The following is a 56422-nucleotide window of genomic DNA, read 5'->3' as shown; positions in this document are numbered from 1 at the left end:
GGCGGCCCGAGCTCCAGATACTTGATGAAGACGTCCGTGCCGACGAGGTTCTTGCGGGCGAAGGCCTTGGCCTTCGCCTTGACGCGCTCGCGCGCCTCGATGTCCTTCGGGACGATGACCACCTGGCCGAAGAACGGGTTCTGCGGCTGGACGTCGTAGGCGAGGATGAAGCGCTCCGCCGACCGCCCGACATAGGAGCTCCAGTGGTCGATGTCGGGATTGCCCGCAAGGCTCGCCTCGAATTCGTCCATCGCCGCCTTGGTGTCGTACATCGACGCGTCGTGGCGCAGCGTGAAGTCGACGATCAGTTCCGGCCGGTCGGAAGTCGGGAAGAACTGCTGCTGGACGAACTGCATGCCGTAGATCGACCCGGCGAACAGCGCGACGGTGACGAGGATGGTGAGCCAGCGGAACCGCATCGCACCGCGCAGCATGGCCGAAAAGCCCCGGCGCACGAGGCCCGGCCGCTCGTCGTGCCGCTTCATCGTCTTCGGCAGGATCAGGACGCCGATCAGCGGCGTGAACAGCACCGCGACGATCCACGACAGGAGCAGCGACGTCGCGATCACGATGAACAGCGAGAAGGTGTATTCGCCGGCGTTGGAATTGTTGAAGCCGATCGGAAGAAAGCCGGCGACGGTGACGAGCGTGCCGGACAGCATCGGAAAGGCGATCGACGTCCAGGCGAAGCTCGCCGCCCTTTCGCGGGTCTCGCCCATCTCCAGCCGCGAGACCATCGTCTCGATGGCGATCATCGCGTCGTCGACCAAAAGGCCGAGGGCGATGATCAGCGCGCCCAGCGAGATGCGCTGCAGTTCGACGCCGGTGATCTCCATGCCGATGAAGGTCAGCGCGAGCACCAGCGGGATCGACAGGGTGACGACGAATCCCGCGCGAAAGCCCAGGCTGACGAAGCTGACGACGAGCACGATGACCACGGCCTCGAACAACGCCTGGGTGAAGCCGCCGACCGACTCCTCGACGACCGCGGACTGGTCCGCGACGCGGTGGACGCCGACGCCGACCGGCAGCTCGCCGACGATGGTGGCCATCTTCCGCTTCACCGCCTCGCCGAAGTCGAGGATGTTGCCGCCCGTGCGCATGCCGATGGCAAGGCCGATCGCCGGCTCGCCGTCGAAGCGGAACAGCGTGTCGGGCGGGTCGGTGTAGCCGCGCGAGATGGTGGCGACGTCGGAGAGGCGGAAGAAGCGGTCGTTGACCCTCAGATTGACCTGTCTGAGGCTGTCCTCGGAGGTGAAGCGGCCGGACACCCGCACGAAGATCCGCTCCGGCCCCGATTCGATGACGCCGGACGGGGCGATGGCGTTCTGCGCCTCCAGCGTGCTGATGACGGCGTTCTGGTCGAGGCCGAGGGCGGCGATCCGGCGCAGCGAGAATTCCAGATAGATCGCCTCGTCCTGCTCGCCGACGAGTTCGACCTTGCCGGCGTCCGGAATCTGCAGGACCTGGGTGCGGACCGCCTCGACATAGTCGCGCAACTGCCGCCGGCTGATGCCGTCCGCGGTGAAGGCGTAGATGTTGCCGTAGACGTCGCCGAATTCGTCGTTGAAGGAAAAGCCCTGGAAGGCCGAGGGCATGTCGCCCCGGATGTCGGACATCTTGTCCCGGACCTTGGTCCAGACGGTCGGGACGGAGGGCGCCGGCGTCGTCGGAAGCAGATTGACGTAGACGACGGTGTTGCCGGGCGTGGTGATCGAGCGCGTGTAGTCGAGGCTGTCGAGTTCCTGGAGCTTCTTCTCGATCCGGTCGGTGACCTGCCGGGTCATCTCCTGGACGGTCGCCCCCGGCATCGAGGCGGCGACGACCATCGTCTTGATGGTGAAGTTCGGATCCTCCTCGCGCCCCAGATTGACATAGGAGAACAGCCCGGCGACGCAGGCCATCAGCATGAAGAACCAGATCATCGAGCGGTGGTGCAGCGCCCAGTCCGAGAGGTTGAACGACGTCACAGCGAGAGCCCTTCGGACAGCGACACCTTCTGTCCCTCCTTCAGACTGTGGACACCGGCGGTCACGATCACCTCGCCGGGCTCGGCGCCGGAGACGAGGATCGTCCGGCTGCCGTCCTTCTCGACCGCGACCTCCCGCTTGTGGACGGTCCCGGCCTTGCGGTCGACGACCCAGACCCTGGTCTTGCCGTCCTCGTCGAGGATGGCGGTCTGCGGCAGCAGGATGGTCGGCCTGCCCATCCTGCCGGCGGGAATGGCGGTGATCAGCGAGCCGAGGCGGAAGGCCGCCGGCGGATCCTCAAGGGTGATGCGGATGCGGATGGTGCGGGTCACGGTGTCGGCGCGCGGGGCGATCTCGCGCACCTTGCCGTCGGTCCCCGTCGCGGGGGCCACCTGCAGCACCACCTTGAACGGCGTACCGACGGAGACGTCGCGGCTTTCCTCCAGCGGCACGTCGATCACCGCCTCCCGCTGGTCGGTGCGCGCCAGCGTCATGACCGCCGTGCCGGCCGCCACCACCTGGCCGACATCGGCCTGGCGCTGGGTGATCACCCCGTCGAAGGGCGCCTTCAGCACCGCATAGGAGAGCGCGTCCTCGGCCTTCGCCAGCTGGGCCTTGGCGCTGACCAGATCCGCCTCGGCCGAACTTTGCGTCTGCCGCGCCGTGTCGACGGCGGACTGCGCCACCGTCTTTTCGGAAAACAGCCGCTCGGTCCGGGCAAAGGCGGCGCGGGCGTTGCGGGCCTGGACCTCGGCGCTGTCGACCGCCGCCTCGGCCGATCTCAGATCGGCATTCAGCGTCTCGGCGTCGATTTCCGCGACGGGCTCGCCGGCCTTGACGATGTCGCCGACGTCGGCAGACCGCGAGACGATCCGGCCGAGCACGCGGAAGGCGAGCTGGGTCTCGAAGCGCGGCTCGACCGTGCCCGAATAGCCGAGGACCTGCGGATCGGTCTCCGCCAGCGTCGTCGTCAGCACCGGGCGCGGCGGCGGCGCCCCCTCGTCTTCCTCGGACTGGCTGCAGCCCGAGAGAAACAACGCCGCCGCGACGAGGGCGACAAGCCGTCCGGCGATCATCGTGCGGTATCCTTCGCGGGCGCGCCTTCGGAGGCCCCGGCCGCGGGCGCCTCGTCCCCGGCGCCGGTCGCCCCGGCCGCCGCATCCTTCGCGCCTGCGGCGACGATTTCGAGCTTCTGGTTCGGCAGCACCAGCTGCGCGCCGGCCGAGACGACGCGCTGGCCCGCCTCGACGCCCTTCGCCACCAGGATGTCGTCGGTGCGATAGGCGGCGATGGCGATCTCCGTCAGCCGTGCCGTGCCGTCTTCGGCGACCACCCAGACCGCGGGCTTGCCGCCGCTGACGACCAGCGACGTCCAGGGCAGGCCGATGGCCTTCTCGACGCTTTCGTTGTCGTTGTAGCCGACGACCGCCGCGCCGAGATTCATCGCCTCCGGCGGATCGTCGAGGCCGACCTTGACGAGGACCGTGCCGGTGCTGCTGTCGATCAGCGGGGAGATCTCGCGGATATGGCCGATCGCGACGACCGACGGGTCCTCGACCAGCGCGACGCGGATCTGGCCGGGCCGCTTGCCGGAGATCAGCAGCTGCTCCTGAATGCGGAACTCGGCGTCCAGCGCACCGGCCCGGGCAAAGCCGAAGGCCGCCGAGGCGGCGCTGACGACCTGGCCGGGATCGACGCTGCGCGAGGTGATGACGCCGTTCGCATCGGCCTTCAGGACGGTGTCGTCGAGATCGTTGTTCGCCGTCACGAGATCGGACTTCGCCGCGTCGCGCTTGCTGCGGGCGCTGGCGAGGGTCTGTTCGGCGCTGTCGTAGTCCGAGCGGGTCGTGAAACCCTGGGCGAGCAGCTTGCTCTGCCGGTCGAAGGCGGACGTCGCCTCGGTCAGCGACGCTTCGGCCGACGCGACCGCCGCCTTGGCCGCGGCGACGCTGGCCTGCTGCTGGGTCGGATCGAGCTTGGCGAGCACCTCCCCCGCCGAGACGCGGTCGCCGACGTCGACGAAGACGTCCGTCACCCGGCCGCCGGTCTCGAAGGCATAGGTCGCGGTGTTGCGCGCGACGATCGTCCCGGTCAGCGAGACCATCTGGTTGACGACCTTCGGCTCGGCCGTGACGAAGGCGACGATCTGCGGCGGCGCCGCGGGCGCCGCCTCGTCGCTGCAGCTGGCGAGAATGAGACACAGCGGCAGCGCGCTCGCCGTCGCGAGGCGTGACGCGCGGCTCGGCCGGTTTTCGCCTGACATCGAACGGTGTTCCGGTTGCTTCTTGACCAAGTTACTTTATCATCGAGATATACCAGCAGACCATGGAGGGTCAATGGTCACTGCAGCGACACCCGGCCGGCAGGACCCGGCGACTGCGGAAGAGCGCTACCGATCGTTCGCGCGGCTCTTCAAGAACGTCGTGCGCGAGGCCGTCCAGTTCGACCGCGAACTGGCGGCGCGCCATGGGCTGGCGCTCACCGACCTGATGTGCCTCGGCCTGCTCGACGAGAGCACGGCGCCGGTGAGCCCGAAGACCATCGCGGAGCATGTCGACCTGTCGACCGGGGCGACGACGGCGCTGATCGACCGGCTGGAACGCGAGGGCTTCATCGAGCGGCAGCCGAATCCGGCGGACCGGCGGGGGGTGATCGTCGTCCTGGTGGCGGCGAAGGCCGGCGCCGTGCTCGACGAGCACAAGGCGGTGCGCGAGCGTCTGCGCCGCGCCTTCGACGGCCTCTCGCCGCAGGAGGCGGACGGTGCGACGCGCTTCCTGCGCGCGCTTTCGGAGGGCGGACCGCCCTGCCCGGCGCGGGCGCCGCGGGACGGCGCCTGACGCGCGCGGCGCGGGTGGGAGCACCGGCGGGCGCCCTGCCCGCCCTTTTGGTCAGATCGAGCCGGCCTCGACCATGTAGTTGTTGGCGGTGCACATCGCCGCGTCGTCGGAGGCGAGGAACAGCACCATCCGCGCGACGTAGACCGGCTCGATCAGCTGCTTCAGGCACTGGCGGTCGCGATGCTTCTCGATCGCCGCCTCGGTGACCCAGAGCTCCTTCTGGCGCTCGGTCATGATCCAGCCGGGAACCACCGTGTTGACCCTGATGCCGTGCGGGCCGAGGTCGCGGGCGAAGGAACGCGTCATGCCGTGCACCGCGGCCTTGGCGGTGGTGTAGGCGGGCATGCCGCCGCCCGCCTCCCACCAGGAGTTCGAGCCCATGTTGACGATCGAGCCGCCGCCGGCGGCGATCATGCCCGGGGCGACGGCCTGGATGGCGAAGAACATGTGCCGCAGGTTGGTGGCGATCCGCTCGTCGAAATAGTCGGGCGTGACTCCCTCCCAGCCGTGCCGGTCGTCGCGGGCGGCGTTGTTGACGAGGACGGCCGGCGCGCCGTTCCTGGCTCCGAGCGCCCCGAGCGCCACCCGCGTCGCATCGACGTCGCGAAGGTCGCAGGCTTCGAAGGCGACGCTCGCCCCAGCGGCCGTCAGTTCGGCGGCGAGCGCCGCCGCGCGGTCCGCGTCGAGATCGACGAAACCGACCCTCGATCCCTGCGCCGCGAAGGCCCGCACGATCTCGGCGCCGATGCCCGAGGCGCCGCCGGTGACGACGACGCTCTTGCCGGCAAGGCTCGGATAGGTCGCGAAATCGGGCATCGATCGAACTCCGTGGCGTCGGGTGGCGGGGCTGTCGCGCCTCCCTGCGCCGGGAGGGCGGCGCCGGTCAACCGCTCGCGGCGGCCGCGCTGAAGGCGCCGGGATTGCGCCGCCAGACCGAGAAGTTGAGGCAGGCTGCAGCCGTCACCCACATCAGATAGGGTATCAGGAGGAGCCCCGCGACGGCGTCGATCGGGTAGAACAGGAGAATGGTCGCCGCGACCGCCACCCAGAGCGCCAGGACGTCGGCGAAGGCAAGGCCCGGCCGCCTGAGGCCGAAGAACACCGCCGACCAGGCCGCATTGAGGACCAGCTGGACGGCGTAGGCGAGAAACGGGACGGCGACGAGCCCCGCCGCCTCGTAGACCCGCCAGCCGGAAACCGCGATCATCACGTAGAGCGCCGACCAGACGACCGGAAACGCCCAGTTCGGGGGCGTCCAGTCCGGCTTGTCGAGGCTCCGGTACCAGTCGCCGGGCTTGAACACCGCGCCGCTCGACGCGACCAGAAGGACGACGCCGACGAAGGCGGCGAGGCTGAGGATCGAGGACATCGCGCTTGCGCTTCCGAATTTCGGTTGCCGTTGGGTAAAAACTGTTGGAGATCAACGCCGTCGATCGCCCAACAGGTCAGGAACCGATGCGCCGTTTCACGATCATCCTAGTGCCCATCCTGCTCTTTGCCCATCCCGCCGTCGCGGCCGGACCGACCGTCGCGGCGGACGCCGCCCAGCTGAAGGGCTGCGTCGAGGAGGCGAGCGAGGGTCCGGCGAGCTGCATCGAGGCGGTCGTCACACCCTGCGTCGACGGGCTGTCCTCGCCGACCGACCAGGACGTCGTCGCCTGCTACGAACGCGAGACCAAGGCCTGGGACGCCCTTCTCAACGCCAACTACCAGGCCTCGCTCGACGACGCCAAATCCTACGACGCGGACGTCAAGGCGAATGGCGGCGACGCCGGCGCCGCCGACAGCCTGAAGACGGCGCAGCGCGCCTGGATCGCCTTTCGCGACGCCGAATGCGACCGGCTCTACAACCGCAACATCGACGGCACCATCCGTTTTTCCGTGTTCGCCGTCTGCCAGAACCGGCTGACCGCCGAGCGGGCGATCGCGCTGCGGGACGAGGCCGGGGGCGAGGGCGAGGGCGGAGGCAACTAGACGAGAGCGCCCGCAGCTGATGGATCGACATCGACACGCGGGTCCGCGGCCGAAGCACGCGTCGCGTCACATGTTCGGGAAATCCGCGAGGATCGCGGACTTCGCGAGCGGTCCTTCGATTTCGACATTTGCCGCGCGGATTCCGCCAGATGGAAGCAAAATTCGGCCTGCGGCGCCGGGCCGGCTTTTCCTTGCGCTGATGCGCCCGACGATTTATATCGTCCCCGAATTCCCGGACATCCTGCGATGATCCACGGCCCACCCCCGACCGGGCGGGCGAACAGGAGGATTTTATCCATGGCCCAGCAATTGTTGATGCCGAAGGCGACCGCCGTCTGGCTGGTCGACAACACATCGCTCTCCTTCGAGCAGATCGCCGACTTCTGCACGATGCATCCGCTCGAGGTGAAGGCGATCGCCGACGGCGAGTCGGCGCAGGGCATCAAGGGGCTCGATCCTGTGATCACCGGCCAGCTGACCCGCGAGGAGATCGCCAAGGCCGAGAAGGACGGCAATCACAAGCTGAAGATCGCGCCGCCGAAGGTCCGCGTGCCGGAATCGAAGCGCAAGGGCCCGCGCTACACCCCGGTGTCCAAGCGTCAGGACCGTCCGAACGCCATCCTCTGGCTGGTGCGCAACCATCCCGAGCTGAAGGACGCGCAGATCTCCCGTCTGGTCGGCACGACCAAGAACACCATCGAGCAGATCCGCGAGCGCACCCACTGGAACTCCGCCAATCTGACGCCGATGGATCCGGTCACCCTCGGCCTCTGCTCGCAGATCGATCTCGACCTCGAAGTGGAGAAGGCGACGCGCGACCTGCCGCCGCGGGCCGAGGACCTCGCCGAGGAGGAGCGCCTGCTCTCGGCTGCCCAGACCCAGAACTGGTCTCCGGCCGAGCGCTCGGCCGCGGGCGACGAGGACGAGATCGACGAGGCGGCGGTGTTCGCCAAGCTCTCCTCGATGCGCCGCGAGACCACCGACGACGAGGACGAGCAGGGCTGAGCCGGTCCGGCCGGCGGGCCGTTTTCGCCACAAGGGTGCCGGCCTGATCGAGCCGCGCGTCGAATGCCGCATCCGGCGCATCGGCTATGATCCCAAACACCCGGGCAGCGGCTCTTCGATCGTGCCGATTGCCGGGCGGTCTCCCCGAACCGGAACGCTTTATGTCGGTTCCGGTCCGCCGGGCCCCTCCCCCGCCTGCCTCGCCGGTTCGGCGGTCAGAAGAACCGCCGCGGCATCCGCCAGGGCAGCATCATCTGCACCACCGGCCGTGCGAAACGGTCGAGGTCGAGGCTCTCGTGGATCGCCGTGACGTCGCGGCCGAGCAGCCGCGAGGCGACGGTCGAACGCGTGTAGAAGGGCGAATCCTCCAAAGTCTCGATCACCCGCGCCGACGCCCCGCGCTCGCAGCGGGTGGAACGGCGCATGCCCCAGAAGCTCTTCCTCAGCCGTGCCGGCGGCGGCGGCTCGAAGTCGGCGACGCCGCTGCGCGGGTCGAAGCGGATCGCCAGCGAGCACGACTGGTCGTCGCGGTCGAGGAGATCGTAGAGGACGACGGTCCCCTCCGGCACGCTGGCGCGGCACCAGTTCCAGCGATGGAAGCTCTCCTCGAGCGGCACCTCGCCGGTGTTGAAGTCGAAATAGCCGCTGCCCGACCAGGACAGCGACGGCCGCTCCAGTTCCACCTCGACCCGCGCGCAGGGCGCGATCGGCCACCAGCAGTGCCGCGCCTCCGCGTCGAGCGCCACCGGATGGTTCACCACCGCCTCGGGATAGAGCCGCACGGTGCCCTTGACCCGCTGCGGGACCAGCGGCGAGACCTCGTCGATCTCGACGGTCAGCCCGCTGCCGTCCCAGCGCATGGCGCTGGGTCCGATCGCAAGGGTTCCGGCGTCGCGGTGCAGCGCGCCGCGGCGGCGCTCGGTCATCGTCCAGCGCCGCCCCCCGGTGCCGGTCAGCGCGACGTTGAGCGCCACGTGGTCTTCCGGCCGGCGGCGGCCGGCCAGGCGGTAATAGGGCGAGAAGACGCTGCCGACGAAGCCGATCAGCGTCAGGGCGTGCTGCCCGTCGGCAGAAAGCGCGTCCACATACCACCAGGCATAGCCGCCCGGCGGGACCTGCTGGTCGAAGCGCGGTCCGCCAGAATGGCCTGTGCCGCGATCTTGCCGGAGAGCGCCGCCATCGGCAGCCCGGCCCCGGGATGGACGCTGCCGCCGCAGAGATAGAGGCCGGGCAGCCTCGTTCGTGCGCCGGGCCTGCGGAACGAAGCCGTCGACCCATGCGAGGCCCGCCCGTAGAGCGCTCCGCCCGTCGCCGGAAAACGCCTCGCGAAATCTGAGGGCGTCGAAACACTGATCCGGCGCAAGTTTGGCGGATCCACCCGCAATCCCGACGCCCGCAGCCTCGAAAACGCCGCCGTCACGCATCGTTCGACCTCCTCTTCGCCGAAGTCCCTGTCGTCGCCGTCGGCCGGCGCATTGATGATCAGGAAGAGCCGCTCGCGGCCCCGCTCGCCCGCCGCCGCGCCGAGCCGGCCGCAATCGTCGCGGTCGCTGGCGCAGACGTAGACGGTCGGGTCCCCGGGAAGCTGCCGCCGGTTCCAGATCGCGTCGAACTCGCCCGCATAGTCGGCGGAAAAGAACACGTTGTGCCGCAGGAGCGCGTTTCCGCCGGTCGCCGCCTCCAGCGCCACCGTGACGGCCGACAGCGAGCGCTCGTCGGGCCGCAGCGGCGCGTCGACGGCGGCTCTCGCCGCGGGGCCGAGCCTTCCGGCGGAAAGCGCCGCAACGTCGCAATTGGCGAGGACGGCGTCCGCCGCGATCGTCTCGCCGCTCGCCAGCCGGACGCCGCAGGCCCGGCCGTCCCGCGTCTCGACCGCGGCGACCGGCGCGCCGAAGCGCAGCGTCGCGCCGCACCGGCCGGCGAGCGAAGCGAGCTCCTCGGCAAGCCGGACCATGCCGCCCTCGACCAGCCAGACGCCGCATTTCTCGACATGGGCGATCAGCATCAGCGTTGCCGGCGCCAGAAACGGCGAGGAGCCGTTATAGGTCGCATAGCGGGCGAAGAGCTGGGCGAGCCGCTGGTCCGAGAACTGCGCGGAGAGAGATTTCCAGAGCGTCGTCTCGGCGCCGATGCGCATGATCGCCGGCAGCCCGGACGGGCCCGCCCGGGCGACGAGGCCGAGCGGGCCGGCGGGCCGCTCGGCCCGCATGAAGATCGGCGAGAGGGTGTCGCAGACGTCCCGGGCCCGATCCGAAAAGGCGCGGTATTCGGCGGCCGAGCGGGGGCCGGAAAACGCCGCGATCGCCTCTTGCGAGCGCGCCGCGTCGGCAAAGAGGTCGAGCGTCGCGCCGTCCGCGAAGACGTGCCGGGCGATGGTCTCGGACGGCGTCAGCCCGAGGTGGTCGTCGAGCCGCTCGCCGGCGCTTTCGTAGATCTCGTCGAAGACGTCGCGCAGCGTGAAGACGGTCGGCCCGACGTCGATGCCGCGGCCGCCGACCTCGATCTCGCGCAGCTTGCCGCCCGGCCGGTCGGCGGCTTCCGCCAGCGTCACCCGGAAGCCCGCGGCGGCGAGCCGGACGGCGGCCGCAAGCCCGCCGACGCCGGCGCCGATGATGGCAACGTGCATCCTGTCTTCCTCGGAACCTTGGAAAGGGAGATTGACACGAGGGCCGTCCGGTTGTCCAATAAAATTGACAGCCGTCTCTGTCTACAAGGATTGACGCCCATGCCGGCCGCCGAAGCAGAGCCCACGCCCCGTCTGTCCGATCGGCCTTCCGGCTGGGCGGACCCCATCCGCGAGATCAGGCGCTATTTCCGGCCGAGCCGCGAGCGCTGGCAGAGTTTCCGGAACCAAAAGCTCGGCGACCGCGCCTTCCAGCGCTGGGCCGCCTCGTTCCGGCTGACCCGGCCCTTCGCCAGGCGCAGCTCGCGCCGGCTGTTCGATCTCCTCGCCGGATTCGTCTATTCGCAGGCGCTGGCGGCGGGCGTCGAACTGCGGCTCTTCGAGCACCTGTCGCGGGGACCGCGCACCCTTGCCGAGATCGCCGCCGCGACGGATCTCGAGCCGGCGGCGGCCGAGCGGCTGCTGCGGGCGCTCGACGCCATCGATCTCGTCGAGATGGACGACAGCGACGACGAGACGGTCTACGCGCTCGGACCGCTCGGTGCCGCGCTCGTCGCCAATCCCGGCGCCGAGGCGATGATCCGCCATCACAGGGACTTCTACGCCGATCTCGGCGATCCGGTGGCGCTGTTGAAGGGCGAGCATTCCGGCACGCGGCTGTCGAAGCTCTGGCCCTATGCCGCCAATCCCGGCGGCACGCCGCCCGAGGGGGCCGACGTCGCGGCCTATACCGACCTCATGGCGTCGAGCCAGGATCTCGTCGCCGACGAGGTCCTCGCCTCCTACGACATCTCCTGGGCGAAGAAGATCCTCGATCTCGGCGGCGGCGACGGCCGCTTCCTGCGCAAGGTCGCCGAACGCCATCCGACCGCCGAGCTGCATCTTCTGGAGGTCCCGGCCGTGGCGGAGATCGCCAGGAAACGCATCGGCGACACCCGCTTCGGGCGGCGCATCACCGTCCATTCCGGGGATTTCTTCAACGAGCCCTTTCCCGACGGGCCGTTCGATCTCGTCACCCTCGTGCGGATCATCCACGATCACGACGACGAGGAGGCGATCCGGCTTCTCACCCTCGCACGCGAGAGCCTCGAGCCCGGCGGCGTCGTCCTGGTGGCCGAGCCGATGGCCGGCAACCGCGACTCGGCGCCGGTCGCGGACGTCTATTTCGCCTTCTACCTCCTGGCGATGGGGCGCGGCAAACCGCGCACGCCGGAGGAGATCTGCCGGCTGATGGCCGCCGCCGGCCTCACCCGGCCGCGGGAAATCTCCACCGCCCTGCCGGTTGCGGCCAACATCGTCGTCGGCGAGATTCCGCGCCGCAATGTCAGATTAACTTGACATCCAACAGTGTCAATTTAGACTGACACCAAGCCAGGAGTCATTCACCGTGGTCAGCCACTCCGACGCCATCGTCTTCGACCAGCCCCGCCGGCTCGGCATGCGGCGGCTTGACCTTTCGGCCCGCCGGCCGGGCGACGTCGTCGTCGCGATCGAGGCTTCCGGAATCTCGACGGGCACCGAGCGGCTGCTGTGGTCCGGCGAGATGCCCGCCTTTCCCGGCATGGGCTATCCGCTGGTGCCGGGCTACGAGGCGGTGGGCCGCGTCGTCGAGGCGCCGGACGCGCGGCGTCTTAAGCCGGGCGACACCGTCTTCGTGCCGGGGTCCAACGGCTTTGCCGGCGCCCGCGGCCTGTTCGGCGCCTCGGCCTCCACCGTCCAATTGCCCGAGGGGCGGCTGGTGCCGATTTCCGCGGCGCTCGGAAGCGACGCCGTGCTGCTCGCCCTTGCGGCGACGGCCCATCACGCCGTCCGGGCCTCCGGCCGCGACCTGCCGGAGCTGATCGTCGGCCACGGCGCGCTCGGCCGGCTCGCGGCGCGGATCGTCGTCGCCCTCGGCGGCCGGGCTCTCGTCTGGGAGACCGCCGCGGCGCGGCGACGCGGCGCCGAAGGCTACGCGGTCATCGACCCGGCCGACGAGGAACGCACGGACTACCGCCAGATCCTCGACGTCTCCGGTGATTCGACGATCCTCGACCGGCTGGTGCCGCGGCTCGCCCGCGGCGGTGAGATCGTGCTCGCCGGCTTCTACAAGCAGCCCGTCGCCTTCGCCTTCCCGCCCGCCTTCATGCGCGAGGCGCGGATGAAGGTCGCCGCCGAATGGCGCCCGGAGGACATGGAGGCGGTGCTGGCGCTGCTCGGCGCCGGCCGCCTGTCGCTCGCCGGCCTCGTCACCCACTGCGGCAGCCCGGCAGATGCCGAGGCCGCCTATCGCACGGCGTTCGAGGACGCCGACTGCCTGAAGATGATTCTGGATTGGAGAGCGACGTGACCAACGCTCTGAGGTTGGAAAGTGCCAGCGGCCCCGCGGGCGCCATGGCGGAACGGCTGCGCGAGGAGGCGTCGCGCGATCCTGATCCCGTCGCCACCGGCCCGGCGACGAAAGAGACGCAGATCATCGCGATCTACGGCAAGGGCGGCATCGGCAAGTCGTTCACCCTCGCCAACCTCTCCTACATGATGGCGAGCCAGGGCAAGCGCGTCCTGCTCATCGGCTGCGATCCGAAGTCCGACACCACCTCGCTGCTGTTCGGCGGCAAGGCCTGCCCGACGATCATCCAGACCTCTTCGGCCAAGAAGGCCGCCGGCGAGGAGGTCGACATCTCCGACGTCTGCTTCAAGCGCGACGGCGTCTTCGCCATGGAGCTCGGCGGCCCGGAGGTCGGGCGCGGCTGCGGCGGCCGCGGCATCATCCACGGCTTCGAGCTTCTGGAAAAGCTCGGCTTCCACGACTGGGGCTTCGACTACGTCCTGCTCGACTTCCTCGGCGACGTCGTCTGCGGCGGCTTCGGCCTGCCGATCGCCCGCGACATGTGCCAGAAGGTCATCGTCGTCGGCGCCAACGACCTGCAGTCGCTCTACGTCGCCAACAACGTCTGTTCGGCGGTCGAATATTTCCGCAAGCTCGGCGGCAATGTCGGCGTCGCCGGCATGGTGGTCAACAAGGACGACGGCACCGGCGAGGCGGCGGCCTTCGCACGATCCGTCGGCATCCCGGTCCTCGCCGCGATCCCCGCCGACGAGGACATCCGGCGAAAGAGCGCGAACTACCAGATCGTCGGCATGCCGGGCGGGCGCTGGGCGCCGCTGTTCGAAGAGCTCGCGGTGAACGTCGCCGAAGCGCCGCCGCTGCATCCGACGCCGCTCGACCAGGACGGGCTGCTCGGCCTCTTCGACGATGCCGACACAGGACGCGGCGTGACGCTGCAGCCGGCGAGCGCCGCCGACATGCTCGGCCGGCCGGTGGTCGCCCGCCCGTCGCTCGAAGTCGTCTACGACGACGCCTGAGGCCCGGTCATGGATTTTTCCGACACCCAACTAAGGCACGAGGACGCCGCCGCCGCCGAGACGCCGGCAGCCCCGCTGCCGCGCGAAGGCGACGCCTCCTGCCACGCCGGCAAGGCCGAGATGCGCGCGGCGGCCGAAAAGGCCGGGCAGAGCGAGATCCTCGCGCGCTACGCCAAGGACTATCCGTCCGGGCCGCACGACCAGCCGCAATCCATGTGCCCGGCCTTCGGCTCGCTGCGCGTCGGCCTCAGGATGCGCCGCACGGCGACGGTTCTCTCCGGCTCGGCCTGCTGCGTCTACGGCCTGACCTTCACGTCGCATTTCTACGGCGCCCGCCGCACCGTCGGCTACGTCCCGTTCAATTCCGAGACGCTGGTCACCGGCAAGCTGTTCGAGGACATCCGCGAGGCGGTGCATCAGCTCGCCGACCCGGAGAAATACGACGCCATCGTCGTCACCAATCTCTGCGTTCCGACCGCCTCCGGCGTGCCGCTCCGGCTCCTGCCGAAGGTGATCGACGGCGTCCGCGTCATCGGCATCGACGTGCCGGGCTTCGGCGTGCCGACCCATGCCGAGGCGAAGGACATCCTCGCCGGCGCGATGCTGGCCTATGCCCGCGGCGAGGCCGAACAGGGGCCGGTGGCGGCGCCGGCGGGCGCCCGGGACGACCGGCCGTCGGTCGCGCTGCTCGGCGAGATGTTCCCCGCCGATCCGATGGTGATCGGCCGCCTGCTCGAGCCGCTGGGCCTCGCGGCAGGTCCCGTCGTGCCGACCCGCGAGTGGCGCGAGCTCTATGCCGCGCTCGACTGCACCGTCGCGGCGGCGATCCACCCCTTCTACACCGCCTCCATTCGCGAATTCGAGACGGCCGGCCGGCCGGTGGTGGGCTCCGCCCCTGTCGGGGTGGAAGGAACCGCCGACTGGCTGTCTCGGATCGGCGAGGCCGCCGCCGTGCCGGCGAGCCGCGTGGCCAGCGCCCAGAACGCCATCCTTCCGGCGATCCGCGGCGCGCTCGCCGGCTCGCCCGTCACCGGGCGGATCACCCTCTCCGGCTACGAGGGATCCGAGCTCATCGTCGCCCGGCTCCTCGTCGAGAGCGGCGCCGACCTTCGCTATGTCGGCACCGCCTGCCCGAAGACGCCGTGGTCGGCCGCCGACCGCGAGTGGCTGGAGGCGCGCGGCGTCGCGGTGAAGTTCCGCGCCTCGCTCGAGGACGATCTCGCCGCCTTCGAGGCCTTCGAGCCGGATCTCGCCATCGGCACGACGCCGGTCGTCCAGAAGGCCAAGCAGTCCGGCACGCCGGCGCTCTACTTCACCAATCTCATCTCGTCGCGGCCTTTGATGGGCCCTGCCGGCGCGGGATCGCTGGCCGAGGTGATCAACGGCGCGATCGCGTCGAAGCCGCGCTTCGACGCGATGAAGGCGTTCTTTGCGGGGGTCGGGGAGGACTACGCCGCCGGCATCTGGGAGGACGTTCCGCAAAAGCCCGTCGCCCCGAAGCGCCGCGCCGACGTCGCGATCAACGGCAGGAAGGCATCAACCTACGATGCCGGGATGGGGGACGTCTGATGCTCGTCCTCGATCACGACCGTGCTGGCGGATACTGGGGCGCCGTCTACGTCTTTTCGGCGGTGAAGGGGCTGCAGGTCGTCGTCGACGGCCCGGTCGGCTGCGAGAACCTGCCGGTCACCTCGGTGCTGCACTACACCGACGCGCTGCCGCCGCACGAGCTGCCGATCGTCGTCACCGGGCTTTCGGAGGAAAATCTCGGCCAGACCGGCACCGAAGGGGCGATGAAGCGCGCGCACGCGACGCTCGACCCGGCCCAGCCCTCGGTGGTCGTCACCGGATCCATCGCCGAGATGATCGGCGGCGGGGTGACGCCGGAAGGCACCAATCTCAAGCGCTTCCTGCCGCGCACCATCGACGAGGATCAGTGGCAGTGTGCCGATCGGGCGCTGAAGTGGCTCCTCACCGAATACGGGCCGAAGAAGGGGAAGATCCCGGCGCCGCGGGAGCGAAAGCCCGGCGAGAAGCCGAAGGTCAACATCGTCGGCCCGGCCTACGGCATGTTCAACATGCCGTCCGACCTTCACGAGATCCGCCGGCTGATCGAGGGCATCGGCGCCGAGGTCAATCTCGTCTTCCCGCTCGGCGCGCATCTGAAGGACGTGCCGAAGCTCGTCCTCGCCGACGCCAATGTCTGCCTCTATCGCGAATACGGACGCCAACTCTGCGAGGCGCTGGAACGGCCCTATCTGCAGGCGCCGATCGGCCTGCATTCGACCACCGCCTTCCTGCGCCGGCTCGGCGACATGCTCGGGCTCGATCCCGAGCCCTTCATCGAGCGGGAAAAGCACACGACGATCAAGCCGCTGTGGGACCTGTGGCGCTCGGTGACCCAGGATTTCTTCGGCACGGCGAGCTTCGCGATCGTCGCCAACGAGACCTATGCGCGCGGCGTCCGGCATTTCCTTCAGGACGAGATGGGCCTGCCCTGCCGCTTCGCGGTCTCCCGCCTCGCCGGCAGGAAGACCCTGAACGACGAGGTCCGGCAGAAGGTGCGGGACACCCCGCCCCTCGTCCTCTTCGGCAGCTACAACGAGCGCATGTATCTGGCGGAGGCGGGCGGTCGCGGCGTCTTCGTTCCGGCGTCCTTCCCGGGCGCGGCGATCCGGCGGCACACCGGCACGCCCTTCATGGGCTATTCCGGCGCCACCTGGCTCGTCCAGGAAGTCTGCAACGCGCTGTTCGACGCGCTCTTCAACATCCTGCCGCTCGGCACCGAGATGGACCGCGTCGCCCCGACGCCGGTGCGCCCGGCGGGGGAGAGGCCGGCACGGGCCGCGGAACTTTTCTGGTCGCCCGCCGCCGGCGAGATGCTGCAGGCCGCCCTCGAGCGCCAGCCGGTGCTGGTGCGGATCTCGGCCGCCCGGCGCCTGCGCGACGCGGCGGAGACGGAAGCAAGGCGCGACGGCTCGGCGAGCGTCGAGACCCGTCACATGGCGGCGGCGGTGCCCGGACCATACGCGGAGGCAGCGACGTGAGATCCGCCCTCCGCCCCGCAGAGACGAACGCAGGAACAGCCAGGGAGACCCCGCAATGAGCCTCGTCGAACGCCACGGCCTGTCGAACTTCCGGGCCGAGCAGCAGGAATACCGCCTCGTCTACGCGGTGACCTTCCCGATCTTTCTCGCCGTCGCGCTCGTCTCGCGGCTCGTGCCTGCAAGGCTCCGGCCCACCCAGTTCGGACATGGCGGCCTGTTCGCCGTCTTCCGCGACGCCAAGGCCGCGGCCAACGCCGTCCTCCCCTTCGCCTTCATGCGATAGCGGCAGCGGGGACCAGAAGCTTCGGCGGCGTCCGCGCACCACGCGCGGCCGGCCCGGAGACCGCAGTAACAAGGAGAAAGGAACATGGCAGACCCCATCACGGGCCGGGAGGCGGGCACGCTTTCCGGCATGACCGAGAGGGAGGCGCAGGAGTTCAACGGACTCTTCATGACCTCCTTCTGGGTCTTCTTGGCCGTCGCGGTCGTCGCGCACATTCTCGTCTGGATCTGGCGGCCCTGGCTGCAGACCCCCGAGGTGAGCCAGGCGAGCCTCGACACGGCGAAGACCTTCCTGACGATGCTGAGCTGAGGAGACGATTCCATGTGGAGAATGTGGCTTCTCTTCGATCCGCGCAGGGCGCTCATCGGGCTCTTCACCTTCCTGTTGGTGCTGGCCCTCCTGATCCACTTCATCCTGCTCTCGACAGCACGCTTCAACTGGCTGGCCAATCCCAACGCCCCCGGCGGCGGGCAGCAGTCCAGCCAGATCGAGCAGCCGCTGACGAAGCTCGGCTGAGACGGATCTGCGACGCTCCGGGACGGCGCCCGCCGCCGTCCCGAATCCGAAAATTCGGCCGGACCGGGATGGGACAAGCGCCATGGCGATGCTGTCGTTCGAACGCAAATATCGTGTCAGGGGAGGCACGCTCGTCGGCGGCGACCTCTTCGACTTCTGGGTCGGTCCCTTCTATGTCGGCTTCTTCGGCGTCACGGCGGTGTTCTTCGCGCTGCTCGGCACGCTGCTGATCTTCTACGACATCAGCCAGGGCGACGCGACCAACCCCTTCGCCTTCTCGGTGAACCCGCCGTCGATCAAATACGGCCTCGGCCTCGCGCCGCTCGCCGAGGGCGGCACCTGGCAGCTCGTCACCATGTGCGCCTGCGGCGCCTTCTTCTCCTGGGCGCTGCGCGAGATAGAGATCTGCCGCAAGCTCGGCATTGGCTGGCACGTGCCGATCGCCTATTCCTTCGCGGTCTTCGCCTATGTCTCGCTCGTCGTCATCCGGCCGCTGCTGCTCGGCGCATGGGGCCACGGCTTTCCCTACGGGATCATGTCGCATCTCGACTGGGTGTCGAACGTCGGCTACCAGTTCCTGCACTTCCACTACAATCCGGCGCACATGCTGGCGGTGACGTTCTTCTTCACCACCACGATGTTCCTCGGCCTGCATGCCGGCGTCATCCTCGCCGCGGTCAATCCCGGCGACGGCGAGCCGGTGAAATACGGCGAGCACGAGAACGCCTATTTCCGCGACTACATCTGCTACTCGGTCGGCCCCTACGGCATCCACCGGCTCGGCCTGTTCTTCGCGCTGAACGCCGGCTTCTGGAGCGCGGTCTGCATCATCATTTCCGGTCCCTTCTGGGACAAGGGCTGGCCGTATTTCTTCGACTTCTTCCTGAAGACCCCTGCCGCCATCGGCAACATCGCTTACTGAGGGAGGCGGCACGATGGGCTCCTATTCCAGCATCTACAATCGCATCCAGGTCCGCGGACCGTTCGATCCCGGCGTGCCGCTGAAACACTCCTCGGACACGCGCATCCAGTCGAAGGCCTTCTCCTACTGGCTCGGCAAGATCGGCGATCCGCAGCTCGGCCCGCTCTATCTCGGCTGGTCGGGGGCGGCCTCGCTCGCCTTCGGCTTCATCGCCATCGAGATCATCGGCCTCAACATGTGGGCATCGGTCGACTGGGACCCTTATGCCTTCGTGCGCAACATCGCCTTCCTGTCGCTCGATCCGCCGCCGGCGAAATACGGTCTCAACCCGCTGGTGCCGCTCGGCGACGGCGGCTGGTGGATCCTCGCCGGCTTCTTCCTCACCTCGTCGATCCTCCTGTGGTGGGTCAGGAGCTACACCCGGGCGAGAGCGCTCGGCATGGGCACCCATACGAGCTGGGCCTTCGCCTCGGCGATCTTCCTCTACCTGTCGCTCGGCCTGTTCCGGCCGATCCTGATGGGGTCGTGGTCGGAGGCGGTGCCCTTCGGCATCATCACCCATCTCAACTGGACGGCGTCGGTCTCGGTGCTCTACGGCAACTGGTACTACAACCCGTTCCACATGCTCTCGATCGTCTTCCTCTACGGCTCGACGATGCTGTTCGCCATGCACGGCGCGACGATCCTCGCCGTCTCGCGCTTCGGCGGCGAGCGGGAGGCCGAGGAGATCGTCGACCGCGGCACGGCGGCCGAGCGCGGCGCGCTGTTCTGGCGCTGGACGATGGGCTTCAACGCCACCTTCGAGTCGATCCACCGCTGGGCCTGGTGGTTCGCCGTGCTCACCACCTTCACCGGGGCGATCGGCGTCCTCCTCACCGGCACGGTCGTCGACAACTGGTATCTGTGGGGCGTCAAGCACGGCATCGCGCCCAGCTACCCATCCGTCTATCCGTCCTTCCCGATTCCCGACGAAGCGGCCCGGAGTGTGATGCAATGAGCACGAAGCACGTCCGCTACAGCCCGGTCATCGTCGGGATCCTCGCCGGCTTCCTGGTGCTCGTCGGGCTCATCGCCCCGCCCTGGGTGCTGCCGCCGATCGAGGCGGTCGAGACCGGCCCCGCCGCGATCGAGATGGTGCAGTACAAGGCGGCGAGCCGCCAGCTGCCCTACGACGTCAGGCCCGCGGCGCTCGAACCTGCCGACAACGAGGGCAGCCCGAAGGCCAGCGAGGTCTACCAGAACGTCCAGGTTCTGGGGAATCTGACCGACGCCGAATTCACCCGGCTGATGCTGGCGATCACCGAGTGGGTGGCCCCGAAGCAGGGCTGCGAATACTGCCACAACCTCGCCTCGGACCAGGGCTTTGCCGACGACGGCCTCTACACCAAGAAGGTCGCCCGCAAGATGCTGGAGATGGTGCGGCACATCAATTCGAAGTGGCCGGAGCACGTCGCGCCCTCGGGCGTCACCTGCTACACCTGCCATCGCGGCCAGAACGTGCCGCCCTGGACCTGGTACGAGCAGAACAAGCCCGCCGGCGACACCTTCATGGGCAAGCCGCGGCCGTGGCATCTCGAGGCCAAGACCATCCGGCAGTTCTTCCCGGACGTTCCCTACGACAAATATCTGATGGACGAGCACGCCAGCGCCCAGATCCAGTCGAGCGATCCCTTGGTCTCGCGCAGCGGCAAGGCCGAGGTCGCCAAGGAGCAGGACGCCGAGGACCTCTACCTCTTCATGATGCAGATGGCGAACTCGATGGGCGTCAACTGCACCTACTGCCACAACTCGCGCGCCTTCCGCGACTGGTCGCAGTCGACGCCCTACCGCTGGATCGCCTATTGGGGCATCCGCATGGCGCGGGACGTCAACACCAACTACATCGAGCCGCTGAAGACCGTCTTCCCGGACAATCGCAAGGGCCCGCTCGGCGACCCGGCCAAGGCGCATTGCGGCACCTGCCACCTCGGCAACAACAAGCCGCTCGGAGGCTACAAGCTGCTCGACCACTATCTCGTCGGGCTGACCGAGGACGGCAAGGCGCCCGATCCCGGCCCGAAGCAGGCGATCCTGCTCGGCGAGGCCAAGCCGGTCGCCGTCACCGGTCCGGACCAGGACGCGGCCCAGCCCAAGCCCTCCGCCGCGCCCGTGTCGAAGGAGGCGATCGGCCAGTCCGTCGCGCCCGGAAACGGCAGTGGCGGCGGCAACGGCGCCGAATACAAGTCCCAGGAAAAGCCCGCCGAGGGCGCCGGCGGCGCCGATCTCGGCGGCACCGTCCAGCCGGTGCAGCAGGCGCCGAACGCCAATGCGCCGTCGCCGGCGCCCACCGGCGAGAACGCACCGCAGGGCGCGGCCCCCTCGCAGATGGATCCCGGCACGACGATGGAGCAGAGCGGGGGCAAGAACGGCACCGAAGGGACGGCCGACGCGCCCTCCGCCGGCCAGCCGCCGAGCAACCCGCTCCCTGCCGAGAACACCCCGGGCAAGGCCGAGGAGAAGGATGTCGGCACGCCCGAGCCGGCCGGCGGTGCCGCGCCCAAGAAAACCACCGGCGGCGGCACCTCGACGCCCGCCGGCAACGGACCCGCCCAGGGCACGACGACGCGCTTCGACTGAGCGCGCCGCCCGCCCGCTCCCCGGCGGGCGGCCGGCCTTCCTCCGGCGTCGGATCGGCTCTGCCGGCTCCGGCGCGGGCTTTTTTGCCGCACCGCGCGCCGGCGCGGATGGCCGGAGCCCGTCTCCCGCCTATGATTCGTGGCTGCGTCCGGGCCGGGTCGGAACCGGCGCGTCGCCTGCCTTGCCTGCGCCCCGCCTTCGGCGGCGGGCCGGGACCGGGCTCCCGACGTTCCGACCGTTGCCGGAAAAGCCCGTTCCATGAACCTCCAGAGATCGCTGCAGTCGCTGAAGACGGCCATCGGTGTCGAACCCTCGCCGGCAGAGGTCTCGCGCGAACGGGCCGGGCCGGCGAAGCTCCTCCTCCTCGGCTATCTCTCCTATGTCGTCGCCGGCTGGATCGCGCTTTCGCTCGGCGTCTCGCAGGCCAAGCCGCTGTCGGCGCTCGACACGCTGTTCACCGCCGTCTCGGCCGTCTCGACCACCGGCCTGACGACCATCGACACCGGTTCGAGCTACACCTTCACCGGCCAGGTCTTCGTCTGCCTCCTGATCCAGCTCGGCGGCATCGGCTACATGACCTGCTCGTCCTTCCTGTTCCTGTCGTTCCGCGATCGGCTCAACGCGACCCAGGAAAAGACCGCCAGGACCGCCTATTCGCTGCCGGATTCGATCACGCCGGCGCTGTTCATCCGCTCCGTCGTGCTCTTCACCCTCGGCTGCGAGATCCTCGGCGCCCTCGCCCTCTATCCGATCCTCAAGGCGGGCGGCGAGGCCCAGCCGGTCTGGAGCGCGGTGTTCCACTCGGTCTCGGCCTTCTGCACGGCGGGCTTCAGCCTGCGCTCCGACAGCTTCGCGCCCTATGTCGCCGACGTTCCGCTCAACCTGACGCTCGCCGCGCTGTCGATCCTCGGGGCGATGGGCTTCATCGTCGTCACCGACATCGTCCGCCGGTTCATCGGCAAGACCCGGCATTTCGGCTTCACCACCAAGGTCATCGCCCAGATGACCGCGACGCTGCTCGTCGCCGGGACGCTGCTGATCTTCCTCGGCGAAGGCTCGATCGCCGGCATGCCCGCCTGGGAGCGGCTGCTCGCCGCCTTCTTCCAGGCGATGAGCGCCTCGACCACCGTCGGCTTCAACACCATTAACGTCGGCGGCGTCTCCAATGCGACGCTCGTCGTCCTCCTGCTCCTGATGTTCGTCGGCGCCTCGCCGGCCGGCACCGGCGGCGGCCTGAAGACCACCTCCTTCGCAGCGCTGATCGGTCTCGTCCGCTCGACGCTAAAGGGGCGCAGTTCGGTGCGCTTCGCCAAGCGCGAGGTGCCGCCGGCCCAGCTCCAGGCCGCGACGACGTCGCTCGCCTGCTATTGCGGGGCGCTGACGATCGCGGTGTTCCTGCTCGGCCTGTCGGAACCGGCGGCACGATTCGACGCCATCGTCTTCGAGGCGGTCTCGGCGATCGGCACCGTCGGCCTCTCCATGGGCCTGACCACCGGGCTCAGCGCCATCGGCAAGCTGATCCTCGTCGCGCTGATGATCGTCGGCCGTCTCGGCGTCCTCACCTTCGGCCTCGCGACCGCCGTCCCGGACGAGACCGAGGAGGAGGAGGCCGACAACGAGCTCGCCGTGTAGGATTGCGAAAAGGCCTCCGCTCCTCCGGCCGGATAAGGAAAACGGGTCTTTCCTGCGCGCCGGCTGCTGCCCGATAGGCAAGGCACGAGTGCCCGGCGACGGCTCACTCGATCGGCACCACGACGAAGCGCACGTCGCCGTTCGTCGCGGTGAGAAGCAGCAGCGCGTTGCGCCGGCCCTCCTCCTTCAGCTTGCCGATCTTCTCCTTCACCTCGTCGGCGCTCGCCACCTGTTCCTGCGCCACCTCGGTGATCAGCATGCCGGCCTCGACGCCCTTTTCCGCCGCCGCCGAGTTCGGCTTCACCGCGGTGACGACGGCGCCCGAGGCGTCGTCGGCGAGGCCGAACTTCTGGCGCGCTGCGTCGTCGACGTCGCCGAGCGTCATGCCGAGCGCCTCGACCGCCGCCGCGTCCGGCGCCGGCTTGGCGCCCTCCGGCGGCTTCTGGGTCTCGTCCTCGGCCATCATCTTCTCGCCGTCCTCGAGCCGGCCGAGGGTGATCTCGACGGTCTCGGGCTTGGCGGGTTCTGAGACGGAACCCTTGCGCAGGATGCCGATCCTGACGGACTTGCCGACCTTGGTCTCGGCGACCATGCGCGGCAGGTCGTTCGATCCCTCGACCTTGCGGCCGTCGAAGGAGACGATCACGTCGCCAACCTTCAGGCTGCCGTTGTCGGACGGCCCGCCCGGCACGATGCCCATGACCACGGCGCCCTGGTGCTGGTCGACGCCGAGCCCCTTGGCGATGTCCTCGTTGAGCGCCTGCAGGCGGATGCCGAGCCAGCCGCGGCGCGTCTCGCCATATTCGCGCAGCTGGTCGATGACGTTGACCGCGAGGTTCGAGGGGATCGAGAAGCCGATGCCGATCGAGCCGCCGGTCGGCGAGATGATCGCGGTGTTGATGCCGACGACGTTGCCGAACATGTCGAACAGCGGGCCGCCGGAATTGCCGCGGTTGATCGCCGCGTCGGTCTGGATGAAGTTGTCGTAGGGGCCGGCATTGATGTTGCGGCCGCGGGCCGAGACGATGCCGATCGACACCGAGCCGCCGAGGCCGAAGGGATTGCCGATCGCCATCACCCAGTCGCCGATGCGCAGATCCTCCGAATCGCCGAAATTGACGAAGGGCAGCGGCTTGCCGGCGTCGACCTTGAGGACGGCGATGTCGGTCTTGGCGTCCTTGCCGAGGAGCTCGGCGTCGAACTGGTCGCCGTTCGGGAAGTTGACGGTGATCGTGTCGGCGTCGCCGATGACGTGGTTGTTGGTGATGATGATGCCCGAGGGATCGATGACGAAGCCCGAGCCGAGGGACTGGACGCTGCGCTCGCCGGGGCCGGTCTTGTCGCGCAGGAGGTCGTCGAAGAAGTCCTGAAGCGGTGAGCCCTCCGGCGCCTGCAGCGGCGGAATGCCGCGGCCGGGCTGGTCGACGCCCTGCGACGTAGAGACGTTGACGACGGCGTCGAGAAGCTTGTCGGCGAGGTCGGCGACCGAGACCGGGCCGTAGCGCGTCGGCCGCGAGGCCGCCGCCGAATCGCCGCCCTCGCCCGCCGTCGTCCCCACCCCGGTGGTGGGCTCGGCCTTCCGGGTCGCCCCGCCCTCGGTCGGCGGCACCGGCAGCGCCGGCACCTTGCGCTCGGGCGACGTCTGCGTCTCCGGCGTCGGCGGCGTCGGAAGAACCTGCGCTCCCTGCGGCTCCTGGGCTTTCTGGGTGGTCCCGGCCTCCTGCGCCGAGGCGGCTCCGAACGGCAGGGCGCCCGCGATGATCGCGGCCAGCACGACGGTGAGCGGTGTCTGAACGCGCTTCGAGGTCATTGCGGGTCCTTCGGTCTGGCGCCGACCAGCAATTTGGCCGAGTCGGGCGCAATTTGCCCAAGCGGAGCGGAGAATTCCGACTTAATCAAGAGGATCGGGCGGATCTGGAGGAAAGGTGATCGCCCGGACGAGCGCCGACGGCGGCGCATCGTCCGGCCGCCGGTGAGGGCCGGCGCGGCCCGCCCCGCGGGGACGGTGCCGCCGCGTGGCTCAGCGCCGCGCGATCCAGACGATGCCGAGGCCGAGGCAGGCGGCGACGAGGCCGCCATAGCGCAGCCGCTCGGCCGAGGTCTCGAAGGCGGCGCGCGCCAGGCGCTTGGCAAGTCCGGGAAACAGGCAATAGACGACGCCCTCGATCACCAGGACGAGACCGAGCGCGTCGAAGAAGTCGGTCATCGCGAGCGCCGCCTGCTATCGCACGGTGGTGGCGTCGGCGCCCGGCAGGCGCTCGGCCTCGTCGGTGCCCGCCGCGGCCGTCCCCGCAGCATCGCCGGAAGCCGACGGCTGCGCGGCGTCAGGCGCTTCGGCGCGGGTCGCCGCGGCGGCAGACGGGCCGTCCGCAGGAGCCGCCGAACCGTTGCCGGCCGTACCGCCCGTCGTGTTGCCCGTCGCCGTCCCGGCCTCGCCGCCGGTCGACGATGCGGCCGGCGCCGGGCCGGAGCCCGACCCCTGCGACGCGGTGCCGGCGCTGCCCAAGGTGGAAGGCTCGGCGGCGCTCGAGCGGTCGGCGGGCGGCGGCGCGCCCTCCGGGGCCGCCCGGTTGCCGGTCGCGGGAGCGGAACGGCCGGAGCCGCCGCTGCCGCCTTCCTGCTTGAAGTAGCGGAAGAACTCCGAATCCGGCGCCAGCACCATGGTGGTGCCGGACTGTTCCAGCGCGGTGCGATAGGCCTGCATCGAGCGGTAGAAGTCGAAGAATTCCGGGTCCTTCTGATAGGCTCCGGCATAGATGCCGCTGCGCTCGGCGTCGCCCTGGCCCTTGAGGATCTCGGCGTCCTTGCGGGCCGAGGCGACGGTCTCGACCACCTCGCGGTCGGCCGCCGCCCGGATCTCGCGCGCCGCGACCTGGCCGCGTGCCCGCAGCCGCTCAGCCTCGGCGAGGCGCTCGGCCTTCATCCGGTCGTAGGTCTGCTGCGAGACCTCCTGGGTGAGGTCGGTGCGCCGGATCCTGACGTCGTCGATGTCGATGCCGAGGCTCGCCGCGTCCGGCCGGATCTCGTCGCGCACCTGGCGCATCATCTCGCCGCGTTCGTTGGAGAGCGCCGCCTCGAAACCGCGCAGGCCGTAGACGCGGCGCAGCGCCGCGTCGAGGCGGGTGCGCAGCCGCTGTTCGGCCAGCGGAACCGAGCCGGAGACGGTCTGCCGGAATTTCGCGGCGTCGGCGATGTTGTAGACGAGGAAGGCGTCGACCTCGTAGAACTTGCCGCCGGAGACCTGGACGCGGATGTCGTCGAGGTCGAAGCGCAGCAGCCGGTCGGGCAGCATCTGGACGTTGTCGGCGCCGAGGAAGGACAGCGGCAGCTTGAAATACAGCCCAGGCTCGTCGACGACGCGGCGGATCTCGCCGAACCGCAGGACGATCGCCTGTTCCTTCTCGTTGACCACGAAGATCGAGTTCCACAGAAGCAGGGCGCCGACGGCGAGGACGATCAGGACTCCATAGAAGCGGTTGGCCATCAGTTGTTCGTGCCCTTGTTGCCTGCCGTGCCGCCCTGGCGGGTCGGCGCGTTGCGGTCGAGGTCGCCGAGCGGCAGATAGGGAACGACCCCCTGTCCGCCGGCCGCGTCGCGGTCGAGGATCACCTTGGAGGAATCCTTCAGGACCTCCTCCATCGTCTCCAGGAACAGCCGCTTGCGGGTGACGTCCGGCGCCTTCTGGTATTCCGCGAGCACCGAGGAGAAGCGCTGCGCCTCGCCGGTCGCCTCCTGGGTGACCCGGCTCTTGTAGGCGGCGGCGTCCTCGCGGACCTGCGCCGCCTCGCCGCGGGCCTGGCCGATCTGCTGGTTGCGGTAGAGATTGGCCTCCTCGACGAAGCGGTCCTCGTCCTGCTCGGCGCGCTGCACCTCGTCGAAGGCGTCCGCCACCTGCGAAGGCGGCGCGGCGTCCTCGATGGAGATGGCGTTGATGCGGATGCCCGCCTGATAGCTGTTGAGCGTGTCCTGGGTGATCTTGCGGACCTCCTCGGCGATGCCGGCGCGGTCGTCGCGGAAAACGTCCTGAACCGGCCGGCGGCCGACGACCTCGCGCATCGCGCTTTCCGAGACCTGCTGCAGCATCGACACCGGGTCCTCGACGTCGAAGAGGAAGTTCTTGGGATCGTCGACCTGGTAGAGCACCGCGAACTGGACGTCGACGATGTTCTGGTCGCCCGAGAGCATCAGGCCGGAGCTGTCGCCGCGCTGGTTCGAGCCGAGGGTGATCTGGCTCTCGACGACCGGAACGGTGTCCACCGTCTCGAAGGGCCACATCAGGAAATGCAGGCCCGGCTCGGAAAGCTCGGCCTTCGGCTTGCCGAACAGCATTTCGACCCCGACCTCGTCCGGCTGCACGGTATAGACGCTCTTGAACAGCCACAGGACGACCGCGACCGCGAGCACCAGCAGCACCCAGCCGGCGGCCGAGCTGCCGCCACCGCCGCCGCCCGGCATCGCCCGGCGCAGCCGGTCCTGGCCGCGCCGCAGGATGTCTTCCAGATCCGGCGAATTGCCCCCGCCGCCGGAAGGCCGAGGTCCCTGCGGGCGCTGGCCCCAGGGCCCGCCGCTTCCGCTGCCTTTCCAGCCGCCGTTGCCGGTCTGATTGCTCCAGGGCATCGATGTCCTTTCAGTCGTCCGGAAAGTCGAAAGCTCCGGAAAGTCAAGGCGACGGAAGATTGGCTCCGATCCGACGGAGACACGCATCCGACATGCGCTCCGCCCTTAATAAGAACTGGAAAATTGGCTTTCAACGCGTCTGCGGCGATTTCGGAGCGCCCGGCGCCGGCAGCGTTACGATTCGGTTTGCCCGCCCTCGCCGGCAGGCCATCTGCGCGCCCGGTCGGCGCCGGCCCGCTGGTAGATCACGAAGCGCGTCGCGGCGCTGTCGCGCTCGCCACGCTGCGGCTCCTCGCGCAGCACCGGCTCGAAGACCGCGGGATCGATTTCCGGAAAGCGCGCATCGCCGCCCGGCATCGCCATCACCTCGGTGACGTAGAGGCGGTCGAGGTCCTCGAAGAACAGGCGGTAGATCTCCTCGCCGCCGGCAATCACGATTTCGTCCGAGCCGCGTGATCGGGCGCAGGCTTCGGCGAGCGCCAGCGCCTCCTCCTTGGATGCCGCCGCAAGCGCCCCCTCGAAGGGAAGCCCCGCGCCGCGGGTCAGGACGATGCTGTCGCGTCCGTCGAGCACGCGGCCGATCGAAACGAGGGTCTTGCGGCCCATGATCATCGGCTTGCCCATGGTGAGCCGGCGATAGCGCTTCAGGTCGCTCGGCACCTGCCAGGGCATCGCCCCTTCCCTGCCGATCACCCGGTTCTGCCCCATGGCGACCACCGCGACGAGCGGCAGCGCAGCGACGCGGCCCGTCATGCCGAGACCTTCGCGGCGATGTGCGGATGCGCCTCGTAGCCCTCGACGGCGATGTCCTCGAAGCGGAAGGCGAAGAGGTCGTCGATCGCCGGGTTCAGCCGCAGCCGCGGCAGGGGCAGCGCCTCGCGCGTCAGCTGCAGCCGGGCCTGGTCGAGATGGTCGTTGTAGAGATGCGCGTCGCCGAGGGTGTGGACGAAGTCGCCGGGCCGAAGCCCCGTCACCTGCGCCACCATCGCGGTCAGCAGCGCGTAGGAGGCGATGTTGAACGGCACGCCGAGGAAGACGTCGGCCGAGCGCTGGTAGAGCTGGCAGGACAGCCGGCCCTCCGCGACGTAGAACTGGAACAGGCAGTGGCAGGGCGGCAGCGCCATCTCGTCGACCAGCGCCGGATTCCAGGCCGAGACGATCAGCCGGCGCGAATCGGGGTTGCGGCGAATCGCCGAGACGACACCGGCGATCTGGTCGATGTGGCCGCCGTGATAGTCCGGCCAGGAGCGCCACTGCGCGCCGTAGACCGGACCGAGATCGCCCTTCTCGTCGGCCCACTCGTCCCAGATCCTGACGCCGTTCTCTTTCAGATAGGCGATGTTGGTGTCGCCCTTCAGGAACCACAGCAGCTCGTGGACAATCGAGCGGATATGCAGCTTCTTGGTGGTGACGAGCGGAAAGCCGGCGCTGAGATCGAAGCGCATCTGGTGGCCGAAGACCGAGCGGGTGCCGGTGCCGGTGCGGTCGCTCTTGTCGACGCCCTCGCTGAGGACGCGGTCGAGGAGATCGAGATACTGCCGCATGGCGTCGCTTCCGCGGGTGCTCGCAAGCCGGCGGGCAAGCCTCGCCGACGATGCGATCAGGGACTGTCGATCCGGCAAGAGATCGCCGGTGCTCCTCCAAACGAGATGGCGAAGTGCCTCGCGGGAGTCGAGAAGCGAGACCGGCGATCCACGATTTTTTCCGATTCACCATCGCAGCCGACGGTCGAGAGTCCCTGCGGCGCCCGGCTACGCGGCAGGTCACGCGGCGGGTCAGGCGGCGGATCCGGCGCGATCGCGGGCGGCGGATCGGCGCTTCGCGTCAACCCTGATGCGAGATCGGACCGCGACGATCGCCCGCTCCTCTTTTCACCGGGCGGCAACACCCTTATATTCCGCGTGCCGGGCATTCGTCCGGCTATGGCGATAAACGTTCGATGGAATAAGCCTTTCGGACCCGGGGGCGGTACCCGGCGCCTCCACCCGATGCCACGGCACGCGCCCTGGCATCCGGCGGGGGCGAAATAGGATCGACGAGGGTGTAAAGATCGAATTTTCGCTCGGAATGGTTCCGCCGTTATCGGGCCGTACAAATAGTTGCCAACGACAACTATGCGGAAGCTCGTCTCGCTGCGTAAGCAGCGCGAACGCTTCAATTCAAGTCCTGGGGGTTCGCACTTCTAGGCGGGGCTCGGAGGCGCCTGGCAACAGAAGCCTCCACTTTCGTGTTCCGGCTTCGCTCCGGCGCACGGCGCTCGTTTGAGGGCTTGCAAGGGGACTGAGGGGTCGGAACGCCGGAATGGGCCAGGATCTGATACGATACGACGTTCTCGCGCAGGAGGCGCTGAGGGGCGTCATCCGCAAGGTGCTCGGCGAGGTCGCCAAGACCGGCCTGCCGGGCGAGCATCACTTCTTCATCACCTTCCTCACCTCGGCCCCGGGCGTCAGGATCTCCTCGCGGCTGCGCGAGAAGTATCCCGAGCTGATGACGATCGTCATCCAGCACCAGTTCTGGGATCTGCAGGTGACCGAGACCTCCTTTGAGGTCGGGCTTTCCTTCTCCGACATTCCCGAGCGGCTGCTCGTGCCGTACAGCGCCATCCGCGGCTTCTACGACCCGGCGGTGAACTTCGAGCTCGAATTCGACGTCCAGAGCGCCGCCGGCACCGCCCGCCCGGACAGCGAGGAGCCTGCCCCCGCGCCGGTGCCGCTCGCCAAGCCGGGAACGCCCGCACCCGCCGCCCGCAAGGGCAAGGACGCGCAGAAGCCGGAGAAGACCAAGGCCGACAAGGCCGAGAGCGGCGCCGAGGCCAGCGAGGGCGAGCGCAAGGACGCCGAGGTCGTCTCCCTCGACGCGTTCCGCAAGAAGACCTGAGGCAGATCCCCGATGGGCGACCTCGTCAATCTCCGCCGCGTCCGCAAGGAACGCGCACGCCGCGAGAAGGCCGGGATCGCCGCCGAAAACCGCGAGCGGCACGGCCGCAGCAAGGCGGACCGCACCCGCACCGATACCGAACGGGCGCGCGAAGACGCCGTCCTCGACGGCGCACGCATCGACCGGTCCCGCCCCGACGGGGCTTGAGCCCTTCGGCATGGCGGTCGTCAAGCGCTCGGTCTCGATCAGCGGCCATCAGACGTCGATTAGCGTCGAGGAACGCTTCTGGCAGTGCCTGCGCCGGATCGCGGCGCGCGAGCGCCTTCCCCTCGCCCGGCTGATCGCCCGCATCGACGCCGCCCGCGACCCGGCGGACAATCTCTCCTCCGCCGTCCGGCTGCACGTCCTCGAAGACGCGCTGGCGCGCGCCGGCGACGATCCCGCTTCTTCGCCGGATCCGGATGAGCCGCCGTCAGGCCCCGCCGGCCCCCTCGCCTGAGCCGAACTCCCGGATCGCGGGCCGATCGCCTTGCCCGGCCCCGCATGCAGGCGACCGGACGATCGTGGAGCAACGCCTTCGGCTCAAAAGTCCAGCGGATTGGTGACGCCCGGCAGGGATTCGAAGGTCGACTTCTTGTTGCTGGTCTCGGGCAGAGGCCGGTCGAAGATCAGCGCCGGCGGCACGTTGCGGCTGCTTCTGTCGGCGCCGGCGGCCTGGTCCGGCTTTGCCGGCGCCTCGCGCCGCGGCGACGCGTCCGCCGCATTGGCCGCGGGCTTGGCGGCCGCGTCGCGGGCCGCCTGTTCCTCCGCCGCCTTGCGCCGCGCCGCCTCCTCCTCGCGGGCCCGCGCCTCTTCCTCGGCGGCCTTGCGGCGCGCCTCCTCCTCCTTGACGGCATTCTCGGCCACCGTCTGGCGCCAGCGGTAGAAGCGCCCCTCGCGGCGCAGCCGCAGCTTCTCCTCGAGGCTTTCCTGCATCGCTTCGACGCGTGCCTGCTCGCGCTCCAGCGCCCTGACGGAGAGGTAGTTGGCGAGCGGCGCCGCATCGAGGGCGAGTTTCGGATCGGCGAGCGAGCCGGAGAGCGCGTAGCCGACGGTCGGCTCGGCGCCCTCGACCCGGTCGATCCCCGGCGCGATCGCCAGCGTCAGGCCGCCCTCGAGGGCGAGATCCGCAAGATCGAGGCTGGCGTCGAGAGTGAGCCGGCTGCCGTCGCCGGGGATCTCGAGCGGCGCGAAACGCAGCGTCCCGCCGGTGACGGAAAATTCTGCCGACGCCTTGGGGACGGCGAAGGCCTGGCCCTCGCTCAGCCTGCGGAACGCCTGGGCGGTCTCGGCCTGCGGCTTGAAGTCCTGCGCGTCGGCGGCCGCGAGCAGCGGCTTCAGGACCGTCTCCGGAATGCCCGGAAGCTTCGCCCCCACAACCGTCACGTCGCCGGCGCCCGACAGGGCCGAGATGAGCGCCTGATAGGACTGGCCGCTCGAATCGAGCCGGATCGCGCCGTCGAGACGGGCCGGCCCGTCGCCGCCGGCAAGGGCCGGAAAGAAGCGCGTGAGGTCGACGGCATCGGCCTCGGCCGCCAGCGAGAAGCCGGCGAGGCCGCCGGCATTGCGCAGGACGAGGCTGCCGGTCGCATCGGCATCGCCGAGCTTCGCCGTGATGGTCTTCAGCGCGGCCGAGGTCGGCGACAGTTCGAGGTCGCCGGCCGCCTTGGAGAGCGCCAGGCCGCCGCCGAGGTCGAGGCGATCGGCCGAAATCGCCACCGCAGCGTCGAGCGGCGGCAGCAGGCTCGCGCCGAAGGCCTGCGACGACCACGCGACGCCTCCGGCCGGCGCGATCGGGGACCGGCCGTAGACGAGATTGGCGAGCCAGGGCAGCGACAGCTCCGAGAAAGCGAGCTTGCCGGCGACCGGCTTGTCCTGCGGGCGATCGAGATCGCCGGAGACGGTGACGCCCACGATCTGCCCGTTGAGCTTGGCGATGCGCAGGGCGCCCTCGTCGTAGACGATGCCGGCATTCGCCTCGACGGGCACGTCGTCGAAGGACTGGCCGAGATCGACGGCGAAGGTGCGCAGCCAGGGCGAAAGATCTTCGCTGTTGAGATAGAAGGAGAGGTCGGCGCCGTCGATCCCGCCGGGGGTGACGTCGAGATTGCCGTCGAGGCTGACCTCCGTGCCCGGCGCGCGCAGCGTCGCGCTGGTGACGGCGGGCCCCGTCTCGCCGGCCGAGACCGACAGCTCCAGTTCCAGCGGCGCGGGCGGCGCCGCGTCGACCGCGGCGACGCCGAGCTGGCCGAGGAGGATCGTCGGCCTGTCGTTCTCGAGCCTGAGGTCGAGGCCGAAGCGGCCGCTGTCGACAGCGGCGTAGATGCCGTTCTCGACCGCCGATTCGAGGTCGATGCGGGTGCCGTCGGCGGTGCCGTCGAGCCGCAGCAGCAGCGTCGGCTTCTTGCCGGGGGCGCCCTCGATCGCCTCGACCTCGCCGGAGAGCTTCAGCGGCGCCAGCGTCGCGGCGCGGCGCGCCAGCACCTCGATCAGCGGAATGCCGGGCTTGACGCGTTCGAGGAAGCCGAAGAAGCGCTGCGGTTCGGAAGATTCGAGCGCGACGTCGAGCTTGCCCTTGGCGTCGCCGCCGGCAAGGTCGGTGAGGCTGCCGGACGAGGTGAGCTTCGCCCCGGCGAGCCCGTCGACGACGAGATGGTCCACCTTGAGCGAATCGCCGTCGAGGCTGAGATCGGCGTCGACGCTATCGGCCTTCGCGTCGGCGAAGGTAACCGGCCCGGCCTTCAGCGAAAGATCGAATCGGTCGGCATCGGCGAGCGAGCGGTCGCGGCCGGTGAACAGCCGCGACAGCGACAGGACCGCGTCGAGATCGACGTTGCCGCCGGAAAGCCGCGCGGTCAGCCTGGTCTTGCCGTCGTCTTCCTGCCGGGCGACGCGGCCGGTGATCGTGTCGCCGCCGACGTCGATTTCGAGCCCTTCGAACACCTGGCGCGTCGGCGTCAGGGTGGCGCGGGCCGCGAAGCCGGCGCGCGACAGGCTCCGCACCGCCGGATCGACGTTGCCGGTGAGCCAGTCGGAAAAGCCGGAGGGCTGCTTCGAGGCGACGAGAAGGTCGCCGACGAAGCTGAAGCCCTCGTCGACGCCGACGTCGCCGGTCGCCTCGATGCGCGTGCGCCCCGGCACTTCGGCGGCGAAACTGTCGAGCTTCCAGCCTTCCGCACGCGGTTCGGCGACGAAGGCGACGTCGCGGATCGTCGTGTCGCCCGCAGTCACCACCGGCAGCGACACCTCGACCGAGCCGTCGATGGCCGGCCGCGGCACCTTGGCGAGGACGGCCCGCATCGCCTCGACGCGGCGGGAAAGGCTCTGCGACGGCGCCTCACCCTGCTGCGTGCCGGGTCCCGCCGTCGTCTCGGCAGCCCCCTGCCCGGCCTCTCCGGCGGAAGTGCCGCCTGCCTCGGGCGCCGGCACGCCGATCGCGTCGACATTCACCTGTTCGCCCTCGAGCTTCAGGGAAAAGCGCGGGGCGTCGCCATAGTCGAGCGTGCCGGTGCCGGTCAGGATGTAGGGCTGCGGGCCGCCGCCGGCCGCGACCCGCAGGTCGCTGACTTTCGCCTCGTCGGCCGAGAGCGTGATCGCGCCGGTGGCGCGGATCGGCGGCACCGCGGGCTCCTCCGCATCCGGGCCGCCGCCCCCGGCCGCCGGGGGCGCTTCGAACGGCGCGGGAAGCGCGCCCGAGGCGTCCGCCTGCCGCGGCATCGGCCGCACCAGGCTGAGGCTGCCGGTGAACCCCGGCACCGCGCCGGTCGCCGTCGCCTTGCCGTCGAGCACGATCTCGCCGTCGATGTCGGCATTGCTGGCGGTGACCCGGAGCGGCATCGCGCCGTCGTCGAGGGGGATGCCGGTCGACAGGTTGAAATTCACCGCCTTGCCGTCGACGACGAAGGAGCCGGAGCCGTCGACCGGCCCGGCCAGCGAACCGGCGGAGAGGCTGGCATTCAGGCTTTTCAGCGTCTCGGTGCGGCCGTGCCCCTCGTCCTCGACGATCACCGTGCCGTCGTTGACGGCGACGTTCTGCAGGACGACCCTGGCGCCGGAGGGAATCTTCGGATCGCCCGCCACCCATTGCACGGTGCCGTTGCTGCGCAGCGGCAGCCGGATCGTCGGCTGGTCGAGGGTCATCGAGTAGATCAGGATCTCGCCGGAGAGATAGGGGGCGAGCTCGGCGTCCATGCGGAACCGGCCGATCTTCATCAGCGACGAGCCGTCGTCGTCCTCGACCTCGACGTCATCGAAGGTGACCGAGGGAAACGGCAGCAGGCGGGCGGACGCCGCGCCCTTGACGCTCACCTTTCGGCCGAGGATGTTCGAGGCCTCGCGCTCGAAATCCGCCCGGTAGGCCGTCCAGTCGATGAAATAGGGCGCGACCAGCGCCGCCAGGAGCACCAGCACGAGCAGTCCACCGAGGACGACGAATGCTCTGACCAGCTTCGTTTCTCCCTATCGACCTACGCCTCGCCGCCCGCGCGGCCGGATCCGCGGCGGAAACGCCCCGCTCGCGCGCCGGCGGCCCCGCCTACCGCCCGTCCGGCTTCGCGACGGCCCGCAGAGCCGGCCCCGCGCCCACTTCCCGGCCGAGGGCTCCGCAACGACCCCGGGCAGGATAGGCCAGAACAGACCCGGAATGTCGATAGGCAAATGTTGCGTTACAACATGAAGATTTTGCCAGGGTTCATGATTCCCTTGGGGTCGAGGGCGCGCTTGATCATCCGCATGAAGTCGACGGTGTCGCCGAGCTCGGCTTCGAGATAGCCGCGCTTGCCCTGGCCGACTCCGTGTTCGCCGGTGCAGGTGCCGTCCATCGCCACGGCTCTGGCCGCGAGCCGCGCCATGAACGCCTCGGCGGCGTCGATCTCGCGGCTGTCCTCCATGTCGAGCAGCAGCGTGACGTGGAAGTTGCCGTCGCCGACATGGCCGATGATCGGGCCGACGAGGCGGTTGTCGCGAAGGTCGGCCTGGGTCTCGTCGATGCAGTCGGCGAGCCGCGACACCGGCACGCAGACGTCGGTGGCGATCCCCCGGCAGCCGGGCCTGAGAGCGATCGAGGCCCAGTACATGTCGTGGCGCGCCTTCCACAGGCGCGAGCGCTCCTCGGGCCGGCTGGAGGCCTCGAGGGCGCCGCCGCCGTGCTCGGCGGCGATCATGCCGAAGGTCTCGGCCTGCTCGGCGACGGAGGCGGGCGAGCCGTGGAACTCGACGAACAGCGAGGGCTGCGGCTTCAGGTCGAGCTTCGCATAGGCGTTCGCCGCCTGCATGGACTGCGCGTCGAGAAGCTCGATCCGCGCCACGGGAATGCCGGTCTGCACGGTCTGGATGACCGTGTCGACCGCATCGCGCACGCTCGGGAACGGACAGACGCCGGAAAGAATGCGTTCGGGAATGCCGTAGAGCCTGAGGTCGAGGCGGGTGATGATGCCGAGCGTGCCTTCCGAGCCGACGAGAAGCCGCGTCAGGTCGTAGCCGGCGGAGGTCTTCTTGGCGCGGCGCGCCGTGCGGATGATCCGCCCGTCGGCCATCACCGCGGTGAGCGCGATGACGTTGTCGCGCATCGTGCCGTAGCGCACGGCGTTGGTGCCCGAGGCCCTGGTCGCGGCCATGCCGCCGAGGCTGGCATTGGCGCCGGGATCGATCGGAAAGAACAGGCCGGTGTCGCGCAGATGCGCGTTGAGCGACTCGCGCGTCACCCCGGCTTCGACGGTGCAGTCGAGATCCTCCGGATGCACGGCGAGCACCTTGTCCATCCGCGACAGGTCGAGCGAGATGCCGCCCTGCGGGGCGTTGAGATGGCCTTCGAGCGAGGAGCCGGTTCCGAAGGCGACGATCGGCGTCTCGGTCTCGGCGCAGATCCGCACGGTCTTCTGCACCTCCGCCTCGCTCTCGGCGAAGACGACTGCGTCGGGCGCCTGGTTCGGAATGTAGGTGGTGGTGTGGGCGTGGGCGCGGCGGACGTCCTCGCCGGTGACGAGACGCTCGCCGAACGCCTCCCGCAGGCTGACGACGGCCGCCGCGACGCCCGGCCGCTTCGGCGCCTTCTCGGCCAGAATGTCCTTCAGCGCCATCGCGCCCTCTCCCTCGCCATTCATCGTCCCGCCGGCCGGGACGCTTCTCCGGTCCGACGGACGGAAGCCGGCCGGCCGGCCTCGATCTCGCGCCGACCATGACTCCGGCCGGACAGAAAGATCAATGCCTTGCCGGCGCGTCGGCGGGACGCCCCCCGGCTCTCCCCAAGGCTGTGGGCCAGGACGGCAGGCCAGGGCGGCGGGTCGTCCTGCCGCGTCGACGCGGTTGACACTTGTCAATCCGGCGCGAAACGTGCCCTTCGGCGCCGTGCACAAGCCGCGAGGACGAAGCGACCCCGATGACCGAAGCCCTGCCCGCCCCTTTCCGGTCCCGCGCGCTTGCCGTCGAGCCGCAATGGATCGACTATAACGGCCACCTCAACCTCGCCTATTACCACGTCCTCTTCGACCGTGGCGTCGACGAGCTGTTCGACGCGATCGGCCTCGGCGAGAGCTACCGCGCCCGCACCGGCTTCACCACCTACACGGCCGAGACCCACGCGCGCTACCTGAAGGAGGTGCCGCGGGGCTCCTTCGTCGTCGTGTCGAGCCTGATCGTCGGCCTCGACGAAAAGCGCCTGCACGTCTTCCAAGAAATGCGCCACCTCGACGGCTGGCTCGCCGCGACGCTCGAAAGCCTCAGCCTCTCGGTCGACCAGCGCGGCGACGCGCCGAAGGTCGCGCCGTTTCCGGCAAAGACGGTCGAAACAGTCAGGGCCGGCTTCGCGGCGCATGAAGGCCTGCCGCGCCCCGCCGATCTTCACCGGGCGATCCGGCCGCTCGGCTGAGCCCGTCGCGGCGCGGATGCATTCCCGTCGGCGGCGCTCGCCGGCGTCATACGGTTTCCGGCAGATCGCTTCGTGATGCCGGAAACAAAGACGCTCATTCCGCGCGGGCTTGATACGAGCCCCGCTCCGATCGAGCCGATCTCGTATCAGGCGGCCTTGGCGGCGTCGCGGCGCTCCTTCGGTCCGGTTTCACGCAGCTGTCGGGCGAGTTCGGAAAGGGCGGCCTCGGCACCCCCGGTCCTCGCCTGGGCGCCCTGGGCCCCGATGCCGAGTTCGGCGAGCACCGACAGGGTGATCGCCTGTTCGAGCAGGCGCGCATCCTTGGCGAGGCAGTAGATCATCACGTGGAACTGCAGCTTGCCGATGTCGCTGGTGGCGACGCTGACCTCGGTCTCCGGCCCGGCCGTCTCGAAACCGGCCTTGCGCGCGGCGAACTGATGGAAGCGGGAGGCCAGCTCGCGATCGGGCGCCAGGGCCTTCTGCGCCGCCGCCTCGATCGCCGCGATGACGCGTCCCGGCAGATGCGCCTGTTCGAGGGTCAGGGTGAAGCGGTGCGGCGCGTAGTGGCGCGGCTGCGCCTCGACCTTGACGGCGCCGGTGAGCAGCACCGAATTCGGCAGCATCACCGTCCGCCCGGTTCCCGACGCCCCGAGATTGCGCGACGGCAGCTCGGTGATCGTCGTCGAGAACAGGCCGTGGTCGATCACCTCGCCATGAATGCCGCCGATCTCGATGCGGTCGCCGACCTTGAAGAGATGGCCGCCGAACCTCAGCATCGAGCCCGCCGCGCACATGATCAGCTCCTTGGTCGCGACGACGAAGGCGACGAGCACCGCCGTCAGCGACAGCATCATGTCCTGGATCTCGGACAGCCAGATCGCCAAGAGTCCGATCGCCAGGAGGACGTTGCAGAGCGCCCGGAGCTTGAACCGGTGCCGCCGCACCAGCACCGGGTCCGACCGGCGCCCGATCAGGGCGTCGCCGATCATCCGGCAGGCGAACAGCGCGACGATCATGACGAGCGTGACGGTCAGGTTGTCGGCGATCCGCGAGGGAATGAAGAAATGCATCGGCCACGGCTCCCGCCGCCGCACGCCGGGAAACGGAGCGTTTCCACGGGGCGGCCGGCTACGCAAAGGTCGGTCAGGTTCTCTCGCTTATCGGGCCGATACGGTTAAGCGGAGCTTTACCGATTGTGGTCATTTCGAGGTGATTTGCGGGCTTCCTCGGCAGGGTGCGCCGGCAGGGCCGCCCCGCGACCGCCGGGCGGCCGGACATCGACGGCGGTCCCCGCGGGCCACGGTCCGCGGCCCCGCCCCGGCCTTTGTTGCAAAGCCTCCCGCCAGACTCTAATCCGTCGGCGTCAGAGCATCACTCACGACGGATCGGGACGCGACAAAATGGCATCGAAGAAGCTCCTCCTGCTGCCGGGCGACGGCATCGGCGCCGAGATCATGGTCGAGGTGGAAAAGCAGATCGCGATCCTCAACCGGCACGCCGCCGCCGGTTTCGAGACCGAGACGGCGCTGGTCGGCGGCTGCGCCTACGACGCCGAGGGTGCGCCGGTCTCAGATGCGACCATGGCGCTGGCGCAGGCGGCCGACGCGGTGCTGCTCGGCGCCGTCGGCGGCCCGAAATGGGCCGGCGTCGCCTACGAGATGCGGCCCGAGGCGGGGCTGCTGCGGCTGCGCAAGGAGATGCAGCTCTTCGCCAATCTCAGGCCGGCGATCTGCTATCCGGCGCTCGCCGACGCCTCCTCGCTGAAGCGCGAGATCGTCGAGGGGCTCGACATCCTGATCGTGCGCGAGCTCACCGGCGGCGTCTATTTCGGCGAGCCGAAGGAGATCGTCGACCTCGGAAACGGCCAGAAGCGGGCGATCGACACGCAGGTCTACGACACCTACGAGATCGAGCGCATCGCCCGGACCGCCTTCGATCTCGCCCGCACCCGGCGCGGCAAGGTGACGTCGATGGAAAAGCGCAACGTGATGAAGTCGGGCCTCTACTGGAACGAGGTCGTCACCCGCATCCACCGGGACGAATATCCCGACCTGACCCTCGAGCACGAACTCGCCGATGCCGGCGGCATGAAGCTGGTCAAGGCGCCGAAGCAGTTCGACGTGATCGTGACGGACAACCTCTTCGGCGACATGCTGTCCGACATCGCGGCGATGCTGACCGGCTCGCTCGGCATGCTGCCCTCGGCCTCGCTCGGCGCCGCGGATGCGAAAACCGGAAAACGCAAGGCGCTCTACGAGCCGGTGCACGGCTCGGCGCCGGACATCGCCGGCACGGGCAAGGCCAATCCCCTCGCGATGATCGCCTCGCTCGCCATGGGCCTGCGCTATTCCTTCGAGATGATCCGCGAAGCCGACGCGCTGGAAGCCGCCGTCGCCGAGACGCTGGAGGCCGGCATCCGCACCGGCGACGTCATGGCGCCGGGCTGCACCGAAGTCGGCACGGGCGAGATGGGCGATCAGGTGGCGGAACGGTTCCGGGCGAAACTCGAAGGCTGACGGGTGGCCGGCGGCAACTGAATCGGGAGGACGGCGATGGACTATCTTTCGGCCCTGGAAACGCTGCACGCGGTGCTGCGTCCGGCGTCCTACGTCGAGATCGGCTGCAGGCAGGGCCGCAGCCTCGCCCTCGCCCGGTGTCCGTCGGTGGCGATCGACCCGGACTTCGAGATCATCGCTGAACTTCGCGCCCCGACCCGCATCTTCCGCAAGACCAGCGACGACTTCTTCGCCAAGCAGGATCTCGAGGCGCTGCTCGGCGGCAAGGTCGACCTCGCCTTCGTCGACGGGATGCACAAGGCCGAATTCGCGCTGCGGGACATCCTCAATCTCGAAGAACACGCCCGCCAGGCGAGCGTCGTCGTGGTCGACGACGTCCTGCCGCAGGAGATGGAGTGGACCACCCGCGAGAGGCTGACCAAGGCCTGGACGGGCGACGTCTACAAGGTCGTGCCGTTTCTGCGGAAACATCGGCCGGACCTGACCGTCCGGGTCTTCGACGTCGCCATGAAGGGCATGGCGGTCATCACCGGCTTCGACCCGGGCAACCGCACCCTGCAGAAGAACCTCGCCGAGCACGAGGCCGCACTTGCCGGAAGCGACTTCGCGTTTTCCGACATCGACACGCTGCGCCGGACGATCGCGCCCGAGCCGACGGCGCAATTCGCCGGTTTCGTCCGGGACCTGCGCCGGCAGCGCGGCGATCCGGCACCGGCCCGTCCCCGCGCCGACGCCGACCTCTATCTCGACCTTTTGAAACGCAGCCTGCTCAACGAGATCTATCTCGACGACGAGATGCGGCTTCTTTACCTGCGCGACTGCATCGACGGCGCCGACCGCTTCGACTATGCCGTCCTGCACGACATCCGCGACAGGCGGAGCGACGGCTTCGCCGCGCTGGCCGCCAGCCGGCGGGTCGGGCGTTTTCCCGACCGCAAGATCGGCAAGTCCGGCTTCAGCCACACGATGATGGGTCGCCTCAGGCTGGACAGCCTGCATGAGTGCCTCGACGACCTCAACGGCCGCCGCATTCCCGGCGATCTCGTCGAATGCGGCGTCTGGCGCGGCGGCGGCTGCATTCTGATGGCCGGCTGGCTGAAGGCACGCGGCATCTCGGATCGCGGGCTGGTTGTCGCGGACAGCTTCGAGGGCCTGCCGCCGCCGGTGCACGAGAAGGACCGCGGCCTCGATCTCAGCAAGGAGAAGTTTCCCCAGCTCGCCGTCTCGCTCGAAACGGTGCGCGCCAACTTCGCCGCCTACGGCCTTCTCGACGACGACCGGCAACACTTCCTGAAGGGCTGGTTCCGCGATACGCTTAAGGATGCTCCGTCGGATCGGATCGCGGTTCTGCGGATGGACGGCGACCTCTACGAATCGACCATGGACACGCTCGTCGCCCTCTACGATCGCGTTTCCCCCGGAGGTGTCGTCATCGTCGACGACTACGGTGCGCTGGCGATGTGCCGGCAGGCAATCGACGACTTCTTCGAGGCACGCAAGGAGAGCGTGCCGGCGATGACCAGGATCGACTGGACCGGCGCCTATTTCACCAAGCCGTTCTGAGGGCCTTCGCCGATGCGTTCCTTCACCACAGCGTTCACGCAGCCGATGCTGAAGGCCTATCAGGCCGGGGTGATGGGCTACCGCTACAAGGGCGTCCGCTGCCTGAAGAGCCCGGTCGACATCGCGATCTACATGCGGCTCCTCTGGGATCTCCGGCCGCGGACGATCATCGAGATCGGCAGCCATTCGGGCGGCGGGGCGCTGCTGCTCGCCGACCTCGGCCGGATGCTGGGCCTCGACGCGGCCGTGGTGTCGATCGACCTGAAGAGGCCGGACGGCGTCGACGATCCGCGCATCAAATTCCTCGAAGGCGACGTCATGGCCCTCGATCCGGTGCTGGAAGAGGCGGCGGCGGCCGACGGCCTGCCCCACCCGTGGTTCGTGACCGAGGATTCGGCCCACAGCTACCAGGGCTGCATGGCGGCGCTCGACGTCTTTGCGAGGCTGATGGAAAAGGGCGACGTCCTCGCCATGGAGGACGGCGTCCTCGCCGATCTCGGCCTGTCGGAAAAATACGACGGCGGCCCGAACCGCGCGATCGCGGAATTTTTCGTCGCCCGCCCGGACGTCTTCGAACTCGCCGAGGATTTGTGTGATATGTTCGGCCCGAACGCAACCTACAATCCCAACGGATATCTGAGGAGGCTGTGATCGCCCCCCCGCTGTCGATCGTCGTCGTCTTCCACGACATGCAGCGCGAAGCGGCGCGCACGCTCTATTCGCTCAGCGCCGCCCATCAGAACGGGGCGGGCGTTGGCGACTACGGGGTGATCGCGGTCGACAACGCGTCGGCGCAGCCTCTCGATGCGCGGTTCGTCGCCGGCTTCGGTCCGAATTTCCGGCTGATCCGCCACGAGACGACCTCCGCTTCGCCGGTGGCGGCGGTCAATCTCGGCGTGGGGTCGGCCGAAAGCAGTGCCGTCGCGATCATCGTCGACGGGGCGCGCATGGCGAGCCCCGGCCTCGTCTTCAGAAGCCTGCAGGCGCTGGCATTGGCCGACCTCGCCCTCGTCTATGCACGCAGCTGGCATCTCGGGCCCGACGTCCAGAACAAGAGCTGCCAGGCTGGCTACGACCAGGCGGAGGAAGACCGGCTGCTGGCGGCGGCGGGATGGGAGGAGGACGGTTACGCCCTGTTCTCGATATCGACCCTCGCCCAGTCCTCGGCCGGCGGGTTCCTGGGCCCGATACCGCCCGAATTCAGCTGGGTGGCATTGCCGCACCGGTTGTTCGACGATCTCGGCGGCTTCGACGAGCGCTTTCAGGCCCCGGGCGGCGGGCTGGTCAACCAGGATTTCCGCAATCGCGCCGTCTCGCGGGCCGGGGTGACGCCGATCGAGATCATCGGCGAAGGCGTCTTCCATCAGGTCCATGGCGGGGTCGCGACGAACGTCCCGCTGGAACGCCACCCCATCCGCTCGTTCAAGGCGGAGTACCGCGCGATCACCGGCGAGGAGTTTCGGCCCGCACCGGCCGGGGCGCCGCTGTTCTTCGGCTCGCTGTCTCCGGCAGCCCGCAGCTTCCTTTCCTGACGGCACCGCCTGCCCGTCTGCAACGAGGCGTCGCTTCGCTCCTTTGCCTGCGGCGGCGCCTTTCGGTGCATGTCGGCACCGAAGCATGCGCGACGCGCACATGACCTGTTGCGGTTCCGGCGGCCGGGCGCTCGTCGCGCCCCTGCCTCACGCTCCGCTCGCGACCTCCGGCGGCCCCCTCAACGCATGTTCGTCGCGGTAGGGATCCGGCGTGTTGATGTCGGTCTCCCGCTCCGTCTCGTACCACTGGTCGGCGCGGTAGAGGACGAGCTTGTCGCGTCCGAGGCCCCTCAGCAGCGAATACATCATCGTCAGAAGCACGAAGGCGAAGGGGAAGCCGGCGACGACGGCCGCCGCCTGCAGCGCCTTCAGCCCGCCGGCGACGAGCAGCATCGCCGCGATCGCGCCTTCGGTGACGGCCCAGAACAGGCGCTGGATCTTCGGCGGATCGGAGTGGCCGCCGGCCGTCAGCATGTCGATGACGAAGCTGGCACTGTCCGAGGAGGTGACGAACCAGACGACGATCATCACGATGATGATGCCGCCGATCACCGGCGTCGCCGGGAAGAACTCGATCAGCTTGAAGATCGCCTGGCCGTAGCTCTCCTTGGTGGCCTCGATCAGCCCGGGATTGCCGTCCAGTTCGAGCTTGATCGCCGTGCCGCCGAAGGCGGTGAACCAGAAGAACAGGATCGTCGTCGGGATCAGCAGGACGCCGAGCAGGAACTCGCGGATCGTCCGGCCGCGCGAGATTCTGGCGATGAAGATGCCGACGAAGGGCGACCAGGAGATCCACCAGGCCCAATAGAACAGCGTCCAGTCCACCTGCCAGTCCGTGCCGGAATAGGATTCCACCCAGAAGCTCCAGTGGACGAGCCCTTCGAGATAGTTGCCGACGTTCTCGATGAAGCTGTCGAAGATGAACAGCGTCGGCCCGACGATGACGAAGAAGGTCAGAAGCGCAAAGCTCAGATAGATGTTGAAGTTGGAGATGCGCTTGATGCCGCCGTCGAGGCCGAGCATCACCGAGGTGGTCGCGAAGGCGGTGATGATCGCGATCAGCACCAGCTGGACGAAGATGTTGTCGGGAATGCCGAGAAACGTCTCGAGGCCGGAATTGATCTGCATGACGCCGAGCCCGAGCGAGGTGACGACGCCGAACATCGTCCCGAACACGGCGAGGATGTCGACCGCGTGCCCCCACGGCCCGTAGATCCGCTCGCCGATGATCGGATAGAGCACCGACCGGATCGAGAGTGGCAGGCCCTGGCGATAGTGGAAATAGGCCAGCGACAGCGCGACGATGCAGTAGATGCCCCAGCCGTGCAGCCCCCAGTCGAAGAAGGCGAGCACCATCGCCTGCTTGGCCGCCTCGACGCTTTCCGGCTCGCCGACCGGCGGGGAGAAGAAATGATAGAGCGGCTCGGCCACCGCCCAGTAGAGCAGGCCGATGCCGATGCCGGCCGAAAACAGCATGGCGATCCACGACATCAGGCCATATTGCGGCGTCTCCGTCTGGGCGCCGAGCCGGATGTCGCCGTAGCGGGAGAAGGCGAGATAGACGGTCAGGATCAGCGAGAGATTGGTCACGAGGATCAGGAACCAGCCGAAATAGTCGGCGATCCCCTTCTGCGCGCCCTGGAACACCGTGTCCGCCGTCTCTGGAAAACCGGCCCCGAAGACCAGAAATCCGATGATGAGAATGGCCGAGATCAGGAAGACCGGGCGGCATACGTGAGGAAACGGGCCGAGCGGGCCGGTTTCGACTCGAGTTCCATCGTCGCTGACATTGGCCAAATCTTCGACATCCCTCTGGCTGATGAACTTTCCAAAAGTTAACTGAGCCAGCTATCGTATGCGTCAAGGAAATAATCTCGGCGGGCAGGGAGGTCGGCGCGCCGCCACGCTGAACCCGGCCGGATTTTCGTCGAGATGCCATCGGCTTGGCGACAATCCGGATTCGAAACGGGGGAGCCGTTTTCGATGCCTCGCGATCTGAAATCGGGCGGCCGCGCCAAAGCTGCCGCGCCATGGCAACCCGGAACGGTGGATCGGCGTTGTCGTGCCATCGATGAGACGCAACGGAGGTCGCGATGATCAGGAGCATCCTGAAGGCATTGTTCGTCGGCTGGGTGGCCAAGAAGTTCCTCGAACGGGAACAGGAGCCCAGCCGGCCCACGCCGCAGCAGCCGCGCCGCGCCTGAACGGCAGCGGACAGACGACAAAAGGGTGGCCGGCCGAAAGGCTCGCCGCCCTTTTTCTTGTCCGTTTCCGATCAAGTCGCGCTGCATCGTCCGCCGGCGCGAAGCGATCGACCCGGACCATCGGATCGGGTCGGGGACGGGTCCGGCCTTCGCCTGCCAGACGTCGGATCGTCAGAGCCCGACGAGGTGGCGCTCTTCCTGCGGACAGCTCGGCTCGCTCTCGACATACCAGCCGCGGGCCGTCCAGTTGCGCCCGGCGAGAATGTCGGCGGTCGGAACGCCCGGCCCCGAGGTCTCGTCGACGGCGTAGAAGTCGAAGCAGTTCTCGCCGCGCCGCGCGACGAGGAAGCAGCCGCCGGTGATGCCCTGGTCGCGGTAGAAGGTGCAGAAGCGGCCGTTCATCACGCTCCAGTCCCCCGCCCACAGGCCGATCCGGTCGCGATAGGAGAGCGTTCCGTCGCTGGCATAGGCTTCCGACCAGGGCGTCGCATCGGCATAGACGCCTTCGAGGTCGCGCCCGGAAAACGCCGCCGTCAGGGCCGGGTCGGCGAGAACCGCGGCGGAGGCGGAACCGGTTTCGCCTGTCGCTTCCGTGGCAAAGACCGGCGCGCGGGCACCGACGAGCGACAGAGAAAGAGCGAGAGACAGGGCGGAAAGCGCCGAAACGGCGGCGCGTGAGCGCCGCGGCCGCGCGGCGAAACCGTCCCTGCGTCGCATCGACTTCCTCCCGATCGTCCTCGCCCGCGTCCCGCCGAGACACCTTGCCGCTTCCGGCGGCGGCATGCCAGTGGAAACCGCAAGCCGGGCGTATCGCCCAATGCCGCCGATCGCTCCGCCGCCGCCGGCAAATCCGCTCCCGACCGCGGGCACGGGCTTGCCATCGCCGCCGTCCCGTTGTATGCGCCGCATCGTCAAGGCCCGGTTTTTCAGCTGGGGGCTGAACGGAAGGCTGCCGGTTTGCCGGTGTCATGGCGCATGAACGTCGCCTGCTTCCCGTGTCTCCGCTCTCGACCGCTCTCGATACCGCCTTTCCGATCGGCCGCCGCGGCGGCCTTGCCGGGAAGTCGCAGAGGCTTAGCCGCTGGATCGGGCCCAATTGGAAGAAAGGCGTATCGCGAATGGCTCTCTACGAGCACGTGTTCCTCTCGCGCCAGGACATTTCGAACCAGCAGGTCGACCAGCTGGTGGAAACGTTCCGGGGCATTCTGGAAAACAACGGCGGCAAGGTTCTCAAGGTCGAGAACTGGGGGCTGAAGACCCTCGCCTACCGCATCAAGAAGAACCGCAAGGCGTATTACACGCTGCTCAACATCGACGCGCCCTCGACGGCGGTCGACGAGCTGGAGCGGCTCATGCGCTTCAACGAGGACGTCCTGCGCTACATGACGATCCGCGTCGAGCAGCACGAGGACGGGCCGTCGGCGATGATGCAGAAGCGCGACGACCGTCCGCGCCGGGGTGGTGACCGTGGCGATCGCGGTGAGCGGGGGGATCGCGGCGACCGCGGCCCGCGCCGCGACCGGGACCGCGACGACGATCGCCCCCGCCGCAACCGTGACCACGATTCGGAGTAAGCGCACATGGTCGACATCGCCCAGCTTCCCACCCGCCGGCCGTTCCACCGCCGCCGCAAGTCCGATCCGTTCTCCGGCGCCGAGTCGCCGAAGATCGACTACAAGGACATCCGGCTGCTGCAGCGCTACATCTCCGAGCGCGGCAAGATCGTGCCGTCGCGCATCACCGCCGTGTCGCAGAAGAACCAGCGCGCCCTCGCCCGGGCGATCAAGCGCGCCCGCTTCCTCGGTCTGCTGCCCTACGTGATCAAGTAAGGCGCCGCGCCGGGCTTTCCGGCGCCTCACCCGCGGCGGCGCGCATCGGCGCGGCCCGCGGGCGGACCGATCGGAGCAGGCTGCGCGCGGGCGACCGCGCGTGGCATATAAAAGACAAGACCGATGAAAGACCACGATCGCGGCGGCAGGGCCCGCCGGCGATCGAGTTGGGGCCGCTTCCGGCCTCTAACTGCGAGATGCGCAGGACAGCGACCAGGCGATGACCCCTTCGAAGCTTCTCATAGCCGCCGCGGCGGGCGCAGCCAGCGCGCTTCTGTTTCTCGGGCTCGTCCTGCAGTCGGGCTCGGCCGTCTCGCTGGCGCTCGCAGCGCCGATCCCGGTGTTCATCGTCAGCCTCGGCTGGGGCAGTCTCGCCGGCTTCATCGCGGCGATCGTCTCGGCCGTCCTCGTCTCGACCCTGTCCGGCATCGTTTCCGGCGGCCTGCTGGTCTTCGTCGCGATGACCCTGCCGGCCGCGATCGCCGGCCACATGGCCGGCCTCGCGCGGCCCGCGGCGGAGGGTGAGATTTTGCCGCCGCGACCCGGCGTCAAAGTCGCGGATGGCGGCCGGCCCGCGCTCTTGTGGTTCCCGGTCGAGCGCATCCTCTTCGCCATCGCGCTGATGGCCGCCCTCGCCTGCATCGGCCTCGGCTGGTATCTCGGCTACGACGTCGAGGCGCTGAAGCCGGAGATCGTCGACGCCCTGCGCCAGAGCGGCAATGCCGGCCAGATGAGCGACGGCGATCTCGACGCCGTGGCGACGCTGCTTCTGTCGCTGGTGCCGCTGGTCCAGCCGGCCGTGCTGACGCTGGTGCTCTCGGTCGGCCTCTATCTCGCCGCCTGGATCACCCGCATTTCCGACCGCCTGCCGCGCCCGAAGGACGACCTGCCGACGGCCCTGCATCTGCCGCCGCTCGCCCTCGTCGTGTTCGGCGCGGCGCTCGCCGCGAGCTTTTTCCCCGGAACCGTCGAGCACCTCGCCCTCGCGGTCTGCGGTGCCTTCGGCATGGCCTTCACCTTCGTCGGGCTGGCGCAGTTTCACGCCCGCACGCGCGGGCGCTCCAATCGCGGTCTGCTGCTCTTCGCCACCTATGCCGCGATCGCCATCCTTTCCTTTCCGATGTTCCTCTTCACCATTTTCGGCGTCTACGACACGGTGAAGCGGATGCGCTCGCCGCCCCGGCGATGATCCCGGCCCGGCCCGCGGCGCCCCCTCGATCCAGCAACCAGAAACAAGGAATCAGACCATGCAAGTGATCCTGCTCGAACGCATCGCCAGGCTCGGCCAGATGGGCGAAACCGTCCGCGTCCGCGACGGCTATGCGCGCAACTACCTGCTGCCGACCGGGCGCGCGCTGCGCGCCAACGAGGCCAACCGCGCCCGCTTCGAGGCCCAGAAGGCCCAGCTCGTCCAGCGCAACGAGGAGCGCAAGACCGAGGCCCGCGGCGTTGCCGAGACGCTCGACGGCCGGATCTTCGTCGTCGTCCGCTCGGCCGGCGAGACCGGCCAGCTCTACGGCTCCGTCTCGACCCGCGACATCGCCGAGATCCTCGCCGCCGAGGACTTCAAGATCGGGCGCAACCAGGTCGAGCTCAATCAGCCGATCAAGTCGATCGGCATCCACGCCGTCGAGATCAGCCTGCATCCGGAAGTGTCGGTGGAGGTGAAGCTGAACGTCGCCCGTTCGCCGGACGAGGCCGAGCGCCAGGCGCGCGGCGAGGACCTCACCTCGGCCGACGCAATCTACGGTGCCGACGAGCCCGACTACGCCCAGGAGGAGGAGATCCTCGACGAGGAAGCCGAGGCGGAAGGCGAAGATGAACAGCCGGCTTCGTGAAAACAGCGCATCGATGTCGTTTTGATGTCGAAAATGGGGGCCCCGTCGCGGCGGGGCTCTTTTCATATGCGTTTGTGTCCTTAAGATTCTCGATGCAAAGTTTGAACGAGCAACCAGTACCCGACGGCATTGTCCAGCCGCCGCGGTCTCTGGAGCCTCGGGCGACCATCTGAATGCACTCCGCGGGGACACGGGGGATGGCACGGCCGAGCCGGGAGGGGCCGGGCCGTCCTTCTCGGCTCGACGGTGCGGGTTTCTCGCAACGGGCACCCGGACCGATCAAGGTTCTCAAGGCTTTCCGCTGCTCGCCCGGCGCTCCGACGGCTGTTGCCAGGAGATCGGCGCCATGAACCGCATTCTGAAATACTATGTCGACACCCTCATCCAGACCGGCGACTTCACCATCATCGATGCCGACGGCGTGCGCCACAACTGGGGCGACCACACGGGAACGCCCGTCGCGATCCGCTTCAATTCCCGAAAGGCCGAAAGAGCGGTCGCGCTCAATCCCAGTCTGAAGTTCGGCGAAATCTTCATGAACGGCGAAGCGGACGTCCTCGAAGGGAGCGTCTACGACGTCCTCGCGGTGATATTCCGCAACGCCGGCAACTACGCGACCAGCCGGCGCTGGATGCGTGCCATCGAAAAGATGCGCCACGTCGCCCGCCGGATCGTGCAGTACAACACGCCGACCCGCGCGCGCTCCAACGTCAAGCATCACTACGACCTGTCCGGCGCGCTCTACGACCTGTTCCTCGACGAGGACCGGCAGTATTCCTGCGCCTATTTCGAGCGCCCCGACGCGACGCTCGAGGAGGCGCAGCTCGCCAAGAAGCGCCACATCGCCGCCAAGCTGCATGTCGACCGCGAGGATATGCGCGTCCTCGACATCGGCTGCGGCTGGGGCGGCATGGGGCTCTATCTCGCCCGCAATCTCGGCGCCGACGTCGTCGGCGTGACGCTGTCCGACGAGCAGCTGGCGATCGCCCGGCAGCGGGCCGCCGAGGCCGGCCTCGCCGAACGGACCGACTTCCGCCTGCAGGACTACCGCAGGACGGAGGGGCCGTTCGACAGGATCGTCTCGGTCGGCATGTTCGAGCATGTCGGCGTCGGCTTCTACGACGCCTTCTTCGCCCATTGCGCCGAGATCCTGAAGGAGGACGGCGTGATGCTGCTCCACACGATCGGCCGCTACGATCCGCCCGGCAACACCAACTCCTTCATCCAGAAATACATCTTTCCCGGCGGCTACATCCCTTCGCTGTCCGAGGTCATGGCCGCCGCCGAGCGCAGCGGCCTGATCATCAGCGACGTCGAGATCCTCAGGACGCATTATGCCGAGACGCTGAAGCACTGGCGGGAGCGCTTCCTGTCCCGGCGCGACGAGGCGAAGGCGCTCTACGACGAGCGCTTCTGCCGGATGTGGGAGTTCTATCTCGCCGCCTCCGAGACCGCCTTCCGCTGGCAGAACCTCGTCGTGTTCCAGCTGCAGTTCGTCAAGCGGCTCGACGCCCTGCCGATCGTCCGCGGCTATATGGGCGCCGAAGAAGAGCGGCTGCGCACCCTCGACCAGCGCGCCTGCCGCGCCGTCGCCGGCCGGAAGGAGCCCGCGGCGGCGGAACTCGCCGGGCGCGAGGCGGCGGAATAGGCCGCGAGGCTGCCGGCGCGTCCGCAAGGCCGGACGCCGAAACGAGGAAGGCCAGCGGCGAGGTCTCGCCGCTGGCCTTTGGTCTGTTCGGTGCCGGGCCGGAACGCGCCCCTCGGCAAGGCGCCCGCCGGCCATGCGATTGAAAGGGCAGCCCTCGGAAAGCCGCCCTCCTGCGTCACGTCAGCCGAACAGTTCCAGTTCGCCGTCGTCGTCGACATCGTCGTTGGCGGCCGCCACATCGTCGATGTCGGCCTTGTGGAGGCGCCGCTTCAGCTCGGCCAGCCGGATCGTGTTCAGCGCCGGCCCGATGGTGATCGACCAGCCGTCGACGGTCTCGTCGCCGACGGCGGAGACGAAGGCAGACAGGTTGTCGAGCACCTGGGTCGTGTGGTCGATCCGCTGGACGGCCCGGATGTAGTCCGGATCGTGCGACAGATGCTCGTGGCAGACCAGGTGGTGCATTTCCTCGGTCGTGACGGCGAGAGCCCGCAATTCCTCGGCCAGGATCTGCAGCAGGCTGGAGAGGGGAAGGGTCGTCATCGGAGCTCTCGATCTGTCCGGTAGAAGATAAGCACTGCGGTCGCGGCACGATCTCGTCGGCGCCGCGCCCCTGAGCGATCAGAAGAGATCGACGTCGCCGATCGACTGAGGCGCCCGCACGGGAGCCGCGACCGGAATCTTCGGCATCGCGGTGTCCTCGAAGAAGATCTGCCGCGCCCGGCCGGAATGCGGCCAGTATTCGATCCTGCGGCCGCGCGTGCCGCCAAGGGAGCCGCCGAGATAGCGGATGTTCTCCATCTGCAGGAAGCGCTCGGCGAAGGCGCCGTTCTTGGCGCCGACGTCGGAGAGGCCGTCGACCGTGCGCGCGCCGCCGAAGAGCTTGGCTTCGAGATGGCCGCGGCGGGCGCCGCGATTGAGGAGGCCGTTGATCAGCACTTCCATCAGATAGAGGCCGAAGCTCTCGGCGCGGCCCGCCTCGCTTCCGCCGCTGCCCGGCAGGAGGAAGTGGTTCATGCCGCCGACGCCGGCACCCGGATCGCGGATGCAGGCGGCGACGCAGGAGCCGAGCAGCGTGGTGAGGACGGTGTCCTCGCCGCGCTCGACGCGCGCTTCGCCCTGCATGATGTGGATGCGGTTGGGTCGCCCGCCGGTGATCATTGCAGACGCCCCACGACGGCTTCGATGGTCTTCTTCAGGACCGGCACGGTGATCGGCTTGGCAAGGAAGTTGTTCACGCCGAGCTGCGCCGCCTTCATGACCAGCTCGCGATCGCCCTTCGACGTCAGGATGATGAACGGGGTCTTCTTGGTGGCACCGTAGGACCGGATCGCCTTGAGAAGCTGGATCCCGTCCAGCTTCGGCATGTTGAAGTCCGAGATGATGATGTGGCACGGGGTCTGCATCATCGCCTTCAGCGCTTCCTCGCCATCGCAGGCAAAGACGATCTGCTTGATGCCGAGCTGCTCCAACGCGTCGCGAATCAGCATGCGACTGGTTCGATGGTCGTCGACGATGAGGACTTTGAGATGATCTGCGATGCTCATGGCGTTATTCCTTCCGAGGCCGAGTAGACACGAATTTGATGAACGAAGTCTCTCATTCGGTCGCGAATTCGTTGGTTTCTCCGAGTGTTAACTCCCATTGAAGATCTGCTTCGCGATCCGTGCCAGGGGCAACTGACGCGCCACGGCGCCGATCTCGTTGGCAACGCGCGGCATGCCGTAGACGAGCGAGCTCTCCTCGTCCTGGCCGAGCGTCGCGGCGCCTTGCCGGCGCATTTCGAGCAGTCCCTGGGCGCCGTCGCGCCCCATGCCGGTGAGGATGACGCCGCAGGTCGAACCGCTGAAGTTCTTGGCGACCGACCCGAACAGGACGTCGACCGAGGGCCGGTGCCCGGAGACGGTCTCGCCTTCGATCAGGGCCACCGACGGCCGCGCGCCGGGCTTGACCACCATGTGGCGTCCGCCGCCGGGCGCGAGGTAGATGTGACCCGGCAGCAGCGGCTCGCCGCCCTTCGCCTCGCTGACGCGGGCGCGCGACACCCGGTCGAGCCGCGCCGCGAAGGAGCCGGTGAAGGCGGCCGGCAGATGCTGGACGATCACCGTCGGAGGGCAGTCGGCCGGAAATTCCGCCAGCACCTGCATCAGCGCCTCGACGCCCCCGGTGGAGGAACCGATGGCGATGAGATCCGGCAGGTGGCCGCGGCGGCCGCGCACCGGCTCGCTTTCCGCCTGGCGAGGCAGCGCCGGGCCGCCGCGGCGCCGTGCCATGCCGGCCTTGGCGCGGGCCGCCTCCTTGATGAGCGAGGGCAGCTCGTTGAACATCGTCTCGCGGGCGCTCGGCTTGGCGATGCAGTCGAAGGCGCCGATCTCCAGCGCCGCGAGCGTCGTCGCCGCGCCCGGCGCCGTGAGGTTCGAGACCATGATCACCGGCGTCGGCCGCAGCCGCATGATCTTTTCCAGGAACTCGATGCCGTTCATGTTCGGCATCTCGACGTCGAGCGTCACCACGTCGGGGTCGAGTTCCTTCATCTTGTCGCGGGCCTCGAACGGGTTCGAAGCCTCGCCGACGACGATGATGTCCGGATCGTTGCGCAGCGCATGCTTGATCAGCGCCCGCATGGTGACGGAATCATCGACGACAAGAACGCTCGCTGCGCACATCTTCACGCCTTCCCTGCGAACCGGCGGTCCTCGCGAGGATCTCCGGACGGCTGCACGTTACCCAATGTTCCTGGTCTTTCCGCCGGGGCGGTGCCGCCCGCATGGCGATGCGATGTCGGTCCGGCCGTCAGATCGCAGCGACCGGCCGCCATCGCCGTCACCGGACCTTGCGGTAGGAGGTGTTGCCCTGAAACTCGACGGTCTCGAGGGCCGGCCCCGTCACCCGCTCGGAATGGCCGATGAACAACACGCCGTTCGGCAGGATCCTTTCGCAGAACCGCTTCCAGACGCGCTCGCGCGTCGGCTGGTCGAAATAGATCGTCACGTTGCGGCAGAAGATCGCGTCGAACTGGCCCCGCATCGGCCATTCGCCGTTGAGGTTGAGCTCGCGGAAGGCGACGAGGTCGCGCATCGCATCGCTCACCTCGAACTGCATCTCCGTCGCGGCCTGGCCGCGGCTGCCGCCCTCGGTGACGCTCGGGCGGAACCACTTGCGGCGCAGGTCCACCGGCACGCTCTCGAGGGCGCTGGCGCCGTAGACGCCGGCCCTGCCGGTGGCGACGACGTTGGGGTCGATGTCGCTGGCGAGAATCCGGACGTCGTGATCGGCCGCACTCGGCATCAGCGACAGGATCGTCATGGCGATCGAATAGGGTTCGTGGCCGATCGAGCAGCCCGCCGACCAGATGCGCACCCGCGCGCCGCGCTTCGCCGCGTCGAGCAGCGGCGGCAGCAGGCTGTCGCGCAGGAAGTCGAAGTGGTGCTTCTCGCGGAAGAAGTGCGTGACGTTGGTGGTCAGCGATGCCAGCATCGAGGTGCGCTCGCCGGCGCCGGCCTTGTCCTGGACGAGGGCGCAGTAGTCCTTGAAGCTCTGCAGGCCGAGGGCGCGCAGCCGCTTCGACAGGCGCGAATAGACGAACGTCGCCTTGGTGTCGGCGAGATAGATGCCCGCATCCTCGTAGAGCAGCTTCGCGATGGTCGCGAAGTCTCCCTCGGTCATCGGGAACTCGCCGTTGCCGAGCGACGCGGTGCCAGCGCCCGCCCGCCTCGAAACGTGCGTCATGGACTCACGCGTAGCCGTCACCGACCTACTCTCCTCGACCGCGGGCCGCTTACATGCCGCCACGCATTGGCTGGAGCGGTCCCGGCCGGGACCGCCTCTTCAGTTCAAGTCAGGCTGCAGCCTGGAACGGCGGCAGCACGTTGTCCGTCGCGATCAGCGAGATCATCCGGCCCTCGATCGCCATGACGCCGCGCACGAAGGTCTTGGCGAGGTCCGAGGCGAGATCCGGCGTCGGCTGCAGGAGGTCGTCGGTGATCGTCAGGATGTCCGACACGGCATCGACGAGGAGGCCGAAGAGCTGCTGCTCGACCCTGACGACGATGATCACGCTGCGGGCCGTCGGCACGGTGCGGGGAAAGCCGAGCCGGGCGGCGAGATCGACGATCGGCAGCACCGCGCCGCGCAGGTTGATCACGCCGTTCACGTAGGAGGGCGCATGCGGCAGCGGCGTCGCCGTCGTCCAGCCGCGGATCTCGCGCACCGACATGATGTCGACGCAGAACTCCTGCTCGCCGATGCAGAAGGCGATGAGCTCGCGGGCCGACCGCGGATCGTTGCGATTGTCGTTCTGGGGTGGCGAAACCGTCGTCATCCTGCTCACTCCGCTGCGTGCTGCATGCCGCTGTTGAAGAAATTGCCCTCGACCCGCGACGTCGCGACGACCGCGTCGACGTCGAGAATGAGCGCGACCCGCCCGTCGCCGAGGATCGTCGCGGCGGCGATGCCCGGGACGCGGCCGTAATTGGCTTCGAGGCTCTTGATCACCACCTGCCGCTGGCCCTGGATGGCGTCGACGAGCAGCGCCGAACGGGCGCCGTTCTCGGCCTCGACGAGGATCGCGACGCCGCCGGTGGCATTCGCCAGCTCGTAGGAGTAGCCGAGCTCGCGAGCGACGTCGACGAGCGGCATGAAGGTGTCGCGGACCTGTACGAGCCGGGCGTCGCCGCCGAAGCTCTTCACCTCGCTCGCCTTCGGCTGCAGCGTCTCGATGATCGCGGTCAGGGGCACGACCACGGTCTGGTCGCCGACCGAGACGATCATGCCGTCGAGCACCGCGAGCGTCAGCGGCAGGCTCATCGTGAAAGTCGAGCCGCGGCCGGGCTTGGAGGCGATCGAGACGCGGCCGCCGAGGGCCTGGATCGAACGCTTGACGACGTCCATGCCGACGCCGCGCCCGGAGAGCGAGGAGATCTTCTCGGCGGTCGAGAAGCCGGGCAGGAAGATCAGGTTGTCGATCTCCTCGTCCGAAAGGTTCGCCTCGGCCGGGATCAGCCCCTTCTTGATGGCGATCTCCTTGACGCGCTTGCGGTTGATGCCGGCGCCGTCGTCGGAGATCTCGATGACGATGCGGCCCGAGCGGTGCATCGCCGCGACGCGCACGACGCCTTCCTCGGCCTTGCCGGCGGCGAGGCGGTCGGCGGGCTTTTCGAGGCCGTGGTCGATGGCGTTGCGGATCATGTGGGTGAGCGGATCGGCGAGCCGCTCGATCACGGTCTTGTCGACCTCGGTCCACTCGCCCTCGGTGATCAGCCGGACCTGCTTGCCGGAAATGTCGGCGACCTCGCGCACCAGCCGCGGCAGGCGCTGGAACACCGACTTCACCGGCTGGGCGCGGATCGCCATGACCGAGTCCTGGATCTCGCGGGTCAGCTGTTCGAGCTCGTCGAAGCCGACGGCGACGTCCGAGGCCCGGGCAAGGCCGGCCTGATAGGCGCGCTGCGACAGCATCACCTGATGGATCACCAGTTCGCCGACGAGATCGATGAGGCGGTCGACGCGCTCGAGATCGACGCGGATGGTCTGGGCCGCGCCGCCGCCGGCGCCGCCCTTGCCGTCGCCGCCGGCATCGGCCTTGGCGGCGGCTGCCGGAGCCGCCGGGGCGGGTGCCGGGGTCCTGGCGGCGGGCGCCGCGGCCGTCGCCTTCGGCTCCTCGGGCTCGCGCATCTCGGGCGCGTCCTTCGGCTCCTCCTCGTCCTTCGCCGGCGTCTCCAGCGGCTCGTCGTCCGGCGTCGCCCGGATGCGGGCGAGGATGTCGGCGATGTCGGGATCGTCCGCGTCGATCTCGCCGTCCGGTGCGTCGTGGACGGCCTCGATCGTCAGGTCGCAGTCGAACTCGACGAATTCGAAGACCTCGCGGACCTTTTCCTCGGACTCGGCGGTGGAAAGCTCGATGGTGAAGGTGAGATAGGCGCCTTCCGGATCGATCGCCGGCAGCAGCGGCACTTCCGAAATGTTGCAGGCGACCTTCGCCTCGCCCAGCGTGTAGACGTCGCGCAGCACCCGGTTGGCCTCGTTGGCCTTGGCGTACATGCGCGGCGACGGCTTGAAGACGATGCGGAATCTGTTGTCGCCGCCGATGCCCATCAGGTCGCCGAGATCGACCGCGACCGGGGTGAAG

The 56422-nt window shown here is 68.8% G+C and carries 52 protein-coding genes, 1 other RNA gene and 1 pseudogene (2 of these 54 only partly in view); 29 read left to right on the top strand and 25 right to left on the bottom strand.

The window, feature by feature from the left end:
* The 3 genes in view from J1C47_RS05615 to J1C47_RS05605 are tightly spaced (each overlapping or abutting the next) and all read right to left on the bottom strand, a layout consistent with a single transcriptional unit that may run on beyond the window.
* A protein-coding gene (locus J1C47_RS05615; protein WP_207349729.1) for an efflux RND transporter permease subunit crosses the window boundary here: on the bottom strand, nt 1–1970 show its 5' portion. 1204 nt of this gene lie to the left of the window's left edge; only the first 1970 of its 3174 coding nucleotides appear in the window; the start codon lies at nt 1968–1970; the stop codon falls past the left edge of the window.
* Nucleotides 1967–3046: an efflux RND transporter periplasmic adaptor subunit gene (locus J1C47_RS05610; RefSeq protein ID WP_207349728.1), complete on the bottom strand. Its 1080-nt coding sequence runs from the start codon at nt 3044–3046 to the stop codon at nt 1967–1969. Before J1C47_RS05610 ends, J1C47_RS05615 begins: the two co-directional genes overlap by 4 nt.
* On the bottom strand, nt 3043–4233 hold the full coding sequence (locus J1C47_RS05605; RefSeq protein WP_207349727.1) for an efflux RND transporter periplasmic adaptor subunit: 1191 nt from the start codon (nt 4231–4233) through the stop codon (nt 3043–3045). The genes J1C47_RS05610 and J1C47_RS05605 overlap by 4 nt, the downstream gene beginning before the upstream one ends.
* A 73-nt stretch (nt 4234–4306) precedes the next feature.
* Between J1C47_RS05605 and J1C47_RS05600 the strand changes: the two genes are divergently transcribed.
* Nucleotides 4307–4807: a MarR family winged helix-turn-helix transcriptional regulator gene (locus J1C47_RS05600; RefSeq protein ID WP_207349726.1), complete on the top strand. Its 501-nt coding sequence runs from the start codon at nt 4307–4309 to the stop codon at nt 4805–4807.
* 51 nt (nt 4808–4858) lie between these two features.
* On the opposite strand, the gene J1C47_RS05595 is transcribed toward J1C47_RS05600, so the two are convergent.
* Complete coding sequence (locus J1C47_RS05595; protein ID WP_207349725.1) at nt 4859–5623, bottom strand: SDR family NAD(P)-dependent oxidoreductase; 765 nt, start codon at nt 5621–5623, stop codon at nt 4859–4861.
* Between the two features lie 67 nt (nt 5624–5690).
* The gene (locus tag J1C47_RS05590; protein ID WP_207349724.1) at nt 5691–6176 is read right to left on the bottom strand and encodes a TspO/MBR family protein; all 486 of its coding nucleotides are present in this window, start codon (nt 6174–6176) and stop codon (nt 5691–5693) included.
* Nucleotides 6177–6262: 86 nt separating this feature from the next.
* Here J1C47_RS05590 and J1C47_RS05585 point away from each other — a divergent pair, with 86 nt between their 5' ends.
* Together J1C47_RS05585 and J1C47_RS05580 are read left to right on the top strand one after the other, a co-directional pair.
* On the top strand, nt 6263–6781 hold the full coding sequence (locus J1C47_RS05585; RefSeq protein WP_207349723.1) for a lysozyme inhibitor LprI family protein: 519 nt from the start codon (nt 6263–6265) through the stop codon (nt 6779–6781).
* 297 nt (nt 6782–7078) lie between these two features.
* Nucleotides 7079–7786 carry a DUF1013 domain-containing protein gene (locus J1C47_RS05580; protein WP_207349722.1) on the top strand — a complete coding sequence of 236 codons (708 nt, stop codon included), beginning with the start codon at nt 7079–7081 and terminating at the stop codon, nt 7784–7786.
* Nucleotides 7787–8001: 215 nt separating this feature from the next.
* Here the strand turns inward: J1C47_RS05580 and J1C47_RS05575 are convergent, their stop codons facing one another.
* Nucleotides 8002–8871 (bottom strand): carotenoid 1,2-hydratase, encoded by an 870-nt coding sequence (locus J1C47_RS05575; protein ID WP_207349721.1) that lies wholly within the window; start codon nt 8869–8871, stop codon nt 8002–8004.
* Nucleotides 8835–10412: a 1-hydroxycarotenoid 3,4-desaturase CrtD gene (gene crtD, locus J1C47_RS05570; RefSeq protein ID WP_207349720.1), complete on the bottom strand. Its 1578-nt coding sequence runs from the start codon at nt 10410–10412 to the stop codon at nt 8835–8837. Before crtD ends, J1C47_RS05575 begins: the two co-directional genes overlap by 37 nt.
* Nucleotides 10413–10511: 99 nt before the next feature.
* Between crtD and J1C47_RS05565 the strand changes: the two genes are divergently transcribed.
* From J1C47_RS05565 to J1C47_RS05510, 12 genes are all read left to right on the top strand, one after another.
* The gene (locus J1C47_RS05565; protein ID WP_207349719.1) at nt 10512–11747 is read left to right on the top strand and encodes a methyltransferase; all 1236 of its coding nucleotides are present in this window, start codon (nt 10512–10514) and stop codon (nt 11745–11747) included.
* 49 nt (nt 11748–11796) lie between these two features.
* Nucleotides 11797–12738, top strand: coding sequence for a chlorophyll synthesis pathway protein BchC (gene bchC, locus J1C47_RS05560; RefSeq protein ID WP_425354539.1), 942 nt, complete (start codon nt 11797–11799; stop codon nt 12736–12738).
* Between the two features lie 44 nt (nt 12739–12782).
* Nucleotides 12783–13754 carry a chlorophyllide a reductase iron protein subunit X gene (locus J1C47_RS05555; protein ID WP_207349807.1) on the top strand — a complete coding sequence of 324 codons (972 nt, stop codon included), beginning with the start codon at nt 12783–12785 and terminating at the stop codon, nt 13752–13754.
* A gap of 9 nt (nt 13755–13763) precedes the next feature.
* A complete protein-coding gene (gene bchY, locus J1C47_RS05550) occupies nt 13764–15323 on the top strand; it encodes a chlorophyllide a reductase subunit Y (protein WP_207349718.1) in 1560 nt (519 codons plus the stop codon).
* Nucleotides 15323–16801 carry a chlorophyllide a reductase subunit Z gene (gene bchZ / locus J1C47_RS05545; protein ID WP_207349717.1) on the top strand — a complete coding sequence of 493 codons (1479 nt, stop codon included), beginning with the start codon at nt 15323–15325 and terminating at the stop codon, nt 16799–16801. Before bchY ends, bchZ begins: the two co-directional genes overlap by 1 nt.
* Before the next feature lie 55 nt (nt 16802–16856).
* A complete protein-coding gene (locus J1C47_RS05540) occupies nt 16857–17084 on the top strand; it encodes a hypothetical protein (RefSeq protein WP_207349716.1) in 228 nt (75 codons plus the stop codon).
* Between the two features lie 84 nt (nt 17085–17168).
* The gene (gene pufB, locus J1C47_RS05535) at nt 17169–17393 is read left to right on the top strand and encodes a light-harvesting antenna LH1, beta subunit (RefSeq protein ID WP_207349715.1); all 225 of its coding nucleotides are present in this window, start codon (nt 17169–17171) and stop codon (nt 17391–17393) included.
* Nucleotides 17394–17405: 12 nt separating this feature from the next.
* Nucleotides 17406–17600, top strand: a complete 195-nt coding sequence (gene pufA / locus J1C47_RS05530; RefSeq protein ID WP_207349714.1) for a light-harvesting antenna LH1, alpha subunit — start codon at nt 17406–17408, stop codon at nt 17598–17600.
* Nucleotides 17601–17682: 82 nt separating this feature from the next.
* Complete coding sequence (gene pufL, locus J1C47_RS05525; protein ID WP_207349713.1) at nt 17683–18522, top strand: photosynthetic reaction center subunit L; 840 nt, start codon at nt 17683–17685, stop codon at nt 18520–18522.
* 13 nt (nt 18523–18535) lie between these two features.
* Nucleotides 18536–19519: a photosynthetic reaction center subunit M gene (pufM, locus tag J1C47_RS05520; protein ID WP_207349712.1), complete on the top strand. Its 984-nt coding sequence runs from the start codon at nt 18536–18538 to the stop codon at nt 19517–19519.
* Nucleotides 19516–21138, top strand: a complete 1623-nt coding sequence (gene pufC / locus J1C47_RS05515) for a photosynthetic reaction center cytochrome PufC (protein ID WP_207349711.1) — start codon at nt 19516–19518, stop codon at nt 21136–21138. The genes pufM and pufC overlap by 4 nt, the downstream gene beginning before the upstream one ends.
* A 258-nt stretch (nt 21139–21396) precedes the next feature.
* On the top strand, nt 21397–22770 hold the full coding sequence (locus J1C47_RS05510; protein WP_207349710.1) for a TrkH family potassium uptake protein: 1374 nt from the start codon (nt 21397–21399) through the stop codon (nt 22768–22770).
* Between the two features lie 103 nt (nt 22771–22873).
* Here J1C47_RS05510 and J1C47_RS05505 read toward each other — a convergent pair whose 3' ends face one another.
* From J1C47_RS05505 to J1C47_RS05480, 6 genes and pseudogenes are all read right to left on the bottom strand, one after another.
* Nucleotides 22874–24580, bottom strand: a complete 1707-nt coding sequence (locus J1C47_RS05505; protein WP_207349709.1) for a Do family serine endopeptidase — start codon at nt 24578–24580, stop codon at nt 22874–22876.
* 210 nt (nt 24581–24790) lie between these two features.
* Entirely contained in the window at nt 24791–24976 is a 186-nt protein-coding gene (locus J1C47_RS05500) for a DUF2065 domain-containing protein (RefSeq protein ID WP_207349708.1), read from the bottom strand.
* Between the two features lie 402 nt (nt 24977–25378).
* A pseudogene (gene hflC / locus J1C47_RS05495) lies at nt 25379–26254 on the bottom strand (protease modulator HflC); the annotation flags it as partial.
* Nucleotides 26254–27387, bottom strand: coding sequence for an FtsH protease activity modulator HflK (hflK, locus tag J1C47_RS05490; protein ID WP_207349706.1), 1134 nt, complete (start codon nt 27385–27387; stop codon nt 26254–26256). The pseudogene hflC and the gene hflK, both read right to left, overlap by 1 nt.
* A gap of 174 nt (nt 27388–27561) precedes the next feature.
* Entirely contained in the window at nt 27562–28140 is a 579-nt protein-coding gene (locus J1C47_RS05485; protein WP_207349705.1) for a dihydrofolate reductase, read from the bottom strand.
* Nucleotides 28137–28931 carry a thymidylate synthase gene (locus J1C47_RS05480; protein WP_207349704.1) on the bottom strand — a complete coding sequence of 265 codons (795 nt, stop codon included), beginning with the start codon at nt 28929–28931 and terminating at the stop codon, nt 28137–28139. The genes J1C47_RS05485 and J1C47_RS05480 overlap by 4 nt, the downstream gene beginning before the upstream one ends.
* 320 nt (nt 28932–29251) lie before the next feature.
* Here J1C47_RS05480 and ssrA point away from each other — a divergent pair.
* From ssrA to J1C47_RS05460, 4 genes are all read left to right on the top strand, one after another.
* Nucleotides 29252–29611: a transfer-messenger RNA gene (gene ssrA / locus J1C47_RS05475) on the top strand.
* A 77-nt stretch (nt 29612–29688) separates the two neighbouring features.
* On the top strand, nt 29689–30264 hold the full coding sequence (locus J1C47_RS05470) for an SspB family protein (RefSeq protein WP_207349703.1): 576 nt from the start codon (nt 29689–29691) through the stop codon (nt 30262–30264).
* A gap of 12 nt (nt 30265–30276) precedes the next feature.
* On the top strand, nt 30277–30471 hold the full coding sequence (locus J1C47_RS05465) for a DUF4169 family protein (protein WP_207349702.1): 195 nt from the start codon (nt 30277–30279) through the stop codon (nt 30469–30471).
* A 10-nt stretch (nt 30472–30481) separates the two neighbouring features.
* A complete protein-coding gene (locus tag J1C47_RS05460) occupies nt 30482–30763 on the top strand; it encodes a ribbon-helix-helix domain-containing protein (protein WP_207349701.1) in 282 nt (93 codons plus the stop codon).
* An 83-nt stretch (nt 30764–30846) separates the two neighbouring features.
* Here the strand turns inward: J1C47_RS05460 and J1C47_RS05455 are convergent, their stop codons facing one another.
* Both J1C47_RS05455 and J1C47_RS05450 read right to left on the bottom strand, forming a co-directional pair.
* On the bottom strand, nt 30847–34749 hold the full coding sequence (locus J1C47_RS05455; protein ID WP_281065476.1) for an AsmA family protein: 3903 nt from the start codon (nt 34747–34749) through the stop codon (nt 30847–30849).
* Between the two features lie 218 nt (nt 34750–34967).
* On the bottom strand, nt 34968–36380 hold the full coding sequence (locus tag J1C47_RS05450) for an FAD-binding oxidoreductase (RefSeq protein WP_207349806.1): 1413 nt from the start codon (nt 36378–36380) through the stop codon (nt 34968–34970).
* A 299-nt stretch (nt 36381–36679) separates the two neighbouring features.
* Between J1C47_RS05450 and J1C47_RS05445 the strand changes: the two genes are divergently transcribed.
* Entirely contained in the window at nt 36680–37168 is a 489-nt protein-coding gene (locus J1C47_RS05445; RefSeq protein WP_207349699.1) for a thioesterase family protein, read from the top strand.
* A gap of 146 nt (nt 37169–37314) precedes the next feature.
* Here the strand turns inward: J1C47_RS05445 and J1C47_RS05440 are convergent, their stop codons facing one another.
* Entirely contained in the window at nt 37315–38238 is a 924-nt protein-coding gene (locus J1C47_RS05440) for a mechanosensitive ion channel family protein (RefSeq protein WP_207349698.1), read from the bottom strand.
* A gap of 330 nt (nt 38239–38568) precedes the next feature.
* Between J1C47_RS05440 and leuB the strand changes: the two genes are divergently transcribed.
* From leuB to J1C47_RS05420, 4 genes are read left to right on the top strand one after another with little or no spacing between them, the layout of a single operon-like run.
* A complete protein-coding gene (gene leuB, locus J1C47_RS05435; protein ID WP_207349697.1) occupies nt 38569–39684 on the top strand; it encodes a 3-isopropylmalate dehydrogenase in 1116 nt (371 codons plus the stop codon).
* Nucleotides 39685–39720: 36 nt separating this feature from the next.
* Entirely contained in the window at nt 39721–41247 is a 1527-nt protein-coding gene (locus J1C47_RS05430; RefSeq protein WP_207349696.1) for a class I SAM-dependent methyltransferase, read from the top strand.
* A gap of 12 nt (nt 41248–41259) precedes the next feature.
* Entirely contained in the window at nt 41260–41898 is a 639-nt protein-coding gene (locus J1C47_RS05425) for a CmcI family methyltransferase (RefSeq protein ID WP_207349695.1), read from the top strand.
* Nucleotides 41895–42779 (top strand): glycosyltransferase family 2 protein, encoded by an 885-nt coding sequence (locus J1C47_RS05420; protein ID WP_207349694.1) that lies wholly within the window; start codon nt 41895–41897, stop codon nt 42777–42779. Before J1C47_RS05425 ends, J1C47_RS05420 begins: the two co-directional genes overlap by 4 nt.
* A gap of 147 nt (nt 42780–42926) precedes the next feature.
* Here the strand turns inward: J1C47_RS05420 and J1C47_RS05415 are convergent, their stop codons facing one another.
* Complete coding sequence (locus J1C47_RS05415) at nt 42927–44576, bottom strand: BCCT family transporter (RefSeq protein ID WP_207349693.1); 1650 nt, start codon at nt 44574–44576, stop codon at nt 42927–42929.
* A 578-nt stretch (nt 44577–45154) separates the two neighbouring features.
* The gene (locus J1C47_RS05410; RefSeq protein ID WP_207349692.1) at nt 45155–45700 is read right to left on the bottom strand and encodes a hypothetical protein; all 546 of its coding nucleotides are present in this window, start codon (nt 45698–45700) and stop codon (nt 45155–45157) included.
* A 401-nt stretch (nt 45701–46101) separates the two neighbouring features.
* Here J1C47_RS05410 and rpsF point away from each other — a divergent pair, with 401 nt between their 5' ends.
* From rpsF to J1C47_RS05385, 5 genes are all read left to right on the top strand, one after another.
* Nucleotides 46102–46557: a 30S ribosomal protein S6 gene (rpsF, locus tag J1C47_RS05405; RefSeq protein ID WP_207349691.1), complete on the top strand. Its 456-nt coding sequence runs from the start codon at nt 46102–46104 to the stop codon at nt 46555–46557.
* A gap of 6 nt (nt 46558–46563) precedes the next feature.
* Entirely contained in the window at nt 46564–46812 is a 249-nt protein-coding gene (gene rpsR, locus J1C47_RS05400) for a 30S ribosomal protein S18 (RefSeq protein WP_207349690.1), read from the top strand.
* A 220-nt stretch (nt 46813–47032) separates the two neighbouring features.
* Entirely contained in the window at nt 47033–48001 is a 969-nt protein-coding gene (locus J1C47_RS05395; protein WP_207349689.1) for a hypothetical protein, read from the top strand.
* A gap of 58 nt (nt 48002–48059) precedes the next feature.
* Entirely contained in the window at nt 48060–48650 is a 591-nt protein-coding gene (gene rplI, locus J1C47_RS05390; protein ID WP_207349688.1) for a 50S ribosomal protein L9, read from the top strand.
* Nucleotides 48651–48996: 346 nt separating this feature from the next.
* On the top strand, nt 48997–50298 hold the full coding sequence (locus tag J1C47_RS05385; protein ID WP_207349687.1) for a cyclopropane fatty acid synthase: 1302 nt from the start codon (nt 48997–48999) through the stop codon (nt 50296–50298).
* A gap of 180 nt (nt 50299–50478) precedes the next feature.
* Here the strand turns inward: J1C47_RS05385 and J1C47_RS05380 are convergent, their stop codons facing one another.
* The 7 genes from J1C47_RS05380 to J1C47_RS05350 form a co-directional block, all read right to left on the bottom strand.
* Nucleotides 50479–50838: a hypothetical protein gene (locus J1C47_RS05380; protein ID WP_207349686.1), complete on the bottom strand. Its 360-nt coding sequence runs from the start codon at nt 50836–50838 to the stop codon at nt 50479–50481.
* Between the two features lie 78 nt (nt 50839–50916).
* Nucleotides 50917–51456 (bottom strand): chemotaxis protein CheD, encoded by a 540-nt coding sequence (locus J1C47_RS05375; RefSeq protein ID WP_207349685.1) that lies wholly within the window; start codon nt 51454–51456, stop codon nt 50917–50919.
* Complete coding sequence (locus tag J1C47_RS05370; protein ID WP_163463999.1) at nt 51453–51842, bottom strand: response regulator; 390 nt, start codon at nt 51840–51842, stop codon at nt 51453–51455. The genes J1C47_RS05375 and J1C47_RS05370 overlap by 4 nt, the downstream gene beginning before the upstream one ends.
* Before the next feature lie 87 nt (nt 51843–51929).
* The gene (locus J1C47_RS05365; RefSeq protein WP_207349684.1) at nt 51930–52961 is read right to left on the bottom strand and encodes a protein-glutamate methylesterase/protein-glutamine glutaminase; all 1032 of its coding nucleotides are present in this window, start codon (nt 52959–52961) and stop codon (nt 51930–51932) included.
* Between the two features lie 157 nt (nt 52962–53118).
* Nucleotides 53119–53961 (bottom strand): CheR family methyltransferase, encoded by an 843-nt coding sequence (locus J1C47_RS05360; protein ID WP_245396369.1) that lies wholly within the window; start codon nt 53959–53961, stop codon nt 53119–53121.
* Between the two features lie 172 nt (nt 53962–54133).
* A complete protein-coding gene (locus J1C47_RS05355; protein WP_207349682.1) occupies nt 54134–54616 on the bottom strand; it encodes a chemotaxis protein CheW in 483 nt (160 codons plus the stop codon).
* Nucleotides 54617–54621: 5 nt separating this feature from the next.
* Nucleotides 54622–56422: the 3' portion of a chemotaxis protein CheA gene (locus tag J1C47_RS05350; RefSeq protein ID WP_207349681.1), read on the bottom strand. 476 nt of this gene lie beyond the right edge of the window; 1801 of the gene's 2277 nt are visible here — the last part of the coding sequence; its start codon lies off the right edge, out of view; it ends in the stop codon at nt 54622–54624.

It is taken from the genome of Jiella sonneratiae (genome assembly GCF_017353515.1).
Taxonomy (GTDB): Bacteria; Pseudomonadota; Alphaproteobacteria; order Rhizobiales; family Rhizobiaceae; genus Jiella; species Jiella sonneratiae.
Note: the sequence above shows the minus strand (reverse complement) of the source record. Positions and strands in the feature narration are given on the sequence as shown.

Coding starts and splice junctions, on each gene's coding strand:
- J1C47_RS05610 (WP_207349728.1), bottom strand. CDS start 3,046: ATGATCGCCGGACGGCTTGTCGCCCTCGTCGCGGCGGCGTTGTTTCTC.
- J1C47_RS05605 (WP_207349727.1), bottom strand. CDS start 4,233: ATGTCAGGCGAAAACCGGCCGAGCCGCGCGTCACGCCTCGCGACGGCG.
- J1C47_RS05600 (WP_207349726.1), top strand. CDS start 4,307: ATGGTCACTGCAGCGACACCCGGCCGGCAGGACCCGGCGACTGCGGAA.
- J1C47_RS05595 (WP_207349725.1), bottom strand. CDS start 5,623: ATGCCCGATTTCGCGACCTATCCGAGCCTTGCCGGCAAGAGCGTCGTC.
- J1C47_RS05590 (WP_207349724.1), bottom strand. CDS start 6,176: ATGTCCTCGATCCTCAGCCTCGCCGCCTTCGTCGGCGTCGTCCTTCTG.
- J1C47_RS05585 (WP_207349723.1), top strand. CDS start 6,263: ATGCGCCGTTTCACGATCATCCTAGTGCCCATCCTGCTCTTTGCCCAT.
- J1C47_RS05580 (WP_207349722.1), top strand. CDS start 7,079: ATGGCCCAGCAATTGTTGATGCCGAAGGCGACCGCCGTCTGGCTGGTC.
- crtD (WP_207349720.1), bottom strand. CDS start 10,412: ATGCACGTTGCCATCATCGGCGCCGGCGTCGGCGGGCTTGCGGCCGCC.
- J1C47_RS05565 (WP_207349719.1), top strand. CDS start 10,512: ATGCCGGCCGCCGAAGCAGAGCCCACGCCCCGTCTGTCCGATCGGCCT.
- J1C47_RS05555 (WP_207349807.1), top strand. CDS start 12,783: ATGGCGGAACGGCTGCGCGAGGAGGCGTCGCGCGATCCTGATCCCGTC.
- bchY (WP_207349718.1), top strand. CDS start 13,764: ATGGATTTTTCCGACACCCAACTAAGGCACGAGGACGCCGCCGCCGCC.
- bchZ (WP_207349717.1), top strand. CDS start 15,323: ATGCTCGTCCTCGATCACGACCGTGCTGGCGGATACTGGGGCGCCGTC.
- J1C47_RS05540 (WP_207349716.1), top strand. CDS start 16,857: ATGAGCCTCGTCGAACGCCACGGCCTGTCGAACTTCCGGGCCGAGCAG.
- pufB (WP_207349715.1), top strand. CDS start 17,169: ATGGCAGACCCCATCACGGGCCGGGAGGCGGGCACGCTTTCCGGCATG.
- pufA (WP_207349714.1), top strand. CDS start 17,406: ATGTGGAGAATGTGGCTTCTCTTCGATCCGCGCAGGGCGCTCATCGGG.
- pufL (WP_207349713.1), top strand. CDS start 17,683: ATGGCGATGCTGTCGTTCGAACGCAAATATCGTGTCAGGGGAGGCACG.
- pufM (WP_207349712.1), top strand. CDS start 18,536: ATGGGCTCCTATTCCAGCATCTACAATCGCATCCAGGTCCGCGGACCG.
- pufC (WP_207349711.1), top strand. CDS start 19,516: ATGAGCACGAAGCACGTCCGCTACAGCCCGGTCATCGTCGGGATCCTC.
- J1C47_RS05510 (WP_207349710.1), top strand. CDS start 21,397: ATGAACCTCCAGAGATCGCTGCAGTCGCTGAAGACGGCCATCGGTGTC.
- J1C47_RS05505 (WP_207349709.1), bottom strand. CDS start 24,580: ATGACCTCGAAGCGCGTTCAGACACCGCTCACCGTCGTGCTGGCCGCG.
- J1C47_RS05500 (WP_207349708.1), bottom strand. CDS start 24,976: ATGACCGACTTCTTCGACGCGCTCGGTCTCGTCCTGGTGATCGAGGGC.
- hflK (WP_207349706.1), bottom strand. CDS start 27,387: ATGCCCTGGAGCAATCAGACCGGCAACGGCGGCTGGAAAGGCAGCGGA.
- J1C47_RS05485 (WP_207349705.1), bottom strand. CDS start 28,140: ATGACGGGCCGCGTCGCTGCGCTGCCGCTCGTCGCGGTGGTCGCCATG.
- J1C47_RS05480 (WP_207349704.1), bottom strand. CDS start 28,931: ATGCGGCAGTATCTCGATCTCCTCGACCGCGTCCTCAGCGAGGGCGTC.
- J1C47_RS05470 (WP_207349703.1), top strand. CDS start 29,689: ATGGGCCAGGATCTGATACGATACGACGTTCTCGCGCAGGAGGCGCTG.
- J1C47_RS05465 (WP_207349702.1), top strand. CDS start 30,277: ATGGGCGACCTCGTCAATCTCCGCCGCGTCCGCAAGGAACGCGCACGC.
- J1C47_RS05460 (WP_207349701.1), top strand. CDS start 30,482: ATGGCGGTCGTCAAGCGCTCGGTCTCGATCAGCGGCCATCAGACGTCG.
- J1C47_RS05450 (WP_207349806.1), bottom strand. CDS start 36,380: ATGGCGCTGAAGGACATTCTGGCCGAGAAGGCGCCGAAGCGGCCGGGC.
- J1C47_RS05445 (WP_207349699.1), top strand. CDS start 36,680: ATGACCGAAGCCCTGCCCGCCCCTTTCCGGTCCCGCGCGCTTGCCGTC.
- J1C47_RS05440 (WP_207349698.1), bottom strand. CDS start 38,238: ATGCATTTCTTCATTCCCTCGCGGATCGCCGACAACCTGACCGTCACG.
- leuB (WP_207349697.1), top strand. CDS start 38,569: ATGGCATCGAAGAAGCTCCTCCTGCTGCCGGGCGACGGCATCGGCGCC.
- J1C47_RS05430 (WP_207349696.1), top strand. CDS start 39,721: ATGGACTATCTTTCGGCCCTGGAAACGCTGCACGCGGTGCTGCGTCCG.
- J1C47_RS05425 (WP_207349695.1), top strand. CDS start 41,260: ATGCGTTCCTTCACCACAGCGTTCACGCAGCCGATGCTGAAGGCCTAT.
- J1C47_RS05410 (WP_207349692.1), bottom strand. CDS start 45,700: ATGCGACGCAGGGACGGTTTCGCCGCGCGGCCGCGGCGCTCACGCGCC.
- rpsF (WP_207349691.1), top strand. CDS start 46,102: ATGGCTCTCTACGAGCACGTGTTCCTCTCGCGCCAGGACATTTCGAAC.
- rpsR (WP_207349690.1), top strand. CDS start 46,564: ATGGTCGACATCGCCCAGCTTCCCACCCGCCGGCCGTTCCACCGCCGC.
- J1C47_RS05395 (WP_207349689.1), top strand. CDS start 47,033: ATGACCCCTTCGAAGCTTCTCATAGCCGCCGCGGCGGGCGCAGCCAGC.
- rplI (WP_207349688.1), top strand. CDS start 48,060: ATGCAAGTGATCCTGCTCGAACGCATCGCCAGGCTCGGCCAGATGGGC.
- J1C47_RS05385 (WP_207349687.1), top strand. CDS start 48,997: ATGAACCGCATTCTGAAATACTATGTCGACACCCTCATCCAGACCGGC.
- J1C47_RS05380 (WP_207349686.1), bottom strand. CDS start 50,838: ATGACGACCCTTCCCCTCTCCAGCCTGCTGCAGATCCTGGCCGAGGAA.
- J1C47_RS05375 (WP_207349685.1), bottom strand. CDS start 51,456: ATGATCACCGGCGGGCGACCCAACCGCATCCACATCATGCAGGGCGAA.
- J1C47_RS05370 (WP_163463999.1), bottom strand. CDS start 51,842: ATGAGCATCGCAGATCATCTCAAAGTCCTCATCGTCGACGACCATCGA.
- J1C47_RS05365 (WP_207349684.1), bottom strand. CDS start 52,961: ATGTGCGCAGCGAGCGTTCTTGTCGTCGATGATTCCGTCACCATGCGG.
- J1C47_RS05360 (WP_245396369.1), bottom strand. CDS start 53,961: ATGACCGAGGGAGACTTCGCGACCATCGCGAAGCTGCTCTACGAGGAT.
- J1C47_RS05355 (WP_207349682.1), bottom strand. CDS start 54,616: ATGACGACGGTTTCGCCACCCCAGAACGACAATCGCAACGATCCGCGG.